This window comes from Pseudodesulfovibrio cashew, assembly GCF_009762795.1.
Classification (GTDB): Bacteria; Desulfobacterota; Desulfovibrionia; order Desulfovibrionales; family Desulfovibrionaceae; genus Pseudodesulfovibrio; species Pseudodesulfovibrio cashew.
In genome coordinates, this window is the sequence record NZ_CP046400.1 from 942080 (window position 1) to 999750 (window position 57671).

General features: G+C 62.6%; 50 protein-coding genes (2 of these 50 running past the window's edge). 26 read left to right on the top strand and 24 right to left on the bottom strand.

Annotated features, from left to right (window positions below; translation table 11 throughout):
* From GM415_RS04160 to GM415_RS04170, 3 genes are all read left to right on the top strand, one after another.
* Positions 1–245: the 3' portion of a hypothetical protein gene (locus tag GM415_RS04160; protein ID WP_158946571.1), read on the top strand. It extends 46 nt beyond the left edge of the window; 245 of the gene's 291 nt are visible here — the last part of the coding sequence; the start codon falls outside the window, past its left edge; it ends in the stop codon at positions 243–245.
* A gap of 276 nt (positions 246–521) precedes the next feature.
* Positions 522–3059: a methyl-accepting chemotaxis protein gene (locus GM415_RS04165; protein WP_158946572.1), complete on the top strand. Its 2538-nt coding sequence runs from the start codon at positions 522–524 to the stop codon at positions 3057–3059.
* Between the two features lie 70 nt (positions 3060–3129).
* Complete coding sequence (locus GM415_RS04170; protein ID WP_158946573.1) at positions 3130–4563, top strand: sigma-54 dependent transcriptional regulator; 1434 nt, start codon at positions 3130–3132, stop codon at positions 4561–4563.
* An 889-nt stretch (positions 4564–5452) separates the two neighbouring features.
* Here the strand turns inward: GM415_RS04170 and GM415_RS04175 are convergent.
* On the bottom strand, positions 5453–6580 hold the full coding sequence (locus GM415_RS04175) for an FkbM family methyltransferase (protein WP_158946574.1): 1128 nt from the start codon (positions 6578–6580) through the stop codon (positions 5453–5455).
* Positions 6581–6585: 5 nt separating this feature from the next.
* Complete coding sequence (locus GM415_RS04180; RefSeq protein ID WP_158946575.1) at positions 6586–8697, bottom strand: glycosyltransferase; 2112 nt, start codon at positions 8695–8697, stop codon at positions 6586–6588.
* 426 nt (positions 8698–9123) lie between these two features.
* On the opposite strand from GM415_RS04180, the gene GM415_RS04185 reads away from it, so the two are divergent.
* Both GM415_RS04185 and GM415_RS04190 read left to right on the top strand, forming a co-directional pair.
* Positions 9124–10110, top strand: a complete 987-nt coding sequence (locus tag GM415_RS04185) for a Gfo/Idh/MocA family protein (protein ID WP_158946576.1) — start codon at positions 9124–9126, stop codon at positions 10108–10110.
* Positions 10103–11254 carry a DegT/DnrJ/EryC1/StrS family aminotransferase gene (locus GM415_RS04190; protein ID WP_158946577.1) on the top strand — a complete coding sequence of 384 codons (1152 nt, stop codon included), beginning with the start codon at positions 10103–10105 and terminating at the stop codon, positions 11252–11254. The genes GM415_RS04185 and GM415_RS04190 overlap by 8 nt, the downstream gene beginning before the upstream one ends.
* An 11-nt stretch (positions 11255–11265) precedes the next feature.
* Here the strand turns inward: GM415_RS04190 and GM415_RS04195 are convergent, their stop codons facing one another.
* The 15 genes from GM415_RS04195 to GM415_RS04265 all read right to left on the bottom strand — a co-directional run bounded on the left by GM415_RS04195 (position 11266) and on the right by GM415_RS04265 (position 27600).
* Positions 11266–11691: a hypothetical protein gene (locus GM415_RS04195; RefSeq protein WP_158946578.1), complete on the bottom strand. Its 426-nt coding sequence runs from the start codon at positions 11689–11691 to the stop codon at positions 11266–11268.
* On the bottom strand, positions 11688–12893 hold the full coding sequence (locus GM415_RS04200; protein ID WP_158946579.1) for a hypothetical protein: 1206 nt from the start codon (positions 12891–12893) through the stop codon (positions 11688–11690). Before GM415_RS04200 ends, GM415_RS04195 begins: the two co-directional genes overlap by 4 nt.
* Entirely contained in the window at positions 12890–13585 is a 696-nt protein-coding gene (locus tag GM415_RS04205) for an acylneuraminate cytidylyltransferase family protein (RefSeq protein WP_158946580.1), read from the bottom strand. Before GM415_RS04205 ends, GM415_RS04200 begins: the two co-directional genes overlap by 4 nt.
* Positions 13585–15339 (bottom strand): hypothetical protein, encoded by a 1755-nt coding sequence (locus tag GM415_RS04210; protein ID WP_158946581.1) that lies wholly within the window; start codon positions 15337–15339, stop codon positions 13585–13587. Before GM415_RS04210 ends, GM415_RS04205 begins: the two co-directional genes overlap by 1 nt.
* The gene (gene asnB, locus GM415_RS04215; RefSeq protein WP_158946582.1) at positions 15339–17225 is read right to left on the bottom strand and encodes an asparagine synthase (glutamine-hydrolyzing); all 1887 of its coding nucleotides are present in this window, start codon (positions 17223–17225) and stop codon (positions 15339–15341) included. Before asnB ends, GM415_RS04210 begins: the two co-directional genes overlap by 1 nt.
* Position 17226: 1 nt before the next feature.
* Positions 17227–17973 (bottom strand): class I SAM-dependent methyltransferase, encoded by a 747-nt coding sequence (locus GM415_RS04220; protein WP_158946583.1) that lies wholly within the window; start codon positions 17971–17973, stop codon positions 17227–17229.
* 24 nt (positions 17974–17997) lie between these two features.
* On the bottom strand, positions 17998–18957 hold the full coding sequence (locus GM415_RS04225; protein ID WP_158946584.1) for a glycosyltransferase family 2 protein: 960 nt from the start codon (positions 18955–18957) through the stop codon (positions 17998–18000).
* On the bottom strand, positions 18954–20408 hold the full coding sequence (locus tag GM415_RS04230) for a B12-binding domain-containing radical SAM protein (RefSeq protein ID WP_158946585.1): 1455 nt from the start codon (positions 20406–20408) through the stop codon (positions 18954–18956). Before GM415_RS04230 ends, GM415_RS04225 begins: the two co-directional genes overlap by 4 nt.
* Positions 20405–21247, bottom strand: coding sequence for a hypothetical protein (locus GM415_RS04235; RefSeq protein WP_158946586.1), 843 nt, complete (start codon positions 21245–21247; stop codon positions 20405–20407). Before GM415_RS04235 ends, GM415_RS04230 begins: the two co-directional genes overlap by 4 nt.
* Positions 21244–22161, bottom strand: coding sequence for a class I SAM-dependent methyltransferase (locus GM415_RS04240; RefSeq protein ID WP_158946587.1), 918 nt, complete (start codon positions 22159–22161; stop codon positions 21244–21246). Before GM415_RS04240 ends, GM415_RS04235 begins: the two co-directional genes overlap by 4 nt.
* A 4-nt stretch (positions 22162–22165) precedes the next feature.
* The gene (locus tag GM415_RS04245; protein ID WP_158946588.1) at positions 22166–23236 is read right to left on the bottom strand and encodes a radical SAM protein; all 1071 of its coding nucleotides are present in this window, start codon (positions 23234–23236) and stop codon (positions 22166–22168) included.
* A gap of 43 nt (positions 23237–23279) precedes the next feature.
* Positions 23280–24878 (bottom strand): hypothetical protein, encoded by a 1599-nt coding sequence (locus GM415_RS04250; protein ID WP_158946589.1) that lies wholly within the window; start codon positions 24876–24878, stop codon positions 23280–23282.
* Between the two features lie 114 nt (positions 24879–24992).
* Positions 24993–25787, bottom strand: coding sequence for a class I SAM-dependent methyltransferase (locus GM415_RS04255; protein WP_158946590.1), 795 nt, complete (start codon positions 25785–25787; stop codon positions 24993–24995).
* 42 nt (positions 25788–25829) lie between these two features.
* Positions 25830–26492, bottom strand: coding sequence for a class I SAM-dependent methyltransferase (locus GM415_RS04260; RefSeq protein WP_158946591.1), 663 nt, complete (start codon positions 26490–26492; stop codon positions 25830–25832).
* 16 nt (positions 26493–26508) lie between these two features.
* Positions 26509–27600, bottom strand: coding sequence for a glycosyltransferase family protein (locus GM415_RS04265; RefSeq protein WP_158946592.1), 1092 nt, complete (start codon positions 27598–27600; stop codon positions 26509–26511).
* Between the two features lie 169 nt (positions 27601–27769).
* Here GM415_RS04265 and GM415_RS04270 point away from each other — a divergent pair, with 169 nt between their 5' ends.
* Entirely contained in the window at positions 27770–28735 is a 966-nt protein-coding gene (locus tag GM415_RS04270) for a glycosyltransferase family 2 protein (protein WP_158946593.1), read from the top strand.
* Between the two features lie 352 nt (positions 28736–29087).
* Here the strand turns inward: GM415_RS04270 and GM415_RS04275 are convergent, their stop codons facing one another.
* Positions 29088–30059: a GSU2086 family protein gene (locus tag GM415_RS04275; protein ID WP_158946594.1), complete on the bottom strand. Its 972-nt coding sequence runs from the start codon at positions 30057–30059 to the stop codon at positions 29088–29090.
* A 352-nt stretch (positions 30060–30411) separates the two neighbouring features.
* Here GM415_RS04275 and GM415_RS04280 point away from each other — a divergent pair, with 352 nt between their 5' ends.
* From GM415_RS04280 to GM415_RS04370, 19 genes are all read left to right on the top strand, one after another.
* Entirely contained in the window at positions 30412–31938 is a 1527-nt protein-coding gene (locus GM415_RS04280; RefSeq protein ID WP_158946595.1) for a PfkB family carbohydrate kinase, read from the top strand.
* A gap of 24 nt (positions 31939–31962) precedes the next feature.
* A complete protein-coding gene (locus tag GM415_RS04285) occupies positions 31963–32961 on the top strand; it encodes an NAD-dependent epimerase/dehydratase family protein (RefSeq protein ID WP_158946596.1) in 999 nt (332 codons plus the stop codon).
* A 10-nt stretch (positions 32962–32971) separates the two neighbouring features.
* On the top strand, positions 32972–34321 hold the full coding sequence (locus GM415_RS04290) for an FkbM family methyltransferase (RefSeq protein WP_158946597.1): 1350 nt from the start codon (positions 32972–32974) through the stop codon (positions 34319–34321).
* Between the two features lie 20 nt (positions 34322–34341).
* Positions 34342–35187: a transketolase gene (locus GM415_RS04295; RefSeq protein WP_158946598.1), complete on the top strand. Its 846-nt coding sequence runs from the start codon at positions 34342–34344 to the stop codon at positions 35185–35187.
* 2 nt (positions 35188–35189) lie between these two features.
* Positions 35190–36323 carry a class I SAM-dependent methyltransferase gene (locus tag GM415_RS04300; protein ID WP_158946599.1) on the top strand — a complete coding sequence of 378 codons (1134 nt, stop codon included), beginning with the start codon at positions 35190–35192 and terminating at the stop codon, positions 36321–36323.
* 2 nt (positions 36324–36325) lie between these two features.
* Complete coding sequence (locus GM415_RS04305) at positions 36326–36985, top strand: class I SAM-dependent methyltransferase (RefSeq protein ID WP_158946600.1); 660 nt, start codon at positions 36326–36328, stop codon at positions 36983–36985.
* Positions 36986–36996: 11 nt separating this feature from the next.
* Positions 36997–37926, top strand: coding sequence for a transketolase family protein (locus GM415_RS04310; protein WP_158946601.1), 930 nt, complete (start codon positions 36997–36999; stop codon positions 37924–37926).
* Between the two features lies 1 nt (position 37927).
* On the top strand, positions 37928–38995 hold the full coding sequence (locus tag GM415_RS04315; RefSeq protein WP_158946602.1) for a radical SAM/SPASM domain-containing protein: 1068 nt from the start codon (positions 37928–37930) through the stop codon (positions 38993–38995).
* A gap of 8 nt (positions 38996–39003) precedes the next feature.
* On the top strand, positions 39004–39474 hold the full coding sequence (locus GM415_RS04320; RefSeq protein ID WP_158946603.1) for an acyltransferase: 471 nt from the start codon (positions 39004–39006) through the stop codon (positions 39472–39474).
* 2 nt (positions 39475–39476) lie between these two features.
* The gene (locus GM415_RS04325; protein ID WP_158946604.1) at positions 39477–40334 is read left to right on the top strand and encodes an SDR family oxidoreductase; all 858 of its coding nucleotides are present in this window, start codon (positions 39477–39479) and stop codon (positions 40332–40334) included.
* Between the two features lie 16 nt (positions 40335–40350).
* Positions 40351–40920, top strand: a complete 570-nt coding sequence (locus tag GM415_RS04330) for an SIS domain-containing protein (protein ID WP_158946605.1) — start codon at positions 40351–40353, stop codon at positions 40918–40920.
* 3 nt (positions 40921–40923) lie between these two features.
* A complete protein-coding gene (locus GM415_RS04335) occupies positions 40924–41547 on the top strand; it encodes an HAD family hydrolase (RefSeq protein WP_158946606.1) in 624 nt (207 codons plus the stop codon).
* Entirely contained in the window at positions 41547–42605 is a 1059-nt protein-coding gene (locus GM415_RS04340; RefSeq protein WP_158946607.1) for a phosphotransferase, read from the top strand. Before GM415_RS04335 ends, GM415_RS04340 begins: the two co-directional genes overlap by 1 nt.
* Before the next feature lie 54 nt (positions 42606–42659).
* Positions 42660–43637: a UDP-glucose 4-epimerase GalE gene (gene galE / locus GM415_RS04345; protein WP_158946608.1), complete on the top strand. Its 978-nt coding sequence runs from the start codon at positions 42660–42662 to the stop codon at positions 43635–43637.
* A gap of 100 nt (positions 43638–43737) precedes the next feature.
* Positions 43738–44772: an elongator complex protein 3 gene (locus GM415_RS04350; protein WP_158946609.1), complete on the top strand. Its 1035-nt coding sequence runs from the start codon at positions 43738–43740 to the stop codon at positions 44770–44772.
* Positions 44773–44899: 127 nt separating this feature from the next.
* Positions 44900–46030 (top strand): amidohydrolase family protein, encoded by a 1131-nt coding sequence (locus GM415_RS04355; RefSeq protein ID WP_158946610.1) that lies wholly within the window; start codon positions 44900–44902, stop codon positions 46028–46030.
* 21 nt (positions 46031–46051) lie between these two features.
* Positions 46052–46981 carry an aspartate carbamoyltransferase catalytic subunit gene (locus GM415_RS04360; RefSeq protein WP_158946611.1) on the top strand — a complete coding sequence of 310 codons (930 nt, stop codon included), beginning with the start codon at positions 46052–46054 and terminating at the stop codon, positions 46979–46981.
* A gap of 303 nt (positions 46982–47284) precedes the next feature.
* The gene (locus GM415_RS04365) at positions 47285–48568 is read left to right on the top strand and encodes a dihydroorotase (RefSeq protein ID WP_158946612.1); all 1284 of its coding nucleotides are present in this window, start codon (positions 47285–47287) and stop codon (positions 48566–48568) included.
* A gap of 123 nt (positions 48569–48691) precedes the next feature.
* Complete coding sequence (locus GM415_RS04370; RefSeq protein ID WP_158946613.1) at positions 48692–50026, top strand: HD domain-containing protein; 1335 nt, start codon at positions 48692–48694, stop codon at positions 50024–50026.
* Positions 50027–50137: 111 nt separating this feature from the next.
* Here the strand turns inward: GM415_RS04370 and GM415_RS04375 are convergent, their stop codons facing one another.
* Positions 50138–52126: a response regulator gene (locus tag GM415_RS04375; protein ID WP_158946614.1), complete on the bottom strand. Its 1989-nt coding sequence runs from the start codon at positions 52124–52126 to the stop codon at positions 50138–50140.
* A gap of 354 nt (positions 52127–52480) precedes the next feature.
* On the opposite strand from GM415_RS04375, the gene GM415_RS04380 reads away from it, so the two are divergent.
* The gene (locus GM415_RS04380) at positions 52481–52999 is read left to right on the top strand and encodes a P-loop nucleotide/nucleoside kinase family protein (RefSeq protein WP_158946615.1); all 519 of its coding nucleotides are present in this window, start codon (positions 52481–52483) and stop codon (positions 52997–52999) included.
* Positions 53000–53019: 20 nt separating this feature from the next.
* On the opposite strand, the gene GM415_RS04385 is transcribed toward GM415_RS04380, so the two are convergent.
* The 5 genes from GM415_RS04385 to GM415_RS04405 form a co-directional block, all read right to left on the bottom strand.
* The gene (locus GM415_RS04385) at positions 53020–53952 is read right to left on the bottom strand and encodes a hypothetical protein (RefSeq protein WP_158946616.1); all 933 of its coding nucleotides are present in this window, start codon (positions 53950–53952) and stop codon (positions 53020–53022) included.
* A 251-nt stretch (positions 53953–54203) separates the two neighbouring features.
* Entirely contained in the window at positions 54204–55079 is an 876-nt protein-coding gene (locus GM415_RS04390; RefSeq protein ID WP_158946617.1) for a cell division protein FtsX, read from the bottom strand.
* Positions 55076–55852: a cell division ATP-binding protein FtsE gene (gene ftsE / locus GM415_RS04395; protein ID WP_158950762.1), complete on the bottom strand. Its 777-nt coding sequence runs from the start codon at positions 55850–55852 to the stop codon at positions 55076–55078. Before ftsE ends, GM415_RS04390 begins: the two co-directional genes overlap by 4 nt.
* Before the next feature lie 216 nt (positions 55853–56068).
* Positions 56069–56845 (bottom strand): tetratricopeptide repeat protein, encoded by a 777-nt coding sequence (locus GM415_RS04400; protein WP_158946618.1) that lies wholly within the window; start codon positions 56843–56845, stop codon positions 56069–56071.
* A 171-nt stretch (positions 56846–57016) separates the two neighbouring features.
* On the bottom strand, positions 57017–57671 hold the final stretch of the coding sequence (locus GM415_RS04405) for a DEAD/DEAH box helicase (RefSeq protein WP_158950764.1). Its footprint extends 2174 nt past the window's final position; only the last 655 of its 2829 coding nucleotides appear in the window; its start codon lies off the right edge, out of view — the gene reads right to left on this strand; it ends in the stop codon at positions 57017–57019.

A 57671-nucleotide genomic window follows, 5' to 3' on the forward strand; every position in this document is an offset into this window, starting at 1 on the left:
AGGGCGGACTGGAACGATTTTCCCCGAGGACGTACGGCGTCGGAGCAATGAAGGAAATGGTCGAGTCCGGCATTTTCATGACCAAGCCCGTGCTGACCCTGACCGAGGACGGCATTGAACGCGCCCTGCACCTCGGCCTCATCTCCGAACTCAAGAAGCGGAGCATGCTGGCCGCCCTTGAGCGAAGCGGCGTCACCCTCAAGGGAACCAATGCTTCCGACGACGGAGCGTCTCAGGTAGCTTAGGAAGACAGGTGCGGATCGTACCTGTTTTCAATACGGTTATACGACAAGGCAGGATGCTCTCCATTGCGGAGGGTGTCCTTTTCCTTTTTTGTAAGGGTGCGTTCGGCAACCGGCACGCGGCCGTAACCGAGAAATCATTGACAACCGAGACATAACCTTTCTACTGTGTAACACTGTGCCTTCTTTTTTGAAAAAAGGACACCCTGGGGCTTGGTCCCCCCGGCGTCTCTCTTGACAATGACCGACAATTTTTTTCCCAACCAGGCTGAGCGTAGCATGAAAATTTCAGTAAAAGTTAAAATGGCCGTTCTCGCGGTAGGCATAGTGATCTTTCTATCGATAATGGGTGGTGTCACGCTTTACGGAGGCAGGTCCGTCCGGCAAAGCACCAACATCACGGAGAGCCAGGTAGCTAAATTCAACCTGGTCCGCGCCATCAAGCTCAAGCAGACCGAGCTCATGCTCGCGGGCATGAATGCCATGGTCGACAGGGATGAAGGAGCGGTTTCCGAAAACCGCATGGCGATTATCGAAGACGCCTCGGCTTTTCTGGTGGACAGGTGCGAACAACTTCAGCAGGCGGTCGAGGAAGGACAAGCGAGACAGGAGGCCGTAGCCGTGACCGAGGTCATGCAGCGCATGACTCGAAAGATAAAAGAGGACATGCCCCGGCTCATCAAAGAAAACGCCGCCCGGAAGAAGGCCGTCGAGGACGAATTCGTAGACTTGGATACCCGCTCCAACCGCTTGGGCTTTCTGGTGAAAAACAAGCTCAAGACCCTGCTCAACGTGTTCCACTACCGCAAGGACGAAGTCGGAGAGGAGGCCATCTCGGGAATGCGTCTCTCCCTGGACAGGCTTCGGCTGACTCTTCTGGAGGCCTTTCTGGACCGCGACAAGGGAAAGCTTTCCGACAAGCATACGGCAATCATCAAGATGGAGACCGACTCGCTCGGAAAAGCGGTCGAATCATTTACGATAGCGGACGCATCCGCCCGTGAAAAGAATCTGCTTGAAGCCCTCAACAAGGCCGTCACGGAACTGGTGACGCTGGCCCGCCAGGAGCTGCCCGCTCTCGTCGCCAAAGGGGCCGCCGAAAAGGCGAGCATGCAGGCCGCCTTCGATGAATTCAACGGCGGGGTGAAGGGGGATGCAGACCGCATCAACGGACAGCTGCAAGCCATCCTCGAGGCCTTCGAGGCCAAGACCAGGCAGGCCAACATCGACCTCCACGCGGCCCTGGACCGGACGGAAACCTGGAGCCTTGCGGCCTTCCTGGCCGCCATGGTCACGCTCCTCCCCCTGCTGGCTTACGTCACCATCTCCATCGTCAGGCCGCTGGGCAAGGCCGTAGCCTATTCCCGCGGCATCGCCAAAGGCGACTTCGGCATGAAGCTCGACGTCCGTCAGCAGGACGAGATCGGCGAACTCTGCTCCGCCATGACCGGCATTACCGGGGTGCTGCAGGACATCGCGGGCCGAATCAGGGCGACAAGCAACAGCGTGCTCAAGGGCGATCTTCGCGTCACGGTTCCCACGGAAGGGCTGGAAGGCGAATTCAGGAATCTGGCGGAGAGCACCAACCAGTGCACCGGCTCCTATCTGCACTACATGGATGCCATGCCCCTGCCCTTGATGGCCATCAACAACGATTACGAAATCATCTACTTCAACAAGGCTGCGAGCGACCTCGCCGGGTTCGACAAACCGGAGGATTATTATCGAAAGGTCAAATGCCGGGAAGTGTTCAAGACAGCGGACTGCAACACGGCGAACTGCGCCTGCACTCGCGCCATGGCCGAACTCAGGGCGGTGACCGCAGAGACCGACGCGCATCCCGGCGGGGCGGACATGGAGATCAAGTACGTCGGCATCCCCATCCGCGACGAGGATGGCACCGCCTGCGGCGCTTTTGAAATCATCATGGATCAGACCGACATCATCCGGATGCAGCGCCAGATGGACGACCTGGCCGAGCGGGCCTCCGCCATCTCGGCCAAGCTGGCAGAATCCTCCAGGGAGCTGAACTCCCGGATCGACCAGGCCAACCATGGCGCGGAAATCCAGAGCGGCCGGGCCATGGAGACGGCCACGGCCATGGAACAGATGAACGCCACGGTCCTGGAAGTGGCGAGCAGCGCGTCCCAGGCCGCCCAGAACGCAAGCCAGACCATGGACAAGGCCATGGAAGGCAGCGAAGGCACCGGGAAAGTGGTCGCCGCCATCGGACGGCTCCATGCCCAGACTCAGATCCTGAAGGAGGACATGGTCACCCTGGGCCGGGAGGCCGAGGCCATCGGCACGGTCATCGACGTCATCACCGACATCGCGGACCAGACCAACCTGCTGGCGCTCAACGCGGCCATCGAGGCAGCGCGGGCCGGAACCGCTGGCCGGGGCTTCGCCGTGGTCGCCGACGAGGTCAGAAAACTGGCGGAGAAGACCATGGGAGCCACCACCGAGGTCAACAAGGCCATCGGCGCGGTTCAGGAATCCTGCTCGCGCAACGTCCGCTCCACCGATGCCGCGGCCCAGGCTGTTGACGAATCAACCGCCTTGGCCGGCGAGGCCGGGGAAACCCTCCGCCTGATCGTGGAATATGCCGGAGACTCCTCCTCGCAGATCCAGTCCATCGCCGCCGCCTCCGAGGAGCAGTCAGCCACGGCTGAGCAAATATCCCAATCAACCGACGAGATGAGCCGCATCTCCCAGGAGACGGGCGAGACCATGCGCAAGGCCGCGGCAGTGGTCGCCGAGGTCGACGAGATGATCCAGTCCCTGGACGGGCTCATCAGCCAAATGGTCAAGCAATAGGCGGACACCGCCGGTGAATGTGGGCTCCCTACTTGTAAATAGCTCAACTTGCCGGTAATAGGGAAGAATCATGTCCGGCAAAACCGTGCTCTTCATCGCGGAACCACAGTCGGTGACCGCCATTTTCCCCACCCTCAAGGCAGCGGGATTTCAGGCGGGGCTGGCCGACAACCTCACCGGCGCCCTCGGGTTCATCAAGAAATCCAGGCCGTGCCTGGTGTTTTGCCGTCCGTCCCTCCCGGGATTCGACGTCGATGCTCTGCTCGAACAGGCCAGAACGATTGAAGGTTTCCCCCCGGTTGTGATCTTTGCGGCCACGGGCAGTGCCGAGGAGGCCACGCGGTATCTCGAACTCGGAGCACGTGATTTCTGGCTGGAACCGCTGGCCTGGGAAAAAATCCGGATACTGCTCCCCGAAGACAGCCCTGAACCCGAGCCCGAGCCGGAACCCGCTCCGACCGTAGCCGCGCCTGCCATGCCCGCCGCGTCTGGTGGCCCCAACGGCAAATTCCGAATCATCGGACGCCATGATGCCGTGCTGCGCGTGCTCGCCCTGGCCCGACAGGTGGCCCGCTCCAAGGCCACGGTACTCATCTCCGGCGAATCCGGCACCGGTAAGGAAATGTTCGCCCGCTACCTGCACTACAACTCGGACCGCGCGGACAAACCCTTCGTGGCCATCAACTGCGCCGCCCTGCCCGAACATCTGCTCGAATCCGAGCTCTTCGGCCATGAAAAAGGCGCGTTTACCGGGGCCATCAACCGCAAGCTCGGCAAATTCGAGTTGGCCAGCGGCGGGACCATCCTCCTGGATGAAATCACTGAAATGGATCTCGGCCTGCAGGCCAAGCTGCTGCGCGTGCTCCAGGAATCCGAGTTCGACCGCGTGGGCGGCGTGGAAACCGTGAACGTCGACGTCCGCGTGCTCGCCACCACCAACCGGGACATCGAAGGCACTGTTGCCGAAGGAAAATTCCGCCAGGACCTCTTCTACCGTCTCAACGTCATCCCGCTGAAGCTGCCAGCACTCAAGGACCGGGGCGATGACGTCATCCTCCTGGCCGAATATTTCACCGCCAAGTTCGGGGCCACCTACGGCCTCGGCAAGCTCGCCTTCACCGACGAGGCCAAGGCCTGGCTCATGAGCTACGACTGGCCCGGCAACGTGCGCGAGCTGCAGAACCTCATGGAACGCGCCGTGCTCCTGGCCGGACAGGGCCCCATCCAGCCCAAGCATTTCCTCATGGGCGACGAGCAGTGGTCGCCCGACGACCTAGCCGCCGTGGATGCCGACCAGCAGGCAGCCGCAGGCGCGCCGCCGCCGTCCACCCCGGCGGAGGCCCTTTCGGTCATGCCCATCCACGAAATGGAGAAACGGCTCATCCTCCAGAGCCTCCAGGAGACCACCGGCAACCGTACCCGCGCTGCCGAGCTTCTCGGTATTTCCGTGCGCACCCTGCGCAACAAGCTCAACGAGTACAAGAAGCAGGGCCTGGACGTTTAATCGCCCGCCAGGCGGCTTCCTTTTCTTTTCTCTCAATCGCCAGTACGGCAGGCTGCCTCACTCCAGCAGAGAGCCGGGTTTGGAGGCTGCGCCCCCAAAAGCCCTCCATGCCCTGCCAGGCGGGCCTACTTTCTTTGGCGGCGCCCAAAGAAAGTAGCAAAGAAAGGTCGCTGTGAGCGTCATCCCCGCCCCCGGTGCTCTCGGGCGAGAATCTCATCCAACCCGGTCGGCTCCGGACTTCGTTGAGTGAAACGCTCTGCCAGCCTTATTATTCGGAGGCCGTCCGACTCCGTGCGTATCGCGGCCAAAGAGCCGCCGACCGGGTTGGTGAGCTTCTAGGTCCGTGAGCAAGGGGCTGACTGCGGACCTCAGAAAAAGAAGTCGAAGCGCCGAATTGTTTTTTTCTGATTCATCACAGCGGGACAGCTCGACTTGATGGGCGATGACAAGTTGCCTTTATCGCATAGCTGGGAACTAGCTCGATTTGATAGGCAAAGAAGAATTACCTCGTTTGGCAAGCTACCATTCATCCAGGCAGCGACCGGTCATCGAGCTCGGGGCTTAGAGCCGCTTGCACACGGCTGAAGTGCAGCCCGAAGCGCGCCTGCCCGGCAGGCTTTCGCTTTTCGGGCAGCGGAAGCCGTGTTAGCGGCTCTTGGCCACGAGATCGCGCTGCAGCACAAAAAGCGCGTCTTTTGCTTACTTTTGGACGCCCTGGCCCAGCGGTAGCCGTTGGCGAGTCTTCGAGCCTTACGGATAGCGACAGCAGAGCAAAGTAAGTCGCCCCGGAAGGGGCGAAACCCTTCACTCATCAACCGCCGCCTGAAAGGCGGCTTCCTTTTCTCTTTTCTTGATCGCCAAAGGCACACCGCCTCACTCGGCTAGCATCCTAAGCCTCAAGCTCGGCGGGAATGGCGTAAAGCACGGTCTCGTTCAGATAGTGATAATAGTGGCCCAGATGAAAAACATACCCGTCCAGCATATCGGCCAAAAGTAGAGGAAGCCGGAATAGGTCTTCCTTCTTGTGATAGACGCACACGGCCAGCTGCGGCCGCGAGGCCGCGATGGTCTTTTTGGCCCCGGCCAGAGCGCGGGCTTCGGCACCCTCCACATCGAGACAGAGGTAATCCACCCGAGCCACCTTGTGCTCCGCCACAAACTCGTCAACGGAGATGGTCTCGACCGTTCCGGTCACCTGTTCGGGCGAGGCGTCCGGCCTGAGGGTGGTGTAGCTCCCCTGCCCGGTCAGGGGTACGCTGGCCGAAGTGTTCCAGAGCCCCTTGCGGTGAATGCGGACCTTGCCGGACCGGACGAGGGCGTCCATGGTCGCGGGCTTGATGTGCGCCTCGCCCTGGGGCTCGAACCCGTGGATGGTCTCCAGGTTGGGGAAGGCTCGCAGAAAATTGAGACAGTCCGAGCCATCGAAGACCCCGGCGTGGAGCACGGTGTGCACGGGCTCGCGGACGACAAAATCAAGGTACTGGCCGGTCAAATGACCCAGGAGCGACTCCTTGACCTGGAGATAGTCCACGATGCGCGGATTGGTGGCGTCGATGTCCACCAACGGGGAGCCCTCGCGCCGGGCCTCCACCAGGAAGCGGAAGACGGCCTTGTCCCGGTCCGTGGCGAGCAGCCCCTCCACCGCATCCAGGCCACCCTTGTACCGGGCCAGGTCCGCTTCGGTGTAGACGTACTTGTGCCACAGACCCTGGGAGGCCACGCCCCAGGCGGCCTCGCCCGCCGCCTCAAGCCCCTTGGCGATGTCCCGCCACCAGGCCGAGGCGATGAGGATGAAATCGTATTGTCCTGCGAGGGTGCCCAGATTGTCCGACCGGACCACGGGCAGCCCGCCCGCCTCGCCTTCGGTGAAGGAATCGAGCAGGCAGGGCACAGTCACGTCGGGCCGGTCCTCCCTGATCCGCTCCAGCACGGCCATGGCCGCGTCGCCGCTGCCGTAGACGACGACACGCCCGTTTTCGGGGAGCCTGTCCAGGGTGATGAAATCCGTCTCGGGCATGCCTTCTACCTCGGCGCGTCATGGTCGAGCACGCCCATGACGGTTTCGCCCAGGCCGTCACACGGCGCGCACAGGCCGTAGTCCGGGCAGGTGTCCACGCAGATGTCCTCGGCCAGGGAACGGGAGAACAGGTTCTCCATGGGCCGGTCCGCGCGCATGAGCCGGGAGACGCACTGGTAGCGCGTACCCTCGGGGTCGAACAGGAAGATCTTGCGGCGGCACAGAGCGGTCCGGGGCTGGTCCTGGAGACAGCCGCCGAAATCCCGCTGGTCCACGTCCAGCTCGATGTCCACGCCGTTTTCACGGAAATAGGCCAGGTCCGCCTCCAGCAGGTGCTGGTTCTCGTGGGCGTCGATGGCATGCACGGTCAGGGAAAAGAGCGGGTTGGCCTGGATGGACCGGATGTTGGCCAGGAAGACCTCACGGTCCGGCTTCTGGTGGGCGTGCCAACTGACGAAGAAGCGGACCTCCCGGTTTACCTTGGCGAGCACCTCGCGCAAGTCGAAGCTCAGGTTGGTATAGATGGAGACCGCGATAAACGGATCGAGCCCGGTGAGGACCTTCTCCAGCCCCTTGTACAGGAACGGCTCTCCACCGGTGAAGACCACGTGCCGCTGCTCGCGGTTGAGGGCCTCGATCCACTGCTCCGGCGGAGCAGGGGTGCGCCCGCGCTCCACATTGCGCGTCTTCTCGTTGACGCAGTACTCGCAGTGGAGGTTGCAGGCCAGGGTCAGGTAGATGCGCAACTTGCCGTCGAACCGGGCCGGGTTCTGGTAGGAGTCCACCAGCTCGCACCCCTTGGCGCGGGCCAGCTCGCCCACCACGCCGGGCCGGGCCGGAGCGTAGCGGAAAGCGCGCTGCAGGAATCCCTGGCGTGTCTCGCCGTAGATGCGGTTTTGCAGGCAGAGCGCCAGACCGTAGTTATCCTGAAACCGACTGAACACATTGGGGTGATCGGCGTTGACCGCCTGTTCCTCGTAAAAATCGATGACCGGCTGCACCAGGGAGTCGGCGTACGCCTTCTCGTCCCGGTCGAGCTGCTTCTCCGCACTGGCAAGATATTCGGTCAGGGTGGCATGGGTGTTGTGATTGACGGCGGTGAAATCGAAGAGCCTGTCCACCCCGGCCAGCCCCTGGCAGGCGGCGAAGTGCTCGACCATGCGCGCCGCGTTCTCCCGATCCGAGCCCATGGCCCGGATGTGATCCACGGCGGCCCCGGACAATCCCTGCCACAGCACCGGGTCTCGATAGAGCCCTGCGATCCGCCCGGCGGCGGTGTCGATGTCGCCCACGTCCACCCGGTAGCCAGTCTCCCGGTCCAGGCAGTAGTCGCGCATGCCGCCGATGTCCGTACACACGGGCACCGCGCCGCAGGCCATGGCCTCCATGGGCGGGATGTGCAGCCCCTCCTGCTCGCTCATGGCCAACCAGACGTGGCAGCGGGTCATCATCTCCCTGAGGGCTTCCCGGCTGGGATAGGACAGGTAGCCCGCATCCTCGGGCAGGATGGCCGGACGTTCCGCCGCGCCGAAGATCTCCAGCTTGACGGGCACGTCCTTTCCCCGGACCGCCTCGACCACGGCCAGCAGGTCCGCAAACCGCTTGCGCGGCATGGTGTTGTAGAGCCCGCCGATGACCACGCCCTCGCCCAGGGGCGGCTTGTTGCCGGGGCGAAAGATATCGAAATCGATGCCGTAGGGGATGCGCGCCGCCTTCTTGGAGGCGTGGTTGCGGGCCGCGTCCACCAGATAACGGGCCACGGCGATGAGGTGCACGGGCTGCCGCCAGTTTCCGATGATCCCTTCGCTGGTGCCGGACCAGTTCTCGAAATCCTGCAGGTAGGCGAACTTGGCGCCCTTGGAGGGCGGCAGGTCGGCCAGCTTGCGGGCCATGGACCAGGAGCTGCAGATGACCGCGTCGCAGTCCGGCACCTCGCTGCCCCGGAGCTCCGGCGAGTAGACCCGTTCGGCCTTGACCTCGATCAGGTCGAAGCTGAAGGAGTGGGTGTAGGTCAGGAAGACCTCGTGCCCCATGTCGCAGAGCAGGTTCGCGTATTTGATGAGCTGAAGGCACCCCCCGCAATTGCGGTGGCCGTCGTTGAGAAAGTTGATGCGCATGGATGAACCTCGGTTTCGGTCAGGGGCCAATGGCGCGCGGCGTGTCATGCCTATTCCAGGCATGACTTGACCAGGTACGTCCGCTGACATAATTTTGTTTGGTCACTGTATGATCAGTCGAACCAATACCATACTGTCACGCGGGAGCGCCAGCATGTCAATCCGGGCAACGCTCCGGGAACACCTCTCGGACATCGTCAATTTCCCGGCACAGGCCGGTCCGGAGGCAAGGGCAGTTTTTTCCGCCCGACAGGCGGGCAAGCAAGGATAATGCCGCGCAGCAGGCCCTGTGTACCGTAAAAACCGGCAAACATTCACCCCATAAACGATCTGGCATTTTTATTGCTTCTCTTCAGCCAACGGCGAAAACGGCAACCAGCCCCGCCGTGACAAGAACAACGATATGACAAGGAAGCCTTGGACGATATGATACAGATAGCACAATTAGGATGTGGGTACTGGGGACCGAACCTCCTGAGGAATCTCGACGCCAACGGCGACTGCAACGTCAAGTACGTCTGTGACATGAACAAGAGCCGCCGGGACTATGTGGCCACCAACTTTCCCGGCACGACGCCCGTCGCCGACCCCGAGACCGTCTATGCCGACCCCGAGGTCGACGCCATCGTTATCGCCACTCCGGTGGCCTTCCACTATGAACACGCCATACGGGCTCTGGAAGCGGGAAAGCACATCCTGGTGGAAAAGCCCATGGCCCGCACCGCGCAGGAAGTGGAAGCCATCAACGGGCTGGCCCGGGAAAAGGGGCTGGTGGCCATGGCCGGACATACCTTCCTCTACAACGCGGCGGTCCTCTACCTGAAGGAACTGATCGACTCCGGGCAACTGGGCAATATCCTCTATATTTCCAGCCAGCGTCTCAACCTGGGACGCATCCGCCAGGACGTGGACGCCTGGTGGAACCTGGCTCCGCACGACATCAGCATCATCCAGTACCTGCTGGACGACCCCGAGCCGGAGAGCGTCACCCGGGTGGGCATGGACTTCAAGCAGCCCGGCATTGACGACGTGGCCTTTGTCTCCATCACCTATCCCGGCAACGTCATGGCCAACATCCACGTGAGCTGGCTCGACCCCGAGAAGGTGCGCAAGATGACCGTGGTGGGCTCCAGAAAAATGGCCGTGTACGACGACATGTCCCCCAATAAGATCACCATTCTGGACAAGGGGATAGACCGGATAGAAAACGGCGAAATGGATTTCGACGACACCAACTTCTTCTCATTCAACCACCGCTCCGGCGACATTCTCATGCCCAAGATCGATTTCCAGGAGCCGCTCAAGACAGAGATCGGCCATTTCCTGGACTGCGTCGCGGGCAGGACCGCCTGCCACACCGACGGCGAACACGCGCTCAGGGTGGTGAAAATCCTGGAGATGGCAAGTGAGTAACGATACGCAACCTGAAATCATCCCGCTGGTCGACCTCAAGGCCCAGTACCGGAATATCAAGAACGAGGTCGACGCGGCCATGCTGAGCACCGCGGAGCGGGCCAGCTTTATCAAGGGCCCGGATCACGAACCTTTTGCCGAGGAGTTCGCCTCCTTCTGCGGCGGCGGACACACGGCCCTGTGCGGCAACGGCACGGACGCCCTCTACCTCGCCCTGTACGAGACCGTGGGGCACGGTGACGGCTCCGAAGAGATCATCACCACCACCCACACCTTCATCGCCACGGCCGAGGCCATTGTCCGCGCCGGATACAAGCCGGTGTTCGTGGATATCGACCCGGCCTCCTACCTGCTTGACGTGGACCAGGTGGAGAAGGCCATCGGTCTGAAGACCAAGGCCATCATCCCGGTGCACCTCTACGGTCGCATGGCGCCCATGGACCGGCTCATGGCCGTGGCCGACAAGCACGGGCTGACCGTCATCGAGGACGCGGCCCAGGCCCATGGAGCCCTGTACAAGGGCAAAGGACCGGGCAAATGGGGCGCGGCCGCCTGCTTCAGCTTCTTCCCCGGCAAAAACCTCGGCGCCTACGGCGACGGAGGAGCCGTCTTCTCCGAGGACGAAACACTGGTGGAGCGCATCCGCTCCTTCGCCAATCATGGCCGCGACACCAAATATCTCCACGACCGGTACGGCGTGAACTCCCGGCTAGACGGCATGCAGGCCTCGGTGCTCCGGGCCAAGCTGCCCCACCTAGCCGGGTGGACCAGACAGCGCCAGAACGTGGCAGCCCTGTATGACGAGCTGTTGTCCGGCGTGGATGGCATTGTCTGCCCGGAAACGGACGCCGACACGAACCACGTCTATCACCTGTACGTGATCAGAGTGAACGATGCGGAAACACGGGAGCGTGTGCTGGAAGGACTCAAGTCCGAGGGAGTCATGGCCGGGATACATTATCCGGTGCCCCTGCATGAGCAGCCCGCGTTCGCCCACATGGCACATGCGCCTGAAGACTTCCCGGTGGCCCACGCCGCAGCGCAGCGGATCATTTCCTTACCGCTATACCCGGAGATATCGGAGGCGCAGGTCAGGCGGGTGGCCGAAACCCTGAAGCGTCTGGTGGCCAAAGTTCAGGCATAGCCCGGTCCCACTCATGGCAGTTGATCAAGGACCTCGGCGATCTTGTCGCGGAGCAGCCGGCTCTGGGAATCCAGGGCCAGGGCGCGATGCCAGACGGTAAGACACTGTTCCGGATCGGATCGACGCAAGTGGTGTTCACCCAAAGCGACGTAAACCGCAGCCATGTTCTTGGCCGCGTCTTTGCGCAGGCCTGCCGCGCACTGGAGGGAAGCCTCGGCCATGGATTGAAAACGGTGCTCCATCACGGCATCAGGGCACGGACGCATGGCGGCCATGGTGTGGGCCAGAAACAGCGACTTGTCCAACCGCTGCAACGCTTCCGATATTTCCTCGTATCGCCGCTCGGCCCGGGCCACGTTCTCCATTCCCGAAAAGGGCACGCAGTCCGAGGCTTCACCCCGCAGCATATCCAACGCCTCGCGTATCCGGCCAATCATGCGTCCTGCCTCCGCAATATTTCGTAGGCGATAAAATCCAATCCCTCTTCGATTATGAAGGAACGTCGGCCCAGCTCCAGGGGATATCCCCTTTCCAAAATCGCGAGATCATACGCCTGGCCGGGAACTCCCGGCAGGACGCATAGGGTTTCGTCCGGCGCGTAAATTCGCGGAAAGGCCTGTCGCCCGTGGATTACCTTGCCGGTATCCAGGCTGACCCGGCCATTAGCCCCGCCGATCTTGACCGCCCAGGGAGCCCCTGGAGGGACAAACGCGGAAACCATGTCGTACCCCCCATCCTCCACCACGGAAAACAGGAAAAACAGCATGCCCGCGCAATCGTCCGGAAACGGCACCTCCTGCACCGGGTGCGGCCATCGGGAGGTCACTTCCGAGGCACTCTCCCAATGCACGGTCTCTGGAGAAAAGGGAATCACCTGCAGCAGCAGATCGTTCTTCGCCCCGATTGCAAAGGAAATCCGGCACCGGCTGCCGTCGATGGCATCGGCCCGAACGATCCCGCCCTCACGGAGCGGGGCGACCGGGTTGGCAAAGCCTCCCTTACCCTCGTCGACGACGCATCTGGCGTGTAACGCGTCCTGCTTTTTGAGAAAGAGAGACTCGCCTTCAACCGGCTTGAGGCCAAAGGTCATTTCATCGAAGGCATAGTCGGTCTGGCCCGCAACCTCCTCGAACCACTCCCACTCCCACGGGCAGGATAGCGAAAGGCCGGGGGCGGCCTCGTCTCTGAGGACCAGCAGGCCCGCACCCTCGAAACGGAGATATTGGTTGAACTGGCAGGGATGGTCCGACGGTGCCCGAACGGAGAGCAGGCCGAAACCAGGATGGGCCGCATACAACTCCGCGGCCTGGCGGATCATGGCCGCATCGAGAAAAGGATTGCGGAAATTGCCCACCAGGACAGGCTCGTCTGGCAGGGCCATGTCCCTGACGGCCTTCAGAGAGGCTTCCATGCCCGGCACAACGCGGAGGCAGTCGGTATCCGGCCCGGCAGCCCGGACGTTCTCCCAACCACACTCCCCGGCCATGTCCAGCAAAACGGGGGAATCCGAAGCCGCCACGTACCGTAAACCGCTCCCCTCTTCCCTGATCCGAAGCAGGGCATCACGCAGCAGGCTTTGACCGTTTTCTCCTTCCCAGAAGGGAGAGTCGGCAACATATAGGGGCAACAAAATTATCATTGGCCGATCCCGAAATCGAAGAGGCCTCTCTGCACGATCTCCTCGGCAAGGAGAAAATCCTCTTCGTAGTCTATGTCGATCAGGCTTATCCTGTCCCTAATACCGTAGAGATACTGCCGTTTCGAAGGCTTGAACTGAAAGAAGGACGCCAGCCCGTAGGGACGGCTGCAACGGATGCCGGCGTCCCTGCGCCGGACGTCGCCCCGGGCAAGGGTGGGACGCAACCGACCCTCGGCCGGATCGATCCTCAGCAGGGAATTGCCCCTGGCCTCTAGGTGTCTCACCGTGATTACGCTGTCGTACCCCTGCTCGTGGAGCCCGGCGATCTTGTCAAGCATGGCCGGAGTGCGGAACGGATGGGTGGGGTACAGGGCGACCACGCCGATATCGTCAGGCAGCCAACCGTACAGCTTCTCCACAGTGTAGTTGAATGCCTCGGCAACGTTGGAAACGCTCGTCGCCATTTCCCTGGGCCGCAGGAAAGGCACCTCCGCCCCGTAGCGCCTGGAGACCTCTGCGATCTCCTCGTCGTCAGTGGAAACGATAACCCGATGAATCTGCTTCGCGGCCAGGGCGGTCTCTATGGAGTAGGCCACAAGCGGCTTGCCGCAAAGCTCCCGAATATTTTTCCTGGGTATGCCCTTGGACCCACCCCGTGCCGGGATGATGGCGATGACTTCATTGCAGGCCATTACGCCTCCCCGTCCCGCTGGCCATCGGGAAAAACCACCGTTCTGGTCCGGGACAAAGCCCCGTCCGAGAAGGCTCCCGCCAGGTTCTCGCTGCTCCACGCCTGAAAAAGCTCCTGCCGACGGAAATACCGGGCCGACGCCATGTACATGGTGACAAAAGAGGCGTGCTCCCGCAGGCTCTCCAGCGGCGGAACCGCCCCGAGGGTGACCTGATCGGAAAGGACTGTCTCGCCATCACCGGCAAAGGCCAGCGAACGATCAAGGAGGCAATCGCTCCCGTCCCGGCGGGTGATGAACAGTTGGATGACATACTTCCGAAACAGCTCGTTGCAGAGCCGGATACGCCCGATAGACAAAACGAAAAGGCGGAAAAGCAAGCCTCGGTAGGGGGTCATCAGCCGCTTGGAGTGGAAACGGTAAAACGGCGCGGAGAGCGAAACGGTCCGATCGGAGACAGGCCGCTCCCCTCCCGGGTTCAGGCCGGGAATCCGCATGGCCGGGGTCGTGGTCCAGCGCAGGGTGGACAGTTCCTTGCCGGAAGCCGTGCTCCCCTCGTAGCCGCAACTGGAGAAGAGCAGCTTGCCGTCCTCCTTTGCGTAGCACTTGACGACTCCGCCCTTGGAGCCGCCGAAAATCCAATAGGCCCGGTTGTCCGAGCGGACATACAGCCCCGCCTCGGGCCAGAATCGTTCAAAGGTCCGTCGCCACGGGAGCTCTGCGGCATCCCTATCGCCGCCCGCGACGGCGTACCGATGCGCATAGACGTAGCTCGTGGCCATGGGAACCTGGTTGCGCACGTCGGCATCCGCCAGGCCGCAGGAACTTCCATCCGCCAGCCCCGCGACCCCATGGGAGACCAGGGCCTCCGCCACCGGGCTCGCTGCGGCAAATGTCTCGAACCCGCCGGGAAAGAAGTGGGGGCAGTTGCGGCTGCCGTACTCCCCGCCCACGCTGTTGTCCGGATGGATGAAATAGGCGGAGACAGCCAGCGCCTTTTGCGCCTCCTCGCCCGGAACCGCGCCCAGGCCCGAGGCATCCTGGTAGAGGGCAAGGTAGTGCAGGGCGAGGGTCTGGTAGCCGGGGTCGAAGCCTTCGTACTCCAACAGCCACCCTTCCGGAGACTGACGACGGGAAATTTCGTTTGCCAGCTCCGTGGCCCTGGCCCGGTAGCGCGCCTTGCCGGTCAGCCCGGCCATGCCCATGAGCCCGGCCGCCGCAGCCAAACGGTGGTTGCTGATGAATCCGTGGGTTTCGTCACGGGTCAGGAGACAGCGGCAACACCGCTCCATGGCGGCCAGCCAATCCCGGCCCAGGTCCTTTGGCACCTCTTCCCGAAGCAGCTTGTAGGTTTCCAGCAGGTCCACCAGCGTAAACGCCGCCGCCATCCAGCTGCTTTCGTAGGGATACATGTGATTGAACGCGCCAGAGCGGTCCTGCCCCGCGATCCAGAACCGGACGCCGCGCTCCACCCATTGCAGCAGGGCGGGCCTGGCGTGATACTCGTTGCCGGGGAAATCTACGGCATAGAGGTAGGCGGGAACCAGCAGCCCCCGCTGCAGGTCCATGTTCGAAAAATCCTTGGTGGCCCAGGCCCAGTACTCCCGGTCCGCGCTGCCGGAGCTGGCCGATACCGGACAACGGTCCAGGCCGGACAGGAACACGGGCGCGTAGCGCAACAGCTCCCGTTCGTAAAACCGTCGCCGCTCCCGCACGGACATCGCCCTGCCAGCCTTCTCCCGCATTGCCTCACTCATCACGCCGCACCGTTTGCCACAAAGTTGTCGTACCAGACCTGGAACCCGGCCAAGGCCCAGATCTTCCTGCCGTGATCGCGCCGGAACTCACGGTGCTCCTTCAGCAGACGCCGGATGGTCCCGCCATGAAAAACGCCCTGAGCCTCTATCTTGTCCGGCTCGAAAAGTGCTTCCACGACATCGGCCAGCTCACCTCTGATCCACGCCGAAGTGGGCGGGCCGAACCCCTTTTTCGGCTTGTTGAGGATGCTCTCCGGCAGTCGTCCCTCCATCGCCTTTTTCAGCAGATGCTTGAGCTTGCCGCGCGGCATTTTCCGTCCTGCCGGGATGGCGTTGACCCACTTGACCAGGTCCGTGTTCAGCAGCGGGACCCGGCCCTCCAACGAGGCCATCATGGTTACCCTGTCGGCCTGGAACAGTCCATTCCCCTCAAGGAAAAATCGTGCATCCAGGGCCAGGACGTTGTCCAGCGTCTCGCCCGAAGGCATGGCCCGGATCGCGTCCTCCATCAGGACATCCACCGCCGCCATTTCCCCGTATGGCTCCTCCCGGAACAGCCCGGCCAGTTCGTCCCGGCTGAAATATTCCATCCAGACCGCATGCTGTTCAAGTGGGGTCAGGTCCATGCCCCGCACGAACCGCTTGGCCTTGAATTCGAAGCTCATGTACTTTTCCGACACGGGAAGCCGGTTGACTGCGGCGGGCAGGAGCCCATTGCCAATGAATCCAGGCAGCATCCGGTAGTAGCGGGCAAGATGGTGCGCCTTGTAAGTCGGGTATCCCGCAAAGATTTCGTCGCCACCCCACCCGGTCAGGACGGCCTTGATCTCGCGCGCAGCAGCCTTGGAGATCACGTACAGGGGCAGGACCGTGGAGTCGGCAAAAGGCTCGTCCAGCGCCTTGCCCACGGCCTCGAAGGCGTCCATGAGCAACGCCCCGGACATGGGTATCTCCCGGTGCTCCAGACCGAGATGACGGGCCACCAGGGCCGCGTCCGCTGACTCGTCGTGGGTGCCTTCGCTGAACTTGAGCGCATAGGAGCGGATGCCGCCGGAAGAGAGCCTTGCCGCATGGGCCGCCACTGCGGACGAGTCCAGCCCTCCGCTCAGGAAAAGCCCGATGGGGACGTCGCTGAGCAATTCCCGGTTAACGGCCTGTTCGAGCTTCTCTTCCAGCGTATGGACGAGTTCTCCTTCCGAGAGGGCCGGTCCGCCGCCGTACTCGGGTTGGAAATACCGCTTGAGCGACACGGTCTTCTCTTCGACCCACGCGAAATGTCCGGCCGGAATCTTGGCCATGCCTTGAAAAGCGCAATCCGGGCTGGGGACATAGCCCAATCGAAAATACCGGCCTATGGCCACCCAGCCCGGGCGAACAGGCCCGGCCAGACCCAGCAGCGCCTTGGGCTGGGAAGCAAAACAGAAGGCGTCTTCCGTCTCCGCATAGTAGAACGGCTTGATTCCGAAGCTGTCCCTGGCAAGAAACAGGCGGCGTTTCAGCGAGTCCCACACGGCAAAGGCGAACATGCCATTGAACAGCCCGAGACAGGCCTCGCCATGATGCAGAAAGGCGTTGAGCACGGTCTCCGTGTCGCAGCCGGTCCGAAAGACGTAGCCGGCGCGCTCCAACTCCGGGCGAAGCTCCAGATGGTTGTAGATCTCTCCGTTGTAGACAATGCAGTATCTGCCGTCTGCGGAGTAAATCGGCTGATTGCCTTTGGCCGGATCAAGAATGGCGAGCCGGTCCATGCCCATGCCGAAGCCCGGCTCGCGATGATAGCCCGCATGATCCGGGCCACGCGAGAGCAGAGCGGAGCTCATGCGCTCGAGCACGCCCGCACCGACCTCACCCCCTCTTCGGGGAAACACGCCGAAAATGCCGCACATCTCACTGCTCCGGTCTGGTCAGGACCACAAGCATGTATGCCCACTTGCGCCGGGGCATGACCGTTTCCAACAATTTCTCCACTCCGGCGCACACCCCGTATAGAGGGTATGCAAGCCAGCGCAACGCGAGCCCGGGCCAACCCAGGACAAAACCGGCGGCCCGGACGAGCAAACTGCACTCAACGAATTGCAGTTCGACCTGCCCGTGTTCGCTGCACAGGGCCTTCAAGGTGGCGGGAGTGGAGTTGCGGAGCCCGCGTTCAACGGGATACGCATACTGGAAAAGGAGGTTCAAAGGCGTCCTGCCGTTAGACTCCAGGAACACCACCTTACCGCCCGGGCGGACCACCCTGAGCGCCTCCCTGACCACACCGAGCCGGTTGTGGTCCACATGGTGCAGCAGATCCCGGCAGACTGCGACGTCAAAGGAACCGTCCCTCAACGGCAGGGCCAACGCGTCGCCGCAGAAATACTCCGCTTCGGTGTTCGCCGCCGCAAAAGCCACCTTTTCGGCCGAAAAATCCACGCCCGCCAGAAAAGCCGGAGGAAAGACCTCCCTGTAATAGTCGAGGTTGCTCCCTTCGCCGCAGCCGATCTCCACCAATCTTTCGCATTGGCCGACGGACTGAAGCAAGGCCTGTGCGAGCCGCTGTTCGCGGACACGAATGAACGGGTTGGCTTTCCTGTTATGGAAGCGCGCCGCATCGCTATCGGCGTGGAATGCCTTCTGCTCCTGACTGAATGTCATACCCGTCAATTCCGCCTGTAAGTCCTATTTCCACCCGGAACGCCGCAGCAGCCGGGTACGCCAATCCTTGTCCTGACTCAGGGATGAGACCGATTCGAGAACCAGCCCGGCCAGCGGGCACTGGACTCCGACAAAGGCCAGCAGGCCGCCCAGCAGACCGCTCGTATACGCAAAGAACCGCAGCAACCCGCCAGGCTCGTCCGCAAGGGAAAAGGTCAGGACCGGAATGGTCAGAAACAACCCTGCGATGACAACCAGGACAAAGCCGATCTCGGCCATGACGTGAAAAGGTCTGAGCTGCGTGGTGTTCAGTACGGTGAAGGCGATCAGGTCGAAAAGCCCCCTGTAGCGCAACAGGAAATACTTGGATTTCCCGTAAGGCCTGGGGTGGTGGCTTATCTCCACTTCGCTGAACCGGTAGCCATGGAGCATGGCGATGGCGGGCATGAGCCTGTGCATGTCGCCGCGCAGGTTGAACCGCTGGGCCACCTCCCGCGTGAAGGCCTTGAACCCGCAGTTGATGTCCTTGAAGACATGCCGCAAAAGAAGGGAGACCAGCAGATTGTACAGGGCCGAGACCGCCCCCTTGAGCACCCCGTCCTTTCGGTGGGCGCGGCATCCTCCGACAATGTCATACCCCTCCCCGAGCCGCGCCAGCAGCAGGGGAATTTCCTCGGGCTCCTCCTGGAGATCGGCATCCATTGTCACGAAGATTTCGCCCCGGGCGGCGTCCATGCCCTGCATGAGCGCCATGGATTTGCCATGATTCTTGTTGTGCGACAGGACGACGACGTTGTCATGCTCGGCCTCAAGCCCCCGGATGACGCTCAGGGTCCCGTCCGTACTGCAATCATCGACAAAAATCAGTTCGTAGGAAGTCTCCTCTTCCTTGAAGGTCGCATCAACCCTCCGGTGCAGTTCGACGAGGCTTTGCTCCTCATTGTAGGCCGGGATGATGACGCTGACTTTTGGTGATTCTGTCATTTTTCCCCCTTGATCGCGAATTGCAGGATATTGGAACCGGCAATGGCGAGCATGACCAGTTCGTCCAGGCTCTCGATGCTGCGCAACCGCTTCCAGATGTATGACGGACGGAGGTAGAAGCTCCTGTAGCACTTGAGCACCCAGCGCGACAGGGTTTCGCCCGGCACGCCGCACACGCTTTCGGAATAGAAACCGGAGACGTGCAGGTTTTCCATGTTGGAGTCGGATCCGTCCCGTATTTCCGGGTGCTCAGCGGCGACCCGGTTGAACAGCTCTGTCCCGGCGTACGGCGTAAGGATGCCGAAGCTCGCAGTGGAGGGATCGATCTCCTTGACCATCTTGATGGTCGTCTCGATGCTCTCCCGACTCTCGCCCGGCCCCCCCACGACCAGATGGGCGTGAGTGTCCAATCCGACCTTGTGACAAAGACGGAAGGCCTCCCGGGTCTGGGCCACGGTGATGCCCTTCTTGTAGGCGCGCATGATGTCGTCGCTGCCGGTCTCCACGCCGAACTTGACCATGTGGCACCCGGCCCGTTTCATGGCCTGGAGCAATTCCTCGTCGACCATGTCCGTACGCCCGTTGGCAATCCAGGAAAGGTCAAGCCCTTCCTCCACCATCCGGGCGCAAATCTCCAGGTTCCGCTTCTTGTACGCCGTAAAAGTCTCGTCCCTGAACAGGACCTCTTTGAAACCGAGCGCCTTGATGGCGTGCAGCTCGGCCAGGACGTTGTCCGTGGACCGGTTCCTGATGCGCTTGCCGTAAAACTCGGGAGCGGTGCAGAAGATGCATTTTCCGGGGCATCCCCTGGAAGTCTGAATGGTGGTGTACGGCATGCGCTTGACCACGGGATTGAAGTAGTCGATTCCGGCGGGCAGCAGGCTCCTGTCGGGGATGGGCAACTCATCCATGTCCATGAAGGGCCTTTGGAAATTGACGCGGATTTCACCGGACTCATCCCGAAACGCCACGCCCAAAATCCCGGAGCAGTCCAAGCCGTCCCCTATGGTGCGCAGCAGCTCAAGCATGGTCTCCTCCGGCTCCCGCATGACCAGATAGTCCACAGAGGGCTCGGAGAGACAGTAGTTGGGCATGAACGTGGGGTGCGACCCGAAGAGGATGGTCTTCAAGGACGGCCTGAGCCGCTTGAACTCGGCCAGCAAGGCCGCATCCTTCTTGAATGACTGCGTGGAGGACATGATCGCCACGGCTCCGAAACCGGCCAGACCGCTCTCGAGCACGGCGGCGTATCGCTCCGGCTCCACCTGCGCGTCCAGAAACTCGCAGGCCATGCCGTGGTTCATCGCGTGGGTGATGACGTACAACTCGTTGATGGGCGGGATCTGCATCCCGCCGATACGCCGTCCGTTGCACCAGCATCCGTAGATAAAATCGCGGACAGCGTTCCTGGAACCGCCTCCCAGCGGAGGTTTGAGGAATAGGGTCTTCATTGTGCTATCTCCGCATACGCCTGCATGGGCAGCCGGTACTTGTCGATCCGGCCTGTGTAATACGATCCAATGTACACATCGTTCCCGTTGCAAGCCAAGGTGCCGGGTGCGATGCTCTTCTCCAGCACGACTGCCTGAACCGGCCTGAATTTCTCGGTGTAGAAGTGCAGGCACGCCCGCTTTCCCTTTGAAGTCAGGATCACGTAGAGCCGATAATCCGCAAGATGCCTGATCGAATAAATACGGCCCGGCAAGTCGTTCAATTGGGCGATACGAATGAATTTTCCTCCGGAAAAACGGAACACCACCCTGGAATCGAAATAAGCGAAAAAGATCTCGTCCCCGACATGGTGCCCCAACAGAAAATCCCCGCCCAGCGAGCCAGGAATCTTCGCATCCAGTTCGGCCAGGGCGTCACCCTTGACCTTATACAGCCGCCGCGGGCCAGCAAAACCAGACATGAGATAGTGCTCCCCGCCATGTGAAAAAAAGAAACCAGCGTTGCTGGGCACCGTCATCTCGTTGACCCGATTCAGGGCGGCGTCGAAACTGATCAATCGGTTAGAGTCCTTGCCGATCATCCAGATTCGTTCTGAAGTGGCGTCGTAATTGGCAAACCAGTTAGCGCCATCTCCGTTGAATTTGGAGGTGGCGGCGAGCTGGGGCTCACCCCCGAGGCAGTACTTCCGCATCGAGTTGGACAGCTGGTCGCTTACATAGAGATTGTTACCAGCGACAAACGCGGTCATTGGCTTTATGCCCAGAATCGTCTGACGAGGCTGAAGCGGCTCCAGAAGACCATTGAACCGACAGAGTTCCATGCGCAGGGAGTCGGTCATGCCAGCTTCTCCTTCCTTGCGAGAATGCGCATGCCGGCGGCATTTCCGAAAACCTTCTGGATGAGGGTCAACGGAAGCAGACCAAGCATCATGAAGGGGTATGCGGCGATTCTTCCATTGACCACCCGCAAGTCAAAGCGATCCGCCAAGTAATTCTGCAGGCTGAGAGCCCAGCCGAACATGTTCAGGGTCGCTCCCTGCTCCTCAAGGCTGAACCCCTGACGCTCCAGGAGGGTTCCGACCGTCTCCGGGGAAAAGAGAAATGTGTGCCGGGGGAAGTGCAACCCGCCCCAATACTTGCCGAATATGCGAAAATCCAGACAATTCACATTGGGCGTCTCGATATACAGCCTGCCTCCGTCCGCCAGCAGTTTTCCCGCCTTTTCCAACAGCGCGGCGGGATTGACGACGTGTTCGATCAGATGGCTGAGAATGATGAGGTCGTACTGTTGCTCAGGCAACGCGGCGTCCTCGAATGCACCATGATGAACCGTCCGGCCGAGACTAGCGGCCATCTCGCAGGCGTGCCGATTCAAATCGATCCCTTCCACGCTCCATTCAGGCTCACGGTCCTGAAGGTAGCCGATGAAATGCCCGGCGGCGCAGCCCACATCCAGAATGCGGGCCTTCCCGGGAAGGCGCTTCTTGAAATAGCGGTGCACCAGACCGAAATACGTTTCGAGAAGGAAGTTGCTCAAACGGTTCTCTTCCGCATGGATGTTCGCATACTCGGCGGGATAGAGGGTCGGCAAAGCTTCGGCCTCCGGCAGGGGGTCAAGGCGGATCAGGCCACAGGAATCACAACGGACAAAGCCCGTCTGGTCAGACTCGATGCCGTACTCGAAGTCCCGCATGTCGTTGAAAAGCGGCTTCTCCCGCCTTTCATGGCAAACTATGCACTTTCCAGCGGCCACCGCATTACCTCCGACCAAACACTTCGGGTTCGTTTTCAGGGGTTATCGCGGGGTGGTCCTTGTAGGAGACGGGATGCTTCGTCGCCTCGCAGACGGGACCGAGGTAGTTGCCGATATATTCCGGGTCCTCGGAAGAGAGGCACCCGGGGAAGTCTTTCTTGAACTGCGAAAAACTCCGCATCCTCTCCAGAATCGCCCCAAGCGGTTCCTCGAAGTAGTTGCCGAAGCTCACCGGATTATAGGAACACCCGACGACGTCCCCGAAGCAGGTGACGCCGATCTTCTCCTTGCCGGCAGGGCAACGCTGCTTGAGGTAGTAGGAAAAGACCCAATCGAAGGTGAGCTTGGGATATTTTTTCAGGTACTGCCTGACGTCCTCGAACTCCGAAGAGGAGAGGGTGGAGAAATCCTCCGCCTTGCCCACCGGGGCAATCTGGCCCCCGCTGGCGCTCAGTCCGTTTTGCTCGCAGTATTCAATGACGCCCAAGGCGTGCTCCATGGCACCGGGCATCATGACGGTCCCCAACCCGGTGGCCAGCCCTATCTCCTGGGCCCAACGGAGATTCCGCAGGGTCAACTCCACATGCCCCTCGCCCCGGATCGGATCATTGACCTTGGGGTCCAGGCTCTCGATGCTGAAAAAGATGCACTTCAAGCCGCTCTTCTTGAGCTCGGCCAGCCGCTCCGTGGTCACGGCCAGGCCGTTGGACACCACATGCGTGTAGTAATGATGCTTGGTGAACACCGCCACCAGCTCGTCGAGGTGCGGATACATGAGCGGTTCCCCGCCAAGGATGGTCACCACGGCGGCGCCGGCCTTGGCGCCATCCCTGGCGAGCCGATCATAATCGTCAATGGTCAGCACGGCCTTCTTGTCGGCTTGATACTTGTCCACCGAGCAAAAATGGCAATTGGCCTGGCAGGCAAAGGTAGGAAAAAGCTCGATGACCCTGAGGGTATTCTTTCTCAGCACCAACGCCCTGAAGAATCCCTTGAGCATGCGGTAAAAGATGATGGGATTGGCCAGCACCCAAATGTTGGCATAGTACTTTTTCATTTCCTTGATTATTTCCATTCTCTCTTACCTCTCATTGAACATGGCAAAGTATCTTCCCTGGCTAGGCGGACAGGGAGGCGGGAGCCCTGAGCAGCCACCAGTCCACGGTGGGAGCGATGGTCAGCCACTCGCGGTTGAGCACCGGATAGTCCCCCCACCTGAAAACCCCTTCACAGCTGAAGCCCGCTTCTTCCCATTGGGGGTCGAGTTCCTGCCCTGCGGGTTGATAGACAAGGGCGAAATCGGCGCTCCAACGCTCGATGTTGCCGCTCACCGACTCAAGGTCGCGCCCCCAATACTCCGCGCCCCCCTCGTAGTTGGACTCGTAGATTCCGAACCAGTCGGGCATCAGATGAATGCCCTTCAAGCCGCCTGCATAGAGGAACAGTTCGATCTGGAACCGATAGCCGTCGAAAATGTTGGAAAAAAGTCCGCGGGGATCATCATAGGCGATAATGATCCGCTGGCCCTTGGAAACGGGATCGAAGAATCGGTCAGCCGCGTCCAGCTCGTTGCGGATGTTCACGGGCCTGCCGACCTGCATGACGTCAAGCGTCCTGGCCTCGTTGGGCATGTTCACGAAATACGGCAGCGGAGACATGAACAGCCAATACGGAATCAACAACTCCGGGATCGGGTGGGCCATGACCGTCATGACGCCCAGGCTCATCATCATCATGTACATGGTCTGGATGTCATGCAGGCGAAATACCGTGGAGTTCCCGATAAAGATAAGGATGCCCCCAAACAGGAGCGGAGAGAACTCGCCCGTTGTCAGCCAGACGAAAAAGAGCAGCTGTGAATAGATCAGGGTGTTGTAATAAAACTCGCCCGCATCAAGCTGGAGCCAGGTCCCCTTCGGGAGACGGGTGTACCGGGCCTTCTGCTGAAAAGACCCCATGATCTTTATCATGGGCCCCAACGCTCCTCGAACCCCGAGACGCTGGAACGACGGCCACAAATGCATCCCGATTTTCAACGTGGCCGGGACCATGGCGTAAAGGGGCATCGGGTCCCGGGTCCAGACGGCCAGGACCAGGGACAACAGGCCCGCCATGATGGTGGCGAGAGAACTGCCGAAACTGACCGCCAGCCAGGCCGCACCGGCCAGCCACCACTGCCCCTGCTGGATTGCAAACAGGCCGAGGGGGAAGAGCATCCACCCCAGAGCGTTGTAATTTTGACGGCCAAAAGTGTTGACGTAAAAATAGGAACTGATGAACGCTAGGCCGATCACCAGCAACGCCCAACTCCATCCGACGACTCCGAACCACACGGCATGGGCCAGCAGCCATCCGAACATGCCGAGCAGGGCCGCCACGCACCCCATCTGCCACATGGCGTACAGGGAGGGCAGGCTGTAGGCATACAGCATGGACATAGGGTAATCCCCCAGGCCCAGTTGGGGACTTCTCCCGTTCCGTCCGAACCGGTAAAAGTTAAGGGCTACAGTGTAATACCAAAGATTGTTGATGGAAAAGGAGGCATTGAACTGCGGGCCATAATCCCCCCATTTGCCATTGGCCAGTTCGCGGCAATTCCACAGGCTGCGAACGAGCTGCACCGGGGTGACGACCAATCCGATAACGGGATAGAACAACAGGCGCAGTAACGCCTGCCAGCGGCCATATCTTGATTTGAAGTGAGTATAAACGCGCATATTCTTCCTATCGGCAGCGTCATTAATTAACTTAATAATTGTTCTGAGGCGGACTGCACTCTTTCCTCATTGCACATTTCAAGCCAAGCTCTCATTCACTTATCCGACTGAGAGCTATCCCGCTGCCAACGATTTCTCATAGTGCAGGAATACCGTGAGATTCATGTCCGGCAAGGGCAACCGAAGAGGCCAGAAGATCTTCTTTTGCGGAACAAGGTGCGCGTCCAGCACACGAAGAATGTCCTCCGCAAAATTGGGATGCTCCCAGCAGATGACCTTGTCGAAATCAATATCGGTAGCGGCCCGGTAGTGCCGCCGCGTCGTCAGGTACCGCCCCAGCCCCCAGGCCAGCCCACCTTCACAGGGAATGGCTCCCACCAGCAGACCGCTTTTCTTGAGCACTCTTGCCATCTCTGCGACCATCGGCTCCAACGGATGGATATGCTCCAGGGAGAAGAAGGAAATGATCATGTCCAGACTCTCCGAAGGAAACGGCAGGGACGGACTGCCTTCCTTGGGAACCTCATGGCAATGAAACGGAATGCCTCTGTTGGCGGCCGCCTTGCCGGCCTCCTTGAGCATTGCCACATCCACGTCCAGCAACTCCATTACCGCAGGGACACCCTTGAGATGCCGCAGGTAATCCATGCTTCCGGGACCGATCTCCAGCACCCGCTTGCCTTCCACGTCCACCCGGGTCATCCGCTTGTAGACCGCGTCATAGACCCAATCGCTTACAGTAAAGGACTTGTTCGTCCCTATGGCTTCCGCATAGTTGGAAGACCACTTCACCCAATCAGGGTCATCGGGGACGGGCTGTTTCCCGTATCGCTCCCTAGCTCCGAACAGCGGCACCGCCAGAATGTCCGGCAGCCGATGCCCCAATGAATAATACCCGTTACCGCTCATGCCTCATTCCCTTCCCGGCACCTTTTCCGATGTACCCTGTGATCACTCGAAATAAATGAACTCATAATCGCCGGTATAACCAAACTCCTTGAACAGCCACTTCCATGCCCGTTCGGAGAAAAAGGCCTCGCAAGTGAGCGCCCAGCACTGGAGGTTGAACTGCTCCTGATCATTGCGGTAACTCTCCACGCAGATGAACTTTTCCCTGCCGGTCCGCTCTATCTCGGCCAGGGCGTTTTTCAGTTCGGGGACCTCCAGATTGTGGAGCGAATTGATGGAGAGGACGAGGTCGAAATGGCCGTCCGGCCACGGGTAGGGGTTTTCCGCCCGGTGGACGATGAGCCCCTCGCGAATCTCCTCAAAGGCGTCCTCAAGGGCGTAAAGGGAAGGATCGAACCCGCGAATCTGGGCATCGGGCAGCAGCTTCTTCAGTTCGTAGAGCAGGTACGCCTTGCCGCAGCCCACATCCAGAATCCTGGCGTCGCTTTTCAGGCCATAGGTCTCGATGAGACGTTCGGCCACGCTCTTCCAGCGGCCGTCATAGCGATAGCCGCCGTAGCCGTAGCACTTGTCCCCATCCCAGTAGTCCTGCCCGTAGCGCTTGGCCACGGCCATGCAACGGACTTTGTCCTCGGTCATCCGAGGCAGGTACTCGCGGCTTGTCCGGGTGTGCAGCGGGGTGATTATTTCGCGATATTGCTTCATCTTCACATTCCAACTGTTAGAGATGGCGCAGCATGCTCTCATGCATCTGCCGGGTGCGGTGTTCGGCCAGGTGGCTACTCCGGGTCCGCTCCCCGGCCCGACGGCCGATCTCGCGCCGCACCGCCTCGTTTTCCAAAAGATACAGTGCCTTTTCCCGGCACTCCTCCCGGGTGCGGTAGGTCACGACCTCCGCGTCCGGCTCGTACAGGTCCGCGATGTTGGGCGAATGCTCCACCAGCATGCACACCCCCACGCCGCAGGCCTCGAATGTCCGCATGTTGCCCGTGTCGCCGTAGGCGGCGTCGGTGTGGATGTTCAGCACCACCTTGGACGCGTTCATGAGCCGGTACATGTCCATGCCGTAGACCGGACCGTGGGTGTTGTGCGGGAAAAGTTCCCTGAGCGGGTCCTCGATGTCGGGAAACAGGGTCATGTCGCGCTCGGTCAGCCACGCTTCGAGCGGGGAGCTGGCCAGCAGCCACCTCAGCAATTCATAGCGGGTGCGGTGGTGCCAGTCGAAGCCGTAGCCCGAATGGCCGGTGAAGATAAATCCGTGGTCCTCGGTCCTTTCCGGCAGGCCGGAGGCCACCGACGGGTCGAACGAATGGTACACGAGTTCCACGTTGATGCCGCAGTCCCGAAAGACCATGGCGATACTCGGGGTGCAGGCAAAGACCACATCGGTGTGGGCAAGCTGCTTGAAATGCATGGGAAACCCCTGCATCGCCGCCAAACAGCGGACATATCCCGGCCGTTGGGACAGATAGTCCGCAGGGTACCGGGAGATGTCGTCGCAAAAGACCGCCTCCGGGCGGTAGTGGTCCAGCTGGGCCATGGTGATCCTGTCCATCCACCCCTCTTCGGGAACGGGAAGATCGTGCTCAACGGCCCACTTCGCCTGCAATTCACGGAAATCACCAAAAATCTCGACCACATTCCAGCCCAGCCGCTTGAACTCAAGGGCCATGCCGTGTGACCTGAGCGACTTGAATCCCCGGAATTCGGCGAGCAGTTGCTCGTATCCCATCTCCGCGAAATCCACCTGCTGAAGAAAATGGGCCTCCGCCCCCTGCAGGTAGTGCAGCATCACCATGGTCTGTCCGCTCATCGCCACCCTCTTTTCCACTCTGCCCGCCGCCTCAACCGACTTGGGGACATTGCGCACACCCCGACTATGGGGTAATTCAAAAAAACAACCATCATGCCGGGCCGTTTCCAACATTCAAGGCCCGACCGAATGCCTTCCCGGAGCACGGGACGGCCAACGAGGAGACCCCATGGACTTTTCCGTCATCATGCCCAACTACAACCACGGCGACCGGATTGCCATCGCCCTGGATTCCATATTCAATCAGTCCGTGCTCCCGAAAGAAGTGATCGTGCTGGACGACGGTTCCACCGACGACAGCCTTGCCGTGCTTGAGCGCTACGCCGCGAACCAGCCCCTGCTCCGGGTCATCCGCTTCGAAAAGAACCGGGGAGCCGTGGATGCCTGCAACGAGCTCTTCCGGCAGGCCAAGGGGGAATACATCCTGGGTTTTCCCGCAGACGACATCATTCTGCCCGGAGCCTTTGAGCGGGCGGCGGCCATGCTCGACGCCAATCCGGGCGCCGGAGTCTGCTGCGCCGACTACTTCATGGTCGACACCGCGAGCGGGAAGCTCGAACACTACCGCATGGGGTTCGCCGAAGAGGCCTGCTTCCTGGACCCTGAAAACTTCACTGAAAGACTCAAGGGATGGTGGGTTCCGAGTTTCACCAGCTTCATCCGCAGGGACGCCCTTGAGGCCGCCGGATATTTTCTCACCGACACCAGATGGCATTGCGACTGGCTGGCCTACCTGACCGTGGCCTTCCGCCACGGCCTCTGCTACATCCCCGAACCGCTTGCCGCCCGGCGCCGGCACGACGACGCCTACGGGACCAAAGGCAGGCGCAACAGGCAGGAGCAGGACCAGGTCCTGCGGAACCTCCTGGGCCGCCTCAAGAGCGACGAATTCCGCGACGTCATGCCTAAGTTCGTCCGCAGCGGAGCCATGCTCTTCTTCAACAACGAGCTGGACCGGCTGGTCATGTCCGACCCCGGCATGTGGGACAATGAGACCCTCATGCTCGCGCAGCTTCCGATGTGGTACAGGATGCGTGCCTGCAAAATGCATATGGACTCCATTTGGGACAGAAGGCTGGACGCCGAATCCGAACACCAGGCCTACATCAACGAGGCCCTGCTCGATGTCGAATAATGACCGAAACGTTTCGAAGCCCACCCGAATCAAGCGATATACACCTCTTGCATCATTCACTAAGTGAATAGTTTGAAGCAAGGAGGAAGTCAAACTAGTTGCCGAAGCCCCGTAATAGGGGAAAAATCGACAGTCCGCCAAAGACTATGCATGTATTGGACCAACGTCACGCTCGCTGGCACACGGCCTTGCCGGAAGGGGTGAGGAGGTGTCGACCTGACCAAAGTCAAACGCAACGGTTTGAAGTATAAAGCAAAATTGGCAGCAAAACCAGGAAGACTGCCTGCAATGCACGGCGTGCGCCAAACTTTTGGCGCACGCCGCTTTGCCTATGGGGAAAAGGGAGTCCCGCCTACTCGCCGCGTTCGGCCCGGCCGATGGCGGTCCACAGCTCGGGGAAGGCGTTGGCGTGGGTCTCGCGCACGTACCAACTGCCGCCCTTGCCCTCCACAGTGCGCACCAGCATGGTCTTCCAGGGCCGGAAATAATAGTTGGGGTCGCTCTTGGACGCCTCGGTCCGGTAGGTCTCGGGCAGTTCCTTGAGGTCGCAGACCATGGTGGTGAAGTCGTCCACGGCCTCGCCGCGCTGGCGGGCCGCGTTGCGGACCATGGACAGGGCCTTGAGAAAGACCTCGGGACCCATGACCGCCGTGCCGAAGCTCGACACCGTGCCACCTTGCAGGGACTGCAGCACCCTGGCGTAGTACAGGAAATCGGTGTGGCTGCACCGGCCCGAGGCCGCGCCGTCGAAGTTGGGGTGCTGGTGGATGATGTCGTAGCCGATGCCGATATGCACGGTCACGGGCACGCCCAGCCGGTATCCTGCGGCCAGCAGGCTGATGTCCTCGTGGGGCAGGCCGCTCTCCAGGATGTGCCGTCCCACGCACTCGCCCAGCCCCTCGCCCCGCTTGGCGGCCTCGTTGATCACGTCGTTGAGCGCGCCGGTCTCCCGCCACAGCCCGAACCGGCCGTCACGGATATAGCGGGCCACGGATTCGGTGGTCTGCCCGATGAGCGCGAACTCGTAGTCGTGGATGATGCCCGCGCCGTTGAGGGCCAGACAGGAGATGTAGCCCCGCTCCATCAGGTCGATGAGGTAGGGCTGGATGCCCGAGCGGATGGCGTGGGCGCCCATCATGAACACGTTGGCTGCGCCCCGCGCCTTTGCCTCGACCATGTTGCGGGCCACGGCGGCAAAGGGCTCGCGGACCGTGTCCGAAGGAACCATTTCCTTAATGATCGAAAGGTCGAGATCGTGTTCCCGCTGTTCCAGGGGAAGGACCTCGATCCTGCTGACGTCGAATTTTTCGTATTTTCCTGCCATGAAAGCTACACCTTTTCTCCGTTTGCGCCGATAGGAAAAGCAGCCCGGGCCGGGATGTCCGGCCCTCCGGCCACGCCTGCTCCCTACCACAGCGCGGGCGGGTTGAAAATGCGGACGCGGGGAAAACCGCCGAGACCGGTTGAATTAGCTCTGGATTTGAAAAACCATCCCCGGTATGAAAAACCGAGACCGTTCGTTAAATGATCGATTGTTGGCCGCGCAATATAGGCATTTGCCTTGCAATACCATTGTGTTGGCGGAACGCCTCCGCGCAACATATTGATTATATTGATTCTGTGCGGTCAAAAAATCGCCGCCGACGCGGCGCGGCCATCAACCGACGGCAGGAAACATGAACGTAGACGACAAAATTTTACAACTCGATTCCCTGGCCGAGAGGCTGGAGCAGCACCGGCAACACGGTCAGACCGTGGTCCTGTGCCACGGCTGCTTCGACCTCCTGCATATCGGGCACATCCGCCACTTCCGCCAGGCCCGCGAGCTGGGCGACATCCTGGTGGTGACCGTCTCCCCCGACGAGTTCGTGGACAAGCGGCCCGGCGGCCCGGCCTTTGACCAGTCCCTGCGCACCGAGGCCCTGGCCTCTCTGGGCTACGTGGACTACGTGGCCGTGAACAAGTGGCCCACCGCCGTGGAGCTGCTCAATGCCCTCAAGCCGAATTTCTACGTTAAGGGTTCGGAGTTCAAGGAGATCGGCTCCGACTACACCGGCAAGATCGAGGAGGAGCGCCGCGTGGCCGAGGAGCTCGGCACCGAGCTGTTCTTCACCGAGGACATCGTCTTCAGCTCCTCCAACCTCATCAACCGTTTCTTCTCCGGCCAGCCCGAGGAGGTCCGCGAGTACCTGCAGCTCTTCCGCAAGCGGTACTCCAAGGACGACATCCTGGGGCTGATAGACGACATGGCCGGGCTCAAGGTCCTGGTCATCGGCGACACCATCCTGGATGACTACCACTACGCCGAGGGGCTGGGAAAATCCAACAAGGACCCGGTCCTGGCGCTCAAACACCAGTCCAACGACCTCTTCGCCGGGGGCGTGCTGGCCGTGGCCAACCACGTGGCCTCCTTTGCCGGGGAGGTGACCCTCTTCTCGGTCCTGGGCGACCGCGACCGTTACGAGGAGTTCATCCGTGACTCCCTGAACCCCAAGGTCACGGCCCGGTTCGTGACCCAGCCGGACAGCCCCACGGTGCTCAAGCGGCGGTTCATCGACAGCGGCAGCCTGAACAAGCTGCTCGAAATCTACCACATCGGCGAGGCCACCCTGGCCGAGGAGCCCGACGCCAGCCTGCTGGCCATGGTGGAGGAGGTCATCGGCGACCACGACCTGGTCATCGCCGCCGACTTCGGCCATGGTGCCGTGTCCGACGCCATGGTCGAGCTGCTCGCGGCCAAGGCCCCCTACCTGGCCGTGAACACCCAGGCCAACGCGGGCAACCGGGGATTCCACACCATTTCCCGATACCCGCACGCGGACTTCGCCTGCCTGGCAGAGCACGAAATCAGGCTGGACTACCGCGACATGATCAGCCCGCTGCGCCCCATGATGGAGGACGTGGCGAAACGCCTCGACGCCGGACGGGTGGTGGTCACCCGGGGCGACAAGGGCACCCTGGTCCACGGCGGCAAGAACGCCTTCGTGGCCTGCCCCGCGTTCGTGGCCAAGTCCGTTGACCGCGTGGGGGCCGGAGACGCCCTGTTCTCCGTGGCCGCCCTGGCCGCCTGCCGGGGCGCGGACGAGGAGCAGATCGGCTTCATCGGCAACATCGTGGGCTCCCAGGCCGTGACCGTCATCGGCAACCAGAAGGCCGTTGACAAAAGAAGCGTGGAGAAGACCATCACCACGTTCATGAAGTAATCAAACCAAACAAGGACGAAATACATGCAAGCGATCAAGACGGTTTTCGTTACCGGCGGCGGCGGATACGTGGGCAGCGCCCTGGTTCCCGCCCTCCTGAAAGAGGGCTACGAGGTGCGCGTGCTCGACCTCTTCCTCTACGGCGAGGACGTGTTCGACGCGGTGGAGGACAAGTCGAAGCTGACCCTGATCAAGGGCGACCTGCGCGACGCGGACCTGCTGAAAAAGACCATCCCCGGTTCGGACGCGGTCATCCACCTGGCCTGCATCTCCAACGACCCCAGCTACGAGCTGGACCCGGAGCTGGCCAAGTCCATCAACTACGACGCCTTCCTGCCCCTGGTGGACATCGCCAAGGACTCCGGCGTGCGCCGCTTCGTCTACGCCTCCTCGTCCAGCGTCTACGGCATCAAGGACGAGCCTCAGGTCACCGAGGACCTGCCCCTGGAGCCGCTCACCGACTATTCCAAATACAAGGCCCTGTGCGAGGAGTACCTCAACGCCCAGGCCGACGAAAATTTCATCGTCACCACCATCCGTCCGTCCACGGTCTGCGGCTACGCCCCGCGCCTGCGCCTGGACCTGACCGTGAACATACTGACCAACCACGCCATCAACAACGGCCTGATCACCGTGTTCGGCGGCCAGCAGAAGCGGCCCAACCTGCACATCAAGGACATGGTGGAGCTCTACCTGTTCATGCTCAAACAGGACGAGGACAAGATCCAGAACAAGATCTACAACGTGGGCTACGAAAACTTCAAGGTCATGGAGATCGCGGAAAAGGTGAAGGCCACCCTCGCCTCCGACGTGGAGATCAAGGTCACCCCCACGGACGACAACCGCTCCTACCACGTCAACTCCGACAAGATCAAAAACGAGCTCGGCTTCGTGCCCAGGCACACCATCGAGGACGCCATCCTCGAGCTCAAGGACGCCTTTGACGCGGGCCTGATCCCGGACTCCATGACGGACATCAAGTACTTCAACATCAAGCTGATGCAAGCCATCAACATGCGCTAGGCGGTCCGCCATGCACTCGTTCACCAAGTATATTGTCGAAGAAAAAGCCCTGGGCGACGAACGGTTCACGGTCGTGGACGTGGGCGTCAGCGGCGGCCTGGACAGGAAGTGGTTCGACTTCGGAGGCCACCTGCGGGGCTTCGGCTTCGACCTGCTGGAGAACGAGGTGCGGGACCTGAACGACCGGATCGACTCCCGGCTTGGCGTCAGCTTCCACGCCGCCTGCATCGGCACCGGCGAAGACGAACCCGCCCCGGGTACGCCGAGCAACTGGGTGCGCAGGGAAAGGCTCGCCACCAACCCCGACCAGGGCAGGATGTCGAGCAACTTCTCGACCACGGCCCCGGAGTTCACCGAAGTGAGCACGTCGCTGGACGGCTTCTTCCGGGACGAGACCGGCAGCCTCGACTTCATCAAGATCGACACGGACGGGGCCGACTTCGACGTCATCCGAAGCGGCAGCCGCATCCTGAACGACAATCGGGTCCTCGGCCTTGAGGTGGAGTGCCAGTTCCACGGCGGGACAGGACCGCGTGCAGAGGTCTTCGCCAACATCGACACCTACCTGCGGGAGCGGGGGTTCTCCCTGTTCTCCATGGACCCGGTGCGGACCTCGCGCCGCGCCCTGCCCGGCAAGGCCAGGGAGCACATCATCGGCGACAGCGACCGGGGCCAGCTCATCTGGGCCAACGTCCGCTACTTCCGGGACCTGGCAAACCCGGAGTACCAACGACACTGGCCCTTCGAGATCACGCCGGAGGCCGTCGTCAAGCTGGCCTGTCTGTATGAACTGCACGGCCTCAACGATTGCGCGGCGGAGGTGGTCCTGCGCTTCGAGGACAAGCTGAAGGGCCTGTTCGACACCGGCCACGCCCTGGACCTGCTGACAAAGGGCTATTACGGGGAATTCGAGACCCGTGCCGAGCACATGGACGCCTTTGAACACGACCGGGGACGCTTCCTGCCCTCCGTTCAAAAACTGACCGAACGCTACGGAATCAGCTATGCCGAATTCGTGGACCTGATGGAACGCCTCAGGGAGATGCGCGCCCACCTCGACACCTATGACTTTTCCGGCAAGACCATCGTCTTCTACGGCGCCGGAGGGAGATTCCAGTCCCTCTACCCCGGCCTGAAACCGCAACTGGAAAAGACCGGCACGGTCCTGGCCTGCGACTCGAATCCCGCCCTGCACGGCAGGGAAGTCGCGGGCGTCAAGGTCGTCCGTCCCGAGGACCTCCCCGGGATTTCGCCCGACCTGATCCTGGTCACTTCAGTGTATTACAAGGACATTGTTCTCGGGCTCTGGAAGCTGGCCAAGGATCACGGCACCCGCTTCGAGATATCCCTGCTCGACTGACAACACGACGGATAGGCAGTATGAAAAAAGAACCCGGATTACGACACGACGCGGCCCTCGCCGCCCCCCTGGACGAACGCTCCGTCACCCTCCGCCACCGCCTGGTGGACGTACTGGCCTCGGCCAGCCGGGGGCACCTCGGCGCTTCGGCCAGCCTGATGGAGATCATGCGCGTCCTGTACGACGACGTCCTCTCCTTCGATCCCGTGGCGCCGGACAGCCCGGCCCGCGACCGCTGCATCCTGTCCAAGGGACACGGCTGCATCGCCCAGTACGTCATGCTGGCCGACAAGGGGTTCTTCCCCCTGGAACGGCTCGGCGAGTTCTGCGCCGACGGCGGCCTGCTCGGCGGCCATCCCTGCGCCTCCAAGATCCCCGGGGTGGAGGTCTCCACCGGTGCGCTGGGACACGGCCTGCCCGTTGGCGTGGGCATGGCCCTGGCGCTCAAGGCCGACAGGAACCCGGCCCGTGTCTTTGCCGTCATGGGCGACGGCGAGTGCAACGAGGGCTCGGTCTGGGAAGCGGCCATGAGCGCGGCCAAGCACGGCCTGGAGAACCTCACGGCCATGGTCGACTACAACAAGTTCCAATCCTACGGCGAGACCGCCGAGGTGGCCGAACTGGAGCCCTTCGCCGACAAGTGGAGGAGCTTCGGCTTCGCGGTGCGCGAGGTCAACGGCCACGACGTGGACGAGCTGCGAAAGGTGCTGAAGAGCGTTCCCTTCGAACCCGGCAAGCCCTCGGCCCTCATCTGCCACACGGTCAAGGGCAAAGGGTTCCCGTTCGCCGAAAACAATCTGGAGTGGCACCACAAGTCCAACATTTCCGAGGAACAGGCCGCGAAAATGAGGGAGGCCATCGGCTGATCATGTCCTCCTGCATCGTCTGCCGCACGCCCAGCCTCGAATTCGCCGAGGCATACCGCACCCTCCCCCGAGTGGGATCGGACAGCCGCCCCCTGCCGCCCGGCGGGAGCCTGGGCCGCTGCCCCGTGTGCGGCACGATTCAGAAGGTCATGGACGACGCCTTCCAGGCCGAGTGCGAGATGATCTACTCGTCCTACGTCATGTACGGCCAGTCCACGCAAGGGACCGAACCGACGGTGTTCGACGGCAGGCCGGACGCCCGCTCGGCCAAGCTCGTGTACGCCCTGGGCAAATCCATGGACCTGCCCGACAGCGGCTCGCTCCTGGACGTGGGTTGCGGCAACGGCAACCTGCTGCGCGCCTTCAGGGCGGCCCACCCCGGCTGGGAGCTTTCCGGCCTGGAGCTGGACGACCGCCACCGCGAGGCCGTGGAGGCCGTGTGCGGAGGCGGCTCGCTGCTGACCGGCGAACTGGCTGGCGTGGCCGGGACCTTCGACCTGATCACGGCCATGCACGTGCTCGAACACCTGGCGGAACCGGTGGAATTTCTCGGCCTGATCAAAGATCGCCTCTCTTCCGAAGGGGCTCTGGTCATCCAGCTCCCCCTGTGGCGGGAGAACCCCTTCGACCTGGTGGTGGCGGACCACGCCGTGCATTACGACGCCGTGTCCCTGCTGCACGTCCTGGACAGGGGCGGCTTCAAGCCGGTCTTTCTGTCCGAGGAGATCGTGCCGCGCGAACTGACCGTCATCGCCCGTCCCGGCAAGGGGCCGTGGGACAGGGGCAAAGCGGCCGGACCGGGCCTCGATGCGGCCCTCGGCTGGCTCGCGGCCGTCCGCGACATGGCAGCCAGGGCCATGGAATCGGCGGGCAAGAACCGTTTCGGCATCTTCGGCACGGGCAACGCGGCCATGTGGCTGACCGGCGCCCTGGGCGAGGCCGGGTTCTACGTGGACGACGATCCCTCGCGCCAGGGGACCAACCCCATGACCGGCAGGCCGGTATACGCGCCCGAGGCCACCCCCGAGGGCAGCACCGTGGTCATCTGCCTGCCGCCCGAACTTTCCGCGGCCATTTACCAACGGGTCCGCCGCGTGCCCGCAAACTGGCTGGTGACGCCGCCCTTGGAGCAGTGATCATGTCGCATGAACTCTGGATGGAAGTGATGGACGGGCTTGCGGACCGCAGCCTGGTCCTGTCCAAATATTTCAGCCACCAGGTGCTGGAGAATCCCCGCCACCTGCTCTTCACCCTGTCCCGGTACAAGGCCGCAGCCAAGATGCTGCCCCGCTACCGGGAGTGCTCCGTGCTGGAGCTGGGCTGCAACGAGGGCGTGGCCTCCCTGATCCTGGCCGAGAACGCCACCGCCTTTACCGGCGTGGATTTCGACGCGGACGGCATCGCCTGGGCAAAGGAAAACCTGGCTGGCGACAAGCTCTCCTTCGTGGCCGACGATTTCCTGGGCAAGACATACGGCAGCTTCGACGCGGTGGTCAGCCTGGACGTCATCGAACACATCGCCCCGGAGGAGGAAGGCCGGTTCATCGACACCGTCCTGGCCAACCTGGCGAAGGACGGCATCTGCGTCCTGGGCACGCCCAACGACACGGCCTCGCAGTACGCCTCGGCGGAGAGCCAGAAGGGGCACATCAACATGTACACGGCGGAACGCCTCTACAAGGCCGCCGCCGAGCGGTTCGCCAACGTCTTTTTCTTCGGCATGAACGACGAAGTGCTGCATACCGGGTTCGACCCCATGTGCCACTACCTGATGGTGCTGGCCTGCAACCCGAAATAACCGGAGCGAGAATGAGAAAGAAATGCCTCAATATGGTGCATGAACTGGCCCGGCGGGACGAACGCGTCTTCTTCGTGGGCTCGGACCTCGGGTTCGGCACCCTCAAGGAGATGCGGGAGGAGTTCCCGGACCGGTTCATCATGGAGGGCATCTGCGAGCAGAACACGGTGGGACTTGCCGCCGGGCTGGCCCTGGAAGGCAAGATCCCGTTCGTGAACACCATCGCCACCTTCATCGTGCGCCGCGCCCTGGAGCAGGTGGCCATGGACGCCTGCCTGCACGACCTGCCCGTGCGCTTCATCGGCAACGGCGGCGGCCTGGTCTACGCCCCGCTGGGCTCCACCCACCTGGCCGTGGAGGACATCGCCCTCATGCGCGCCCTGCCGAACATGACCATCGTCTGCCCGGCGGATGCCGAGGAGATGGAGCGGTTCATGGAGACCACCCTGGACTGGCCCCACCCCATCTACATCCGGCTGGCCAAGGGCTACGACCCCGTGGTCACGGACCCGAGCCATGAATTCGCCATCGGCAGGTCCTACCGCTACGGCGAGGACGGCGAGGCACTGCTGGTCACCACCGGCGTGGGGCTGCGCTTCTGCAAGGACGCGGTGGAGCTGCTGAAAAAGGACGGCATCGCAGCCTCCATCCTGTACATGCCCACGGTCAAACCCCTGGACGCGGCAGGCCTGTGCGCCGCCACAGAGGGCAGAAAGGCGTTAGTCACCGTGGAGGAGCACACCATCCTCGGCGGGCTGGGCTCGGCCGTGGCCGAGACGCTCATGGAGGCTGGCCTGGGAGGCGTGCCGTTCAAGCGCGTCGGGCTGCCCGACGTCTTCCCGGACCACTACGGCACCCAGCACAAGATCATGGAGCGCTACGGCATCTGGCCGGGGGGCATCGTCTCCACGGTGAAGTCCCTGCTGGGACAGGGGGAGTGACATGGGCCTGCTCTACACCAAGATGAAAATCTTCCACTACAAGGACAAGCTCGACTCGCTGCCGCGTGACCGCGAGATCCTGCCGCCCCTGCATATCCGCATCAAGCCCACCAACCGCTGCAACCACAACTGCGGCTACTGCGCCTACCGGGCGGAGAACCTCCAGCTCGGCCAGGACATGGACACCTCGGATGCCATCCCGCGTGAAAAGATGGCCGAGATAGTGGAGGACGTCATCGACATGGGCGTGGGCGCGGTCACCTTTTCCGGCGGCGGCGAACCCTTTGTCTACCCGCACCTGCTGGAGACGGCCACGGCGCTCAAGGCAGGCGGCGTGAAGGTCGCCTCCCTGACCAACGGCTCGCGCCTCTCCGGCGAGCTGTCCGAATTCTTCGCCCACGAGGGCACCTGGCTGCGCGTCTCCCTGGACGGCTACGACGACGAGAGCTACGCCCGCTACCGGGGCGTGAAGCAGGGCGCGTTCAGCGAACTCATGGAGAACATGACCGCCTTCAAACGGCTCGGCGGGCCGTGCTACCTCGGCGTCTCCCTCATCGTGGACAGCGAGAACCAGGCCCACGTGCGAGACCTGCTCTTCCGGCTCCGGGACACCGGGGTTGACTCGGTCAAGGTCTCGCCCTGCATCGTGGACAACGACGGCGCGCGCAACAACGAATATCACCGCCCGTTCTTCGAGGCCGTGTCGAAGCAGGTGGCCGAAGCCAAGGCGGCCCTCGATGCGGAGGACTTTCTCATCTACGACGCCTACCATGAGTTGGACGAGAAATTTGGCAAGCCCTATGCCTCGTGCCCCTATTGCCAGATCCTGCCGGTCATCGGCGCGGACCTGAACCTCTACCCCTGCCAGGACAAGGCCTACAACCTGGAGGAGGGGCTGCTCGGCACCCTGAAGGACAAACGGTTCAGGGAGCTGTGGTTTTCGGACAAGAACCGGTTTTTCAAGATCGACCCCTCGGTCCACTGCAACCACCACTGCGTGGCCAACGCCAAGAACCTGCTCGTGCACGAGTACCTGGGCGCTGACCCGGAACACATGGAATTCGTCTAGGAGGCGTCATGGTCGACATCAGGCAGACAGGCATCGCGGATAACGTCGTGTTCGGCGAAAACGTCACGGTCATGGCCCCGGCCAATCTTTACGGCTGCACCATCGGCGAGGGCACCTTCATCGGCCCCTTCGTCGAGATCCAGTCCGATGCGATCGTAGGCAAACGGTGCCGCGTCCAGTCCCACGCCTTCATCTGCTCCCTGGTGACCATCGGCGACGACTGCGTCATCTCCCACGGGGCCAAGTTCGTCAACGACCCCTTCACCAACGACGGCCCGGCCCGTGGCGACCAGTCCCTGTGGCGGTCAACGGTGCTCGGCAACAACGTGTCCGTGGGCACCAACGCCACGCTCCTGCCGGTCACGGTCTGCGACAACGTGGTCATAGGCGCGGGCAGCGTCGTGACCAGGGACATCACCGAACCGGGGTACTACTGCGGCAACCCGGCCCGGTTTCTCAGGCCGCTCAACGGGAAATAGCCATGTACGCCGCACTTCCCAAAACCCTTGTCATCGGCGCGTCAGGCTATATCGGGCGGGCCATGCACCAGACGGCCAGGCGCGCCTTCCCCGACGCCATGGGGCTGACGCGCAACTCCGTGCCCCTGGAGCGCCCGGACCTCTCCATCCTGGGCGTGGAGGACATGGGCTACGAGTGGGGCATCATCGCTGCCGCCGTGCCCGGCCTGGCCCATTGCGAGGCGTTCCCCCAGGAGACCAGGCGATGCAACGTGAAGGGCACCCTGTCCCTGGCCCGGCAATTGGCGGACCTGGGCATCAGGCCACTCTGGTTTTCGTCGGACCAGGTCTTCGACGGCACGGCTTCGCCCTATGCGGACGACGCGCCCCCGTCGCCGGTGAACGAATACGGACGGCAAAAGGCCGAGGTGGAAGCGAATTTCCAGGAGGCTAGCAGGGGTATGGGCCTGATCGTCAGGCTCTCCAAGGTCTACGACACCACGCCCGGCTCCGGTGCCCTGCTGGAAGGGATGCTGACCACCCTGCGAAGGGGTGGAGTGGAGAGGGCGGCGGAGGACCTGGTCTTCTGCCCGACCCATCTTGACGACGTGACGGCCTGCGCCTTCCGGCTCATGGCCCGCAACGAGTCCGGCATCGCCAACGTGGCTGCCGGGCCGATCTCCCGGCTGGACCTCGCCCTCATGGCCGCCGAAGCCGCCGGAACGGACCGCAACCAGGTGGAGCCCATACACGTGGCCGACCTGAAGGAGTCCTTCTCCCGGCCCGGTCCGGTGGAACTCCTTCCCTCGCCGAAGCTGGCGGGGTATGTATTTCAGGATGTGCGGACGTCCCTTGCCCGGCTGACCGGGCGGGACGCATAGCCAACGGAGGTAGCTTATGGCCTGGACTGATATGGTAACCTGTCTCGCGGACTGCCTTGCCCGGCTGGAGGTGAGCAACGGCAGCGGCCCCATGGACGTGGAGGCCGGCTTCAAGCACCTGTGCCACGCCTCCCGCGAGCTGAAGCGGCGGAACGGCACCATCTTTCTGGTGGGCAACGGGGCGAGCGCGTCCATGGCCAGCCACGTGGCCGCCGACCTGGCCAAGAACGCGCACATCCGCACCGAGGTTTTTTCGGACCTGGCCCTGATCACCGCCGTGGCCAACGACATCGGCTACGACCAGGTATTTGCCGAGCCGCTCAGGCGGCGCATGCAGCCCGGCGATATGCTGGTGGGTATCTCCAGCTCCGGCAACTCGCCCAACGTGGTCAACGCCGCGGCCATGGCGCGGGAACTGGGCGGCGAGGTGGTCACCCTGACCGCCATGGAGCCCGGCAACCGGCTCAGGCAGGCGGGCGGCCTCAACTTCTACCTGCCCGGCGGCACCTACGGCCTGGCCGAGTCCGGGCACGCCGCCGTGCTCCACCACTGGATCGACATGATGGTCGCCGACTGCCAAGGATGACCCATGCGCATCGGCCTGGACTTCGACAACACCCTGGTGGCCTACGGCCACGCGTTCCGCGACCTGGCCGTGGAGCGCGGGCTGGCGCCGGAGTCCACTCCGCCGGACAAGGCGGCGGTGCGCGCCCACGTCTGGGAACACCATGACGACAAAGTGTGGCAGCTCCTCCAGGTGGCAGTCTACGGCCACCACATCGACCGGGGGCGGCTGACCGATGGGGCCGGGGACTTCCTGCTCCTGTGCCGCGACCGGGGCGCGGAGCTGTGCGTGGTCAGCCACAAGACCGAGTTCGCGGCCATCGACCCCGGTGGGATCAACCTGCGCCGCGCCGCCCTTGGCTGGATGGAGGCCAGGGGCTTCTTCCTGCCGGTCTGCGCCGGAGGCTTCGGCTTCTCGCCAGGCGAGATCTTTTTCGAGGACACCCGCGCGGCCAAGGCGGCGCGCATCAACGGGCTGGGGTGCGATGTGTTCGTGGACGACCTGCCCGAGGTCCTCTGCCACCCGGACCTCGACTCGGGCGTGGAGCGCATCCTGTACCGGGAGCGCCCTGAGGGCACGGACTGCTGCACCCTGGCCGGACCGTGGCCGGCCATCGCCGATCACCTTTTTCCCGACAGGAGGCCGTGATGCCGAAAAGGACACCCTACGTGGACACCGCGTTCTTCGATCTGCCGCCCGGCACCGAGGCCTCGCCCCTGGGTGGGGGCCGCAACAGCCAGGTCTTCCTGGTGCAGCCGCCGGGCCGTGACCCCATGGTCTTCAAACGCTACTTCGTGGACCCGTCCGACAAGCGGGACCGCCAGGCCACCGAGGCCCTTGCCCTGCGCTTCCTGGAGCGGTCCGGGGTCGAGTCCGCGCCGCGCCTGCTGACCCTGGACACGGACCGGCAGGTCTCCATGCTCGCCTATGTGGAGGGAACCAAGGTGACGGAACCCACGAGCCGGGACATGGACCTGGCCGCCGAGTTCCTGCTCAGGCTCATCCGCCTCTCCACCACGGACGAGGCACGCGAGGCCGGATTTTCCCCGGCCTCGGAGGCCTTTTTCTCGGTGACGGGCATTCTGGAAAACATCGAGACCCGACTTGCCCGGCTGGAGGGCGTCACCGAGGAGTGCCCCCTGTGCCGGGAACTGAGCGACTTCCTGGCCGAGCGGCTCCGACCGGCCATTGTCACATACGCCCGCCGCTGCCGTGAACGCCTTGAGAGCGCGGGTATGACCGTGGACCGGGAGATTCCTGAGGAATGGCGCATCCTCAGCCCCTCCGACTTCGGCCTGCATAATGCCGTAAAGCGGCCAGACGGCGGCCTGTCCTTCTTCGACTACGAGTATTTCGGCTGGGACGACCCGTCCAAGACCCTGGCGGACTTCTGCCTGCACCCGGCCATGAACCTGGCGGACGCACTCCAGCACCGGTTCCTGTCCACCGTGGTGCCCGAACTGGAGTCCCTGGGCTATAACCGGGACCGGGGCGTGGCCCTGTTCCCGCTCTTCGGTATCAAGTGGTGCTGCATCCTGCTCAACGAGTTCGTGCCCCGCGAGGCCGCCCGGCGCAGCTTCGCCCGCATCGAACGAACCGAAAGCGAAACCCGGGTGCTCACCCGACAGCTGGACAAGGCCCGCGCCATGCTCGACTCCCTGGACGACCGCACCGAGACCTTTGCACGGCAGATGGCGGGCATCTGACGGAAGCATTCCGGCAACTCCGACTCAACGAACCATCAATACGAGTAGACACACATGACCCGGAACATCCTCGTCACCGGCGGCGCCGGATACATCGGCAGCCACACCTGCAAGGCGCTGGCCGCACGCGGCCTGACCCCCGTCACCCTTGACAACCTGGTCCACGGCCATGAGAGCGCGGTCAAATGGGGCCCGCTGGTCAAGGGCGACATGGGCGACCAGGACCTGCTCGACCGGATCTTCGAAGAGTACAGTCCTGCGGGCGTCATCCATTTCGCGGCCTACTGCTACGTGGGCGAGTCCGTGGACGACCCGGCCAAATATTACCGGAACAATGTGGCCGCCACCCTGACCCTGCTGGAAGCCATGCGTGATCACGATGTCAGGCCCCTGGTCTTCTCCTCTTCCTGCGCCACCTACGGCATTCCCAAGACCGAAGTCCTGACCGAAGACCACCCGCAGTGGCCCATCAACCCCTACGGCTGGTCCAAATTCATGGTCGAGCGCATGCTCGAGGACTTCGGGCGGGCCTACGGCACACGGCACTGCGCCCTGCGCTACTTCAACGCCGCAGGGGCCGACCCGGAGGGCGAGACAGGCGAGGACCACGACCCCGAGACCCACCTCATCCCGCTGGTGCTCATGGCCGCCCGCGACCCGGAACGGTCCGTGACCGTGTTCGGCGAGGACTACGATACCCCGGACAACACCTGCATCAGGGACTACATCCACGTCAGCGACCTTGCAGACGCCCATGTCCGCGCCCTGGACTATCTGGAGGACAACAAGTCCGCCGCCATCAACCTCGGCACAGGAACCGGCTGCTCGGTGCGGGAGATCATCAGGGCCGCACGCGAGGTCACGGGCAGGGACATCCGCACCCTGTCCGGCAAGCGACGGCCCGGAGACCCGCCGCGCCTGGTGGCGGACCGCACCCTGGCCGAACAGGCCCTTGGCTGGACGCCACGCTACACGGACATCCGCGAGACCATCGCCCACGCCTGGAGCTGGATGAACCGGCCCGCCAGGTAATACCCGCCTCTTTTCAAAGCGCGCCTTCAGGCGTAGGGTGAACCGTGTTGGTCCTGATTTTCGCAGTCCGCACCTGAACCTCCCGCCATCGAGGCACTCCATGACCGGCCGACTTCGCTTTGCCCATCCCGAACCGGAACCCGCCCGCTCCCGCGTCTGGCCGGTATTCATTCCCTTTGCAGGCTGCCCCTACCGCTGCGTGTACTGCGCCCAGGACAAGCAAACCGGGCAAGGAGACGCCGACCTCACTGACGTACTCCGAAACATGGAGCAGGATCTGGACGCCGCCCTTGCCGATGGACGCGGCCCGTACGAACTGGCCTTTTACGGCGGCACCTTCACGGCGCTGGCCCGCGCCTGGCAGGAGAAATTCCTCAATGTGGCCGGAGGCTACCGCGAGCTGGGTCTCGTCACCCGGGTTCGCTGCTCCACCAGGCCGGACTGCGTCGAAGCCGAATGGCTCTCCGCTCTCCGCGACATGGGCCTCGACATGGTTGAGCTGGGCATCCAGTCCTTTGACGACGACGCCCTGAGAAAAGCCGGACGAGGCTATGACGGCGACCTGGCCCGCAGCGCCTGCGCCCTGGTCAAGGCGACGGGACTCGCCCTCGGCATCCAGCTGCTGCCCGGCCTGCCTGGAGACCGTCCCGGCGTATTCCGGGATGACGTCCATCAGGCCGTCCTGCTGGCGCCGGAAACCGTGCGCCTCTATCCCTGCCTGGTCATTCGCGGCACCCCGCTGGCCACCCTCTGGGGCCACGGGCTGTTCATGCCGTGGACAGTGGACCGCGCCAGGGAAGAGCTGGCCGCCGCCCTGCCGCGCCTGTGGGAGGCGGGCATCCGGGTCATTCGCCTGGGTCTGCCACCCGAAGGCACCCTGGCCGAACACATCCTGGCCGGACCGTGGCACCCGGCCCTGGGGCAGTCGGCGCGCAGCCTGGCCCTGTTCGAGATCGTCCGGGAAAAGGCCGCGGAACTGGACACCCCGCCCGCCCTGCTGGAGGTCCCCCGCCGCTACCAGGGAGAGCTCTTCGGCCACGGCGGCGATCTGGTTGAAAAATATGCTGAAATACACCTGGACAAGACTCTCGTCCGCTACGTCGGCGACGCGTATTTCACCCTCTCCGGCCGCTGAGGCATCGCGTTTCCCGACAGGGAAATGACTGGACCTTCCATCGGAAAAGCAGTACCTCTTACTTTCAGTCCGTGCGCGGACACGTCACCAGAACATCTGCCCTGCCAAAGGAAGCCGAACGCAGCGAATGCCTGAACTTTTTCGTGCGGCCAAAGCCGCGACCATGATCCCGGGCGCGCCTGTCATCGAAGACGCCGCAATCATCGCCCACCAGGGGATTATCCAGGAGATCGGACGCCACGCCGACCTGCGGAGTTCCTTTTCCGGCACCGTCACCGACCTGGGCGACGTCACCCTGGCCCCCGGCCTGGTCAACGCCCATTCCCACCTGGAACTCGCCCACCTGCGCGGCAAATGCCCGCGAGGGGCCGGGTTCGTCACCTGGGTGGAGGACCTCCTCAAACAACCCATCTTCGATCTCGACCAGACGGCACTGGACGAAGCGGTAACCGAGCTCAAGCGAACCGGCACCGCAATGGTCGGAGACATCGCCACCCGTTTCGCCAAGAAGATGGCCGGAGTGCTCGAAGCTTCCGGCCTTTCTTTTGCGGTCTTCGTGGAGGCCATCGGCGAGACCGTTCCGAAGAAGACATTTCTCCCCAAGGGCGAGTTCGAGCACGGAACCTTTTCCGTGGCCGGACACTCCCTGTACACCACTCACGTGGATGTGCTCCGGGCGGCCAAGGCCGAAGCCCGGCAGCGTTCCCTGCCCTTTTCCCTGCATCTGGCGGAGCACGACGACGAGGTGGCGATCATGGCCGGGGAGCCGAGCGCATTCCTCGACCTGCTCCAGGGGCGCGGACGACTGCTGGATTTCGCCCCGCCGAAGAAGCGCCCGGTAGAGCAGGCGGCGGCCCTGGGCCTGCTGGACGAGACCACCCTGGCCGTGCACTGCGTCAGGGTCACGGACGAGGACATCGAAACGGTGCGGGAATCCGGGGCCACGGTCTGCCTCTGCCCGCGCTCCAACGAATTCATCGGCGTGGGCCGCGCCCCGTGGGAGAAATGGGCCGCGTCGGGCGTTCCCCTCTGCCTGGGCACGGACTCGGCCGCGTCCAACGATGATCTCGACCTGTGGAACGAGGCGGTGTATCTCAAAAAGAATTTCAACGGTGGGCTCGGGTTCGACGACCTGCTCGCCATGGTCACCCGCACCCCGGCCAGGATTCTGGGCGCAGGGCGCAAACTGGGCACGCTGGAGCCGGGAAAGCTCGCCGCTTTCTCCATGGTTCCTGATAAAATATACGAGCTTTTCTAGTCTGTTGGAGGCTACTTAAAGATGAAATGGCAACACAAGGATTTACTGGACGTCTCCCAGCTCTCCCGATCCGAGATCACCACGATCTTCGAAACCGCAGGGCGGTTCCAGGAGTTGCAGGAGCGGCCGGTCAAGAAGGTGCCGACCCTCAAGGGACGAAGCGTCATCCTCTTTTTCGCGGAACCGAGCACGCGCACCAAGACCAGCTTCGACGTGGCCGGCAAGCGGCTCTCGGCGGACACCTTCTCCCTGGCCAAGAGTTCGTCCAGCCTGACCAAGGGCGAGACCCTCAAGGACACCGCACTGACCCTCCAGGCCATGGCCCCGGACGCCATCGTCATCCGGCACTGGTGCTCGGGCGCGGCGCGATTTCTGGCCGACCGGCTGGAGTGCGCAGTGATCAACGCCGGCGACGGGCGCCACGCCCACCCCACCCAGGCGCTGCTGGACTCCTTCACCCTGCACCAGGAGTGGGGCGACGTGGCAGGCAAGACCGTGCTCATCCTCGGCGACATCGCCCACTCGCGCGTGGCCCGGTCCAACGTCATCCTGCTGAACAAGCTCGGGGCCAAGGTCCGGCTCTGCGGACCGCGCACCCTGCTGCCCCACGGCGTGAAGCAGTGGCCGGTCACGGTCTACTCCGACCTGAACGAGGCCGTGAAGGGCGTGGACGTGGTCATGTGCCTGCGGCTCCAGCTGGAGCGCCAGAAGGACGGCCTGCTGCCCGACCTGCGCGAATATTCCCGGACCTTCGGCCTGGGACAGCGCCACATCGACCTGGCCAACCCGGACGTACGCATCATGCACCCCGGCCCCATGAACCGGGGCGTGGAGATCTCGTCCGACCTGGCCGACAGCGCAGGGTCACTCGTCCTGGACCAGGTCTCCAGCGGCGTGGTCGTACGCATGGCCCTGTTGTTCCTGTACATGACCCGCAAGGGTGAAGAGTAGGGTAGGGATGCCGCTACGCGGCGAGGTCGGGTGACTTCGCCTCCGGCGGCCAAAGGGCGAGCCCTTTGGAAACCCCTTTTCGCACCTCCGGTGCGACACCCAAACAAACTGAACAAGATAACTTGACAGCATATTTGAAATAATTGGCCCGGCCACCGATCCCGCTCCCCGCGAAGCGCACCAAAGAGTTTAGGAGGGAGAGAGGGGATGGGGGTCCGGGGGAAGGGGAGAGAGGGAAGCCCTTTGCAAAGGGGTCCCTCTCTCCCCTTCCCCCGGCCGCCGGAGGCCACCATGGAGGTAGACATGGCGAACATAGATTTGATCATCCGCAGGGCGCGGCTTGACGACAGGGAAGTGGACATTCTGGTGTCTGACGGCGCCATTGCCGAAGTGCGGGACGCCGCCGACACGCTGGATACAGGCGACGCCCAGGTGGTGGACGCGTCCGGGCTGACGGTGCTGCCGTCCATGACGGACTGCCACGTGCACCTGCGCGAGCCCGGCTTCGAATACAAGGAGGACATCGAGTCCGGACTGCGCGCCGCGGCCTGGGGCGGATTCTCCAACATCATGTGCATGGCCAACACCAAGCCGGTCAACGACACGGCCCCGGTGACCGAGATGATGCTTGAGAAGGCCGCCCGCCATTGGCCCGGAGGCCCGAGGCTGTTCCCCATCGGCGCGCTGACCAAGGGGCTGAAGGGCGAGGAGCTGGCCCCCATGGCCGAACTGGCCGATGCGGGCTGCGCGGCTTTCTCCAACGACGGCGTGCCGGTGAAGTCTACCGAGCTGTTCCGCCGGGCCATGGAATACGCCTCCGACTGGGACCGGGTGGTCATCGACCACTGCGAGGACCCCTACATGGGCGTGGCCGCGGGCGTGAACGAGGGCGCGGTTTCCAGCCGCCTCGGACTGCCCGCCCAGCCTGACATGGCCGAGGCGCTCCAGGTTGCCCGCGATGTGCTGCTGGCCGAGTACCTGGAGCTGCCCATCCACCTGGCGCATATTTCGTGCAGGAAATCCGTGGACCTGATCCGCTTCGCCAAGGCGCGGGGGGTAAGGGTCACGGCCGAGACCGCGCCGCACTACCTGCTGCTGACCGAAGACTATCTTGAGGGCGAGGCCACGCAGTATGACACCAACGCCAAGGTCAACCCGCCGCTCAGGACCGAAGACGACCGGCAGGCCATGCTGGACGCCCTTAACGACGGAACCATCGACTGCCTGGCCACGGACCACGCGCCCCATGCAGGCCATGAGAAGGAGACCGAGTTCGACGTTGCCCCGTGCGGCATCACCGGGCTGGACACGGCCCTGTCCGTCACCTGGCAACTGGTACGCGAGGGCAAGCTGGAAAGGGGCGCATTCATCCGCGCCTGGACCATGGCACCGTGCTCCATCTTCAACCTGCCGGTGAACACCTTCCGGGTGGGCGACCCGGCGGACTTCTTCCTGTTCGACGAGGACGAGGAATGGACGGTGGCGGCGGACACCCTGCACTCCAAGAGCAAGAACACGCCGTTGCTGGGAACCACTCTGAAAGGGCGGGTAAAAACCCATTTCATTCAGGGCAAAAAGATTGTATAAATCGGTTGCTCACGCGGCCACGGCCGCGAAAAAATCGACACAATAGACGCTGTCCCGAAGACCGGGCGAGACCGGCGCACAAGCCGATGTCCCCGCTCGCGGCCAGCTGACACAAGGAGAGACATGAGTCAGCCTTTCAAAGACGCGGTAGGATTTTGCAAGACCATCATGCGCAACGGCTTTGACGCCTACGTGGTCAACGTCCGTTTGCAGGCGCTTACCTTGAGCGAAGCCGGCAATGAAAAGGAGCTGGACATCTGCACCGACGCCGGCCTGGCGGAATTGCAGAAGTATTTCCCCAGCCTGACGGCTTCCGACGACAAGGGTATCGTCGGATTCCTGACCGAGGGCGACACCACCTATTATTTCTACGCCGCCGACGTGGACGACGCCTCGCACCTGAGCGAGGCCATCTCGACCATGACTCCCCGGCTGCTCAAGCGGCTGGAACAGCGCGGTGACATTCCGCTCTCGGCGGTCTGCCCGTTCATCCCCAAGGCCAAGGACACCTATGCGGACTTCGCTGACTTCGCCGAAGGCAGAATCCGCTTCAAGGGCGACCCGGACCAGGCGCTGAAAAAGGACTATTCCCTGGCCTACCGGGCCCTGCGCTTCGCCGCGAACTTCGACAAGGAGATCGCGCCCAACTCCTGGACGGCCATCGTACGCAATGCGCCGCAGGTCCTGGAGTTCGTGCCCATGGCCGACTTTCTGGACGAGTGGCACAAGGTCGAAGCGGAGTCCATGTACCGCTTCTTCGCCCTGCTTTTCGATTCCATGCTGCTGCACGGCCTGATCCCGGAGATCGCGGCCCTGTCGCGGATCAAGCAGATCCGCAACCCCGAGGAAGGAGCCGAGGAGACCGTGCTCCAGCACACCCTGGACGTCATGAAGGCCTACCCCGAGGAGCTGCCCTACGACTGGAAGGGCACCGTGGCCTGCCTCTTCCACGACCTCGGCAAACTCTACACAGCCGAATATTATGACGAGCAGTGGCACTTCCTGCAGCACCACCGGGTCGGGGCCAAGGCCGCCCGCCAGGTGCTCAAGCGACTGCGCTTCGAGGAGCAGGACATCGACCTGATCTGCGATCTGGTCCAGAACCACATGCGCCCGCACTTCATGCTCACGGACAAGGGCATCCGGCGACTGCGCTCCCTGGACGAATATCCGCGCATCATGGAGATGGTCAAAGCGGACATCAAGGCCCGCGACGGCTCCTGGCGCGAGTACAACCACAACCTGAAGATGGCCGAGCGCGCCGACATCCCGGACAACGAGATCGAACCCATGCTCGACGGCAACCAGATCATGGAAATGACCGAGCTCAATCCCGGCCCGGTCATCGGCGAAATCCGCCAGCAGTTGCTCAAGGCCCAGATCGCCGGTTCGGTCAACTCCATGGAAGAGGCCGAGGCCTTTGTCCACACGTACGTGGCCAAGAACAAGATTCAGTAGCCCCCAGGGACAAGACAGACTTCAACGCCCGCTCCGGCAATGCCGGGGCGGGCGTTCCTCTTTTTCGGGCGTTCAGGCGGTACGGCCTGCGACGGGCGATGACGTCGCCTTCTAATGAGCGCACTTGTCGGCCTTGCGGAGCAGGGTGCCGACCGTTGCCACCAGGTTCTCCTCCCGAACGGGCTTGGAGAGATATTCATCCGCCCCTGCCTTGAGGAACTTGTCCCGGTCCTCGGCCATGGCGTAGGCGGTCAGGGCGACGATGGGGATGTTCCTGTTGGCCTCACCGGTAGCGCCGTCCCGGATGGCCCTGGTCGCCTCCACCCCATCCATGACGGGCATCTGGATATCCATCAGGACCAGGTCGTAATCGTGGTCCGCCAATTCCTCGAGAGCTTCCTTTCCGTTCCCCACGGCCACCACCCGGTATCCCGCCCTTTCCGTGATGGACTTGATTGCCAGCCGATTCACGGACTCGTCCTCCACCAACAGGATGGCGTGGGAAGAGGAGGGCTCACAGGGGACTGCAACCGCCTCCTCCGTCTCTGGCTGGAGGGCCTCCCCTATGGTGAACGGCAGGCTGAAATGGAAGGCCGTGCCCTTTCCCGGCTCGCTCATGGCGCAGAGGTTGCCGCCCAGCAACCCCACCAGTTGGCGCACGATGGACAGGCCCAACCCCGCCCCCTGGTAGGAGCGGCGGAACCCTTCGTCCGCCTGGGTGAATTCCTCGAACAATTCCTCGATCCGGTTCTCGTCAATGCCGATACCCGTGTCCGAAACGGAAAACAGGACCCGCACCTGTCCGGGCGGACTGTTCTTCAACGGCGAGGCGGACACCGCGATCGTTCCCGTATCCGTAAACTTCACGGCGTTGCCCACAAGATTGTTCAGGATCTGCTGCAGGCGCACGGAAGCGCCCAGCAGGTTCGGGGGAATGCCTTCATCCATGTGCCGGCTCAGCAGGATGCCCTTCTGGCCGCATGCCGGACCGAAAAGCTGCTCGACCAGATTGAAGACCCTGGCAATATCCAGCGGGGTTTCGACAACCCGCATCTTGCCGGATTCGATCTTGGTCAGATCCAGGATATCGCTGAGAAGTCCGGTCAGCCGGTGCGCCGACTGGATGGCAAGGGATACGTATTGGGACTGCTCCTCATCCAGCCTGGTGGACTTCAGGAGCTGCTGCATCCCCATGATGCCGTTCAGCGGCGTTCGCAGTTCATGGCTCATGTTGGCCAAGAACATGGATTTGGCGTAGCTGGCCTGCTCCGCCTGCTTCTTGGCCTCGCGCAACTCCTCCAGATACCTGCCCTGCTGTTCGATGGAGTTCTCCAGTTGACCCACATGAACCTTCTGCGCCAGCTTCGTGGTCAGAAAAAGCAGGGCGACGACGGCGATGGAGAAGGGATAGACCAGCACCAGCAGGCCCCGATAGAAGTCTACCCGAGCCTGCGCCTGGGCCACGGCCTTTCCGGTCCGCATGTCGATGGCCGCGTAAAAGTCATTGATGGGCTGCATAATGCCACGCTTGGCCTCATGGTAGGCGGCCCCGAAGACGATTCCCCTGGCTCTGACTGGGTCAGGGTCCCCCTTTTTCGCATACTTCCCCTCGGCATCCTTGAAGATTCCCTTCATGGCGTTCATGGCTTCGATTTCCATGAGGATCAGGGCGTCGGAATTGAGCTTGGCCCTGGACAGCAGGTCAAACTCCTCATCCGTGACTCCGGCCTGGCGCATCAGCGTCTCCAGCGGCACCCTGGCCCCGGCCCCGGAGGAGGGGGGCTTCGCATCGGCCGTGACGAAGTCCCAATAAATACGGCCATACCCTCCCGGGCGCGTTTTCATGCCGTCCCGGATGGCGACAATCTCCCAGAAATACTTCTCAAACCGGGCGTCGCCTGTGGCCGTATAGGTCCGAACCATCCGCGTCAGGTCGTCGGAACTCTGCCGAAGCTGGTCGGCAAGCTGGTAGGATTCGTACCGGATATGCGTTGCGCCGCTCAGCCTGTCCAGGGAGACCTTCTGCATGGCCAACCCGTAGGCTGCGATCAGGATCAGGCAGACAAGCACCACGCTCTCGACCAGGATGATCGTAGGCAACAGCTTTTCTTTATTGAGCCATGTCGCGGAACCGCCCATTCCCTTTACCCTCAGACTCCGGCACAGCCGGCTGGTTTTATCGACAATTGCAACTATCCGAATAGAGAAATGCCTCGACCATAGCCCTGCTGAACATATGCGTCGATTATTTCCTGCCCCCCGCCGGAAAGGCTCGTCTTCCGACCTCGTTTGGCCGGCGCCCCATCTCCTGCCCCGGGGACTGCGCGGCCAGCCAGGGAATTCCAGCACGCCGGACTTTTCATTCCCGCCCACATCTCCTACAGAAATGGCGCGGGGTGACGCTGCCCGGTCACCCGCCTAAAGGACTTCACCAAGCTCAACAAGGGATGCGACATGACCGACCGACCCGTGCTGTACGTATTTTCCGGCCTCCCCGGGACAGGGAAGACAACACTGGCGCGATGCCTCTCGCGGCACCTCGGAGCATGCTTCCTGCGGATCGACACCATCGAGCAGGGGCTCAGGGACCTTTGCGGCTGTGACGTTCAAGGCGAGGGATACCGGCTCGCCTACAGGATTGCCCAGGACAATCTCCTGAACGGGGTCAGCGTCGTGGCCGACTGCTGCAACCCCATCGCCCTCACGAGGGATGAGTGGAACGATGTTGCCGAGCGAGCCGATTCCGACAGGGTCAACCTGGAGATCACCTGTTCCGACCCAACCCGCCACCGCGAACGGGTGGAGTCTCGCTCCTCCGACATACAGGGCCTTGCGCTCCCGACATGGGAGGACGTGCTCGCCAGGAAGTACGATCCATGGGAAGGGGATGACGTCATCCGCCTGGACACAGCCTGCCGGTCCATAGAGGAAAGCCTCGATGCGCTGCTTTCAGCCATCGAAAACCGGCCCTGACGGGCTCGAAACAAAGGAAACTAGACCGCGAGGTCGGCGAACTGCGGCTCGGCAGCGGTGGTGCCTGCCGCGCCATAGGCGGCCATGGCGGCCTGGTAGGTTGCTGAGGTCGGGGAGAACTCGGCCTCGAGCTGGCTGGTCAGGTCCTGCAGCTGAGCGGTCTCGTCCAGATCACCCTTGAGGTCGTTGAGAAGCTGCTCAGTAAGGTTGACCTCGTCGGCGGGGTCACCGGCAGAGGCTTCCACCGCACGCATATACAGGCGCGTGGTCAGGTCCTGGGTCGCGGTCGCACCGCCCACAGGGGCTTCGCCGGCGAAGAAGACCTCGTCGGACCCGTTGTCGAAGTAGGTGTTGATGGCGTTGTTCAGCGAGCCGTTGAACTGGGCGATGGCCGCATCGCCCGCGGCAAAGCCGAAGTTGCGGTCGATAATCTTCAGGGTGGAGACAAGGCCGTCGGAGAGGGATTCCTCGGTAACGCCGGAGCCGGTGGCCTTGAGAATGGACCCCGCCGCCGCGGCTGCCGCGTCGTCGCCGAAGCGCTCGCGAATCCAGTCCATGGTGTCGGCCAGGGACTGGCGCAGGTCGGAGGAGTCTTTCTGCTCGCCGTCCGCACCGGTCTCGGTGCCGGTTCCGTTCTCCTCAAGGCGGCGGATGACCTCATGGGCGAAGACCGCGCCGAGGGTCAGCTCGCCTGACCGCTGGCCGGTGGCATCGGTGACGGTCTCCACGGGCAGCTTGCCCTGCTGGCCCGGAGCCTTGGCCAGGGCCTCGGCAGCCGGTGTGAGCCCGGCATGGGCGGGATCGATGCCGATGGCCTGGGCCAACTGGCCGAGCCGCTTGCCCGGCGCATCGATCAGCATATCCCCGGACGAGTCAACGGCCTTGCCCTGTCGCTGCTGCGCGGCAAAGTCCTGCATGAACCCTAGGTTGATATGGCTGCCCTGTATTTGCATGTCCTTCTTATCGGAAGGCAAACGCCTATCTTTAGGGTCTCTGCACGAAAAATCGGCGTCATCATTGGGCTGACGGTCGACTCATCGCCAAAAGTGAAGCTATCTCTTTCAGTTGCCGATTGGATAGACGGGAATAAAGCCGCCCCCCCCAAAGGGGATGGCCAAATGAGGAGGATGACACCGGACCGGGGGCTCCCCTCCCTCGCCAGGATGCGGAAGGACCTTGATTCCGGGCTGTTGCCCCTGTGGAGCTATTTCACGGCAACCCAGCTGGAGGCCATGGAGACCAAGGTTACGCCTCCGGCCAGCATGGCCAGTTGGGACAGGGGCAGAAAATGGATTTGCAGCATGAACGGCGGGAAGTTGAGGGCGTCCGCCGTAAAGGCGTGAACCGCATAGAGCAGGCCGATGCCCCCCAGTGAACCGAGCAGCCCCTGGATGAAGCCGCCGGTCAACAGGGGCCAGCGGATATAGCTCGGCCGTGCGCCCACCAGGGAGAGGATTTCCACCTCATCCATGCGGGTCATGAGCGAAAGCTTGATGGTGTTGTGCACCACCAGGGAAACGACAAGCCCAAGGAAGCCGAGCACGGGCCAGATGACCGCCTTGGCGATGGTGGTCCAGCCCTGAGCCAGATCGCCCTGGAACGGGGTGTAATCGACCTGGTCCACACCGGGCAGGCTCCTCAGGTCCGTGAGCAGCGCATTGGCCCACCCCTGCTTCTGGGCCTCGGGCGGGACCTTGAACGAAGCCAGGGCGGAGTACGGCAAAGGATTGTTCTCCTCAAGCCAGGAAAAATCGCCGCCCTCACCCATGGTGTCGGCAAGCTCCTTGAGCGCGCTCTCCGGGGTGTACGTCTTGAACTCGTCCAGATGCGGCATGGCCTGCACCACGCCCCAGTCCTTGCGCACCGCCTCACCATTGAGGCCGGTCTTCCAGTAGACCTGAAACTCCACCTCGCCGCGCGATTTGGCCAGCTCCAGGTTCACGTTGAAAATCCCGGTCAGGATCAGGCCGGTGAGCAGCGTGACCATGGCCACGGCGACCAGCGTGAGCAGTTGGGCCACGGGGTGGAGCATGAAATCCGCGATGCCGCGCAAGGTGAGCCGGAAGAGTTGCCCGATCACGACCACCCCTCCCCGAACGGGTTGTCATCCTCGCCGGAATCCTCGTCCTCATCGTCATCCACCCCTGCCACGCCGAGCGTTCCGCCCGGCCCTTCCGGGTCGTACCAGCTGGAGTCTCCATCCATGACCACGCGGCCACCCTCCAGGTGGAGGATGCGGGCGTCGGGCACGCATTCCAGAACCTCGCGGCTGTGCGTGGCCATGATGACCGAGGTGCCGTAGGTGTGGAACTGCTTGAAAATTTCCATGAGATGCATGGTCAGGTCGAAGTCCAGATTGCCGGTTGGCTCATCGGCCAGGATCAGCTCCGGGTTGGCGACCATGGACCGGGCGATGGCCACCCGCTGCTGTTCGCCGCCGGAGAGCCGCTCGCACAGGGAGTAGGACTTGGCCTCCAGGCCCATGGCCCGGATGATGGCCCGCACCCGGCGCTCCAGGTGCGTCCGGGGCATACCCCGGACCTCCAGGGCCATGGCCACGTTGTCGAAAACCGTCCGCTTGGGCAGGATCTTGAAATCCTGAAAGACCACGCCGACCTTGCGCCGCAGCAAAGGCACCTGACGCCGCTTCAGCCGGTTCAGCTCCATGCCCGAAACCACGGCACGACCGCGCGTCACCGGCAGCGCTCCGTAGAGCAGCCGCAACAGCGTGGTCTTGCCAGCGCCCGAATGGCCGGTCAAAAACAGGAATTCGCCCTTGGCCAGCGAAAAGGAGACATCCTTGAGCGCCCAGTACGAACCGAAGTTGTGCGACAGACGCTCCACTTGCACCATCATGCCGTCGGTGTACCTTGACCCGCCATTTTTGTACAGGGGCGGTCCGCCAGGAACGGGATTTCTCCCTCATGGCAGGCAGCGTTTAGGCGCAGGCCGGAGGCGGCCCCCTCACGCCCGAGATGGGGAAAAGTCGACAAAGGGCGGCCAACCGACAGGTCAGCCGCCCTTTTTTGCATCAAACAACCGCAGGCAAAGCGAGCCCAGAGGCGCTCTCTACCGCCGTGCCCCGATCCAGGCGTTGGCCTGGTCGGCGGCCTCGTTCATTTCGTCCTTGGTCATCTCCTTGGTGACCAGCATCAGGAGCTGGTTGGCCCGGGGATGGCCCTGGCTCCCGGCGATGGCAAACCACTTGCAGGCCTGGACGCGGTCCGGCTTGCCCGCGATACCGGAGAGGAACACCTCTCCCAGGGCAACCTGGGCTTCGAGGAAATTGTGGTCGGCGGACCGGATGAGCAGTTCCTTGCCTTGCTGCACGTCGCGTTTCACGAACTGTCCGGCGAGATAGAGCACGGCCAGATTGTACTGACTGGGCGCGTCCTCGTTATGGGCGGCGCGCTTGAGCCACTGGACCAGTTTGCCGGTGTCCTTTTCCACGCCCTCGCCCTGTGCGTAGGCCAGGGCCATGACGGCCTGGGCGCGTGGCATGTCCTGCTCGGCGGCAGCCCGAACCAGGGCGATGCCCTTTTGCGTGTCCTGGGCCACCCCTTTGCCCCCCAGGTACATGAGACCGAGGGTGAACTGCGCCTCACGCTGGCCCTGATCGGCGGCCTTGGCGGCCCACTCCATGGCCTTGTCCACGTCCCGCTCCACAGTGACGCCTTCGAAGTACATGCGCGCCAGTTGATACTGGGCTGCGGGATCGCCCTCTCGAGCGGCGGTTTTTATCTCCGCGCCCAACTCGGGCATGGGGAAGGAGAAGCAGAGGTAGGGAATGACGGCGAGAAAAACGAAGGAGTAGACTGTGGTATAAACCATTCGAAACAGCGGCATGATTACATCCTTGGGTTGGGGTTGCCGGAGTGTTCAATAACGCACGAATGCCGCGTTGACGGAAAAAGTGCAAGCCGAACCGCCCGGCGGACCGCCGCCGGACACGGGTTGCTCTCGCGTCCTTCGCGGGCTCGGCAGAGGGTTGCCCGATATTTTCCCTTCACCACGACGCTACCAGTCCACGGGCAGCTTGACCTTTTGCCCGGCCTTGTTGGTGAAGAAGACGTGCCCGTTTTCGCGCCCGAAGAGATAGACGTCGCGGGTGACGGCCACATCCTGCCGGCAGTATTCGGTGATCAGGTCCAGGCGGCCCTCCTTCCACCACTTGAGGGCCTGGAGGCCGTCCGCGGACTTGCCGATGTCCAGAGTGGCCTGGGCCACGTTGTCCAGCTTGAGCCGGTAGCCCAGCCGGTTGTTGATCTCCACCAGCAGGTCGAGATTGGGCAGGGAGCGAAAATTGAAGGGGTGGAGCCCACCCAGGACCGCGTAGTCGAATTTCACGTGGTTGAAGCCGATGACCAGGTCAAAGTCCTTCAGGTGGGACACCAGGTCGTCCATCCGGTCCTGCTCGTAGTCGTGCATGGCGCCGTCCTCCGAATCGTAGACGCAGGCAATGGACACGCCCATGCGGTCGGCGCGGTTCCAGCCGCCCACCTCGTCGGCGGAGTAGCGGGTCTCGATATCGAGCACGCCGTAGCGTTTGGGAGCGGGCCGTTTCAGATCTATGCCGGGGAGATTCACGTCGATGTCCTTTGGTTCGATGGCCTTGGGGTCGCCGTGCAGGATCGCTTCCAGCACGAACTGGGCGGCGCGCTTGTCGATGGGC

Coding starts and splice junctions, on each gene's coding strand:
- galE (WP_158946608.1), top strand. CDS start 42,660: ATGACCCGGAACATCCTCGTCACCGGCGGCGCCGGATACATCGGCAGC.
- ftsE (WP_158950762.1), bottom strand. CDS start 55,852: ATGGTGCAAGTGGAGCGTCTGTCGCACAACTTCGGTTCGTACTGGGCG.
- GM415_RS04270 (WP_158946593.1), top strand. CDS start 27,770: ATGGACTTTTCCGTCATCATGCCCAACTACAACCACGGCGACCGGATT.
- GM415_RS04230 (WP_158946585.1), bottom strand. CDS start 20,408: ATGAAGACCCTATTCCTCAAACCTCCGCTGGGAGGCGGTTCCAGGAAC.
- GM415_RS04205 (WP_158946580.1), bottom strand. CDS start 13,585: ATGGCCTGCAATGAAGTCATCGCCATCATCCCGGCACGGGGTGGGTCC.
- GM415_RS04185 (WP_158946576.1), top strand. CDS start 9,124: ATGATACAGATAGCACAATTAGGATGTGGGTACTGGGGACCGAACCTC.
- GM415_RS04220 (WP_158946583.1), bottom strand. CDS start 17,973: ATGACATTCAGTCAGGAGCAGAAGGCATTCCACGCCGATAGCGATGCG.
- GM415_RS04300 (WP_158946599.1), top strand. CDS start 35,190: ATGTCCTCCTGCATCGTCTGCCGCACGCCCAGCCTCGAATTCGCCGAG.
- GM415_RS04280 (WP_158946595.1), top strand. CDS start 30,412: ATGAACGTAGACGACAAAATTTTACAACTCGATTCCCTGGCCGAGAGG.
- GM415_RS04310 (WP_158946601.1), top strand. CDS start 36,997: ATGAGAAAGAAATGCCTCAATATGGTGCATGAACTGGCCCGGCGGGAC.
- GM415_RS04285 (WP_158946596.1), top strand. CDS start 31,963: ATGCAAGCGATCAAGACGGTTTTCGTTACCGGCGGCGGCGGATACGTG.
- GM415_RS04260 (WP_158946591.1), bottom strand. CDS start 26,492: ATGAAGCAATATCGCGAAATAATCACCCCGCTGCACACCCGGACAAGC.
- GM415_RS04320 (WP_158946603.1), top strand. CDS start 39,004: ATGGTCGACATCAGGCAGACAGGCATCGCGGATAACGTCGTGTTCGGC.
- GM415_RS04225 (WP_158946584.1), bottom strand. CDS start 18,957: ATGACAGAATCACCAAAAGTCAGCGTCATCATCCCGGCCTACAATGAG.
- GM415_RS04290 (WP_158946597.1), top strand. CDS start 32,972: ATGCACTCGTTCACCAAGTATATTGTCGAAGAAAAAGCCCTGGGCGAC.
- asnB (WP_158946582.1), bottom strand. CDS start 17,225: ATGTGCGGCATTTTCGGCGTGTTTCCCCGAAGAGGGGGTGAGGTCGGT.
- GM415_RS04380 (WP_158946615.1), top strand. CDS start 52,481: ATGACCGACCGACCCGTGCTGTACGTATTTTCCGGCCTCCCCGGGACA.
- GM415_RS04200 (WP_158946579.1), bottom strand. CDS start 12,893: ATGATAATTTTGTTGCCCCTATATGTTGCCGACTCTCCCTTCTGGGAA.
- GM415_RS04245 (WP_158946588.1), bottom strand. CDS start 23,236: ATGGAAATAATCAAGGAAATGAAAAAGTACTATGCCAACATTTGGGTG.
- GM415_RS04170 (WP_158946573.1), top strand. CDS start 3,130: ATGTCCGGCAAAACCGTGCTCTTCATCGCGGAACCACAGTCGGTGACC.
- GM415_RS04210 (WP_158946581.1), bottom strand. CDS start 15,339: ATGAGTGAGGCAATGCGGGAGAAGGCTGGCAGGGCGATGTCCGTGCGG.
- GM415_RS04365 (WP_158946612.1), top strand. CDS start 47,285: ATGGCGAACATAGATTTGATCATCCGCAGGGCGCGGCTTGACGACAGG.
- GM415_RS04340 (WP_158946607.1), top strand. CDS start 41,547: ATGCCGAAAAGGACACCCTACGTGGACACCGCGTTCTTCGATCTGCCG.
- GM415_RS04355 (WP_158946610.1), top strand. CDS start 44,900: ATGCCTGAACTTTTTCGTGCGGCCAAAGCCGCGACCATGATCCCGGGC.
- GM415_RS04330 (WP_158946605.1), top strand. CDS start 40,351: ATGGCCTGGACTGATATGGTAACCTGTCTCGCGGACTGCCTTGCCCGG.
- GM415_RS04265 (WP_158946592.1), bottom strand. CDS start 27,600: ATGAGCGGACAGACCATGGTGATGCTGCACTACCTGCAGGGGGCGGAG.
- GM415_RS04255 (WP_158946590.1), bottom strand. CDS start 25,787: ATGAGCGGTAACGGGTATTATTCATTGGGGCATCGGCTGCCGGACATT.
- GM415_RS04250 (WP_158946589.1), bottom strand. CDS start 24,878: ATGCGCGTTTATACTCACTTCAAATCAAGATATGGCCGCTGGCAGGCG.
- GM415_RS04315 (WP_158946602.1), top strand. CDS start 37,928: ATGGGCCTGCTCTACACCAAGATGAAAATCTTCCACTACAAGGACAAG.
- GM415_RS04195 (WP_158946578.1), bottom strand. CDS start 11,691: ATGATTGGCCGGATACGCGAGGCGTTGGATATGCTGCGGGGTGAAGCC.
- GM415_RS04305 (WP_158946600.1), top strand. CDS start 36,326: ATGTCGCATGAACTCTGGATGGAAGTGATGGACGGGCTTGCGGACCGC.
- GM415_RS04360 (WP_158946611.1), top strand. CDS start 46,052: ATGAAATGGCAACACAAGGATTTACTGGACGTCTCCCAGCTCTCCCGA.
- GM415_RS04370 (WP_158946613.1), top strand. CDS start 48,692: ATGAGTCAGCCTTTCAAAGACGCGGTAGGATTTTGCAAGACCATCATG.
- GM415_RS04165 (WP_158946572.1), top strand. CDS start 522: ATGAAAATTTCAGTAAAAGTTAAAATGGCCGTTCTCGCGGTAGGCATA.
- GM415_RS04400 (WP_158946618.1), bottom strand. CDS start 56,845: ATGCCGCTGTTTCGAATGGTTTATACCACAGTCTACTCCTTCGTTTTT.
- GM415_RS04385 (WP_158946616.1), bottom strand. CDS start 53,952: ATGCAAATACAGGGCAGCCATATCAACCTAGGGTTCATGCAGGACTTT.
- GM415_RS04295 (WP_158946598.1), top strand. CDS start 34,342: ATGAAAAAAGAACCCGGATTACGACACGACGCGGCCCTCGCCGCCCCC.
- GM415_RS04350 (WP_158946609.1), top strand. CDS start 43,738: ATGACCGGCCGACTTCGCTTTGCCCATCCCGAACCGGAACCCGCCCGC.
- GM415_RS04275 (WP_158946594.1), bottom strand. CDS start 30,059: ATGGCAGGAAAATACGAAAAATTCGACGTCAGCAGGATCGAGGTCCTT.
- GM415_RS04175 (WP_158946574.1), bottom strand. CDS start 6,580: ATGCCCGAGACGGATTTCATCACCCTGGACAGGCTCCCCGAAAACGGG.
- GM415_RS04335 (WP_158946606.1), top strand. CDS start 40,924: ATGCGCATCGGCCTGGACTTCGACAACACCCTGGTGGCCTACGGCCAC.
- GM415_RS04180 (WP_158946575.1), bottom strand. CDS start 8,697: ATGCGCATCAACTTTCTCAACGACGGCCACCGCAATTGCGGGGGGTGC.
- GM415_RS04235 (WP_158946586.1), bottom strand. CDS start 21,247: ATGACCGACTCCCTGCGCATGGAACTCTGTCGGTTCAATGGTCTTCTG.
- GM415_RS04325 (WP_158946604.1), top strand. CDS start 39,477: ATGTACGCCGCACTTCCCAAAACCCTTGTCATCGGCGCGTCAGGCTAT.